General features: G+C 55.4%; 62 protein-coding genes, 1 tRNA gene and 2 pseudogenes (1 of these 65 only partly in view). 33 read left to right on the top strand and 32 right to left on the bottom strand.

The window, feature by feature from the left end; genetic code table 11:
• Window positions 1-735 carry the 3' portion of a hypothetical protein gene (locus GOV38_RS14235; protein ID WP_171209565.1) on the top strand. The gene continues 276 nt to the left of window position 1, outside the view, so only the last 735 of its 1,011 coding nucleotides appear in the window; its start codon lies beyond the left edge, outside the window; the stop codon is at window positions 733-735.
• Between the two features lie 219 nt (window positions 736-954).
• Here GOV38_RS14235 and GOV38_RS14230 read toward each other — a convergent pair whose 3' ends face one another.
• Window positions 955-1,317 (bottom strand): hypothetical protein, encoded by a 363-nt coding sequence (locus GOV38_RS14230; RefSeq protein WP_171131364.1) that lies wholly within the window; start codon window positions 1,315-1,317, stop codon window positions 955-957.
• A gap of 187 nt (window positions 1,318-1,504) precedes the next feature.
• Between GOV38_RS14230 and GOV38_RS14225 the strand changes: the two genes are divergently transcribed.
• Window positions 1,505-1,954, top strand: coding sequence for a hypothetical protein (locus GOV38_RS14225; protein ID WP_254430594.1), 450 nt, complete (start codon window positions 1,505-1,507; stop codon window positions 1,952-1,954).
• A 308-nt stretch (window positions 1,955-2,262) separates the two neighbouring features.
• Here the strand turns inward: GOV38_RS14225 and GOV38_RS14220 are convergent, their stop codons facing one another.
• Window positions 2,263-2,400, bottom strand: a complete 138-nt coding sequence (locus GOV38_RS14220; RefSeq protein WP_171100233.1) for an entericidin A/B family lipoprotein — start codon at window positions 2,398-2,400, stop codon at window positions 2,263-2,265.
• Between the two features lie 172 nt (window positions 2,401-2,572).
• Window positions 2,573-2,902: a helix-turn-helix transcriptional regulator gene (locus tag GOV38_RS14215; RefSeq protein ID WP_171209566.1), complete on the bottom strand. Its 330-nt coding sequence runs from the start codon at window positions 2,900-2,902 to the stop codon at window positions 2,573-2,575.
• A gap of 321 nt (window positions 2,903-3,223) precedes the next feature.
• On the opposite strand from GOV38_RS14215, the gene GOV38_RS14210 reads away from it, so the two are divergent.
• The 6 genes from GOV38_RS14210 to GOV38_RS14185 all read left to right on the top strand — a co-directional run bounded on the left by GOV38_RS14210 (window position 3,224) and on the right by GOV38_RS14185 (window position 7,085).
• The gene (locus tag GOV38_RS14210) at window positions 3,224-3,856 is read left to right on the top strand and encodes an ATP-dependent Clp protease proteolytic subunit (RefSeq protein WP_171100230.1); all 633 of its coding nucleotides are present in this window, start codon (window positions 3,224-3,226) and stop codon (window positions 3,854-3,856) included.
• Between the two features lie 134 nt (window positions 3,857-3,990).
• On the top strand, window positions 3,991-5,259 hold the full coding sequence (gene clpX / locus GOV38_RS14205) for an ATP-dependent Clp protease ATP-binding subunit ClpX (protein ID WP_171100228.1): 1,269 nt from the start codon (window positions 3,991-3,993) through the stop codon (window positions 5,257-5,259).
• A gap of 181 nt (window positions 5,260-5,440) precedes the next feature.
• On the top strand, window positions 5,441-5,800 hold the full coding sequence (locus GOV38_RS14200; protein ID WP_171209567.1) for a RidA family protein: 360 nt from the start codon (window positions 5,441-5,443) through the stop codon (window positions 5,798-5,800).
• A gap of 79 nt (window positions 5,801-5,879) precedes the next feature.
• Window positions 5,880-6,263: an NADH:ubiquinone oxidoreductase subunit NDUFA12 gene (locus tag GOV38_RS14195; protein WP_171100225.1), complete on the top strand. Its 384-nt coding sequence runs from the start codon at window positions 5,880-5,882 to the stop codon at window positions 6,261-6,263.
• 13 nt (window positions 6,264-6,276) lie between these two features.
• Entirely contained in the window at window positions 6,277-6,729 is a 453-nt protein-coding gene (gene mlaD / locus GOV38_RS14190) for an outer membrane lipid asymmetry maintenance protein MlaD (RefSeq protein WP_171100223.1), read from the top strand.
• On the top strand, window positions 6,726-7,085 hold the full coding sequence (locus tag GOV38_RS14185) for a DUF2155 domain-containing protein (RefSeq protein ID WP_171209568.1): 360 nt from the start codon (window positions 6,726-6,728) through the stop codon (window positions 7,083-7,085). Before mlaD ends, GOV38_RS14185 begins: the two co-directional genes overlap by 4 nt.
• Here GOV38_RS14185 and aat read toward each other — a convergent pair.
• From aat to GOV38_RS14165, 4 genes are all read right to left on the bottom strand, one after another.
• Window positions 7,049-7,681 carry a leucyl/phenylalanyl-tRNA--protein transferase gene (gene aat / locus GOV38_RS14180; protein ID WP_171209569.1) on the bottom strand — a complete coding sequence of 211 codons (633 nt, stop codon included), beginning with the start codon at window positions 7,679-7,681 and terminating at the stop codon, window positions 7,049-7,051. The genes GOV38_RS14185 and aat overlap by 37 nt on opposite strands.
• A gap of 45 nt (window positions 7,682-7,726) precedes the next feature.
• A complete protein-coding gene (accC, locus tag GOV38_RS14175) occupies window positions 7,727-9,076 on the bottom strand; it encodes an acetyl-CoA carboxylase biotin carboxylase subunit (protein WP_171100219.1) in 1,350 nt (449 codons plus the stop codon).
• Window positions 9,077-9,085: 9 nt separating this feature from the next.
• Entirely contained in the window at window positions 9,086-9,592 is a 507-nt protein-coding gene (gene accB / locus GOV38_RS14170; RefSeq protein WP_171209570.1) for an acetyl-CoA carboxylase biotin carboxyl carrier protein, read from the bottom strand.
• A 151-nt stretch (window positions 9,593-9,743) separates the two neighbouring features.
• Window positions 9,744-10,280 carry a LuxR C-terminal-related transcriptional regulator gene (locus GOV38_RS14165; protein ID WP_171100215.1) on the bottom strand — a complete coding sequence of 179 codons (537 nt, stop codon included), beginning with the start codon at window positions 10,278-10,280 and terminating at the stop codon, window positions 9,744-9,746.
• Between the two features lie 178 nt (window positions 10,281-10,458).
• On the opposite strand from GOV38_RS14165, the gene GOV38_RS14160 reads away from it, so the two are divergent.
• The 5 genes from GOV38_RS14160 (at window position 10,459) to GOV38_RS14140 (ending at window position 16,382) form a co-directional block, all read left to right on the top strand.
• The gene (locus GOV38_RS14160) at window positions 10,459-11,745 is read left to right on the top strand and encodes a helix-turn-helix domain-containing protein (protein WP_171209571.1); all 1,287 of its coding nucleotides are present in this window, start codon (window positions 10,459-10,461) and stop codon (window positions 11,743-11,745) included.
• A gap of 78 nt (window positions 11,746-11,823) precedes the next feature.
• Window positions 11,824-12,204: a response regulator transcription factor gene (locus GOV38_RS14155; RefSeq protein WP_171209572.1), complete on the top strand. Its 381-nt coding sequence runs from the start codon at window positions 11,824-11,826 to the stop codon at window positions 12,202-12,204.
• Window positions 12,201-12,509, top strand: coding sequence for a hypothetical protein (locus tag GOV38_RS14150; RefSeq protein WP_171131344.1), 309 nt, complete (start codon window positions 12,201-12,203; stop codon window positions 12,507-12,509). Before GOV38_RS14155 ends, GOV38_RS14150 begins: the two co-directional genes overlap by 4 nt.
• Window positions 12,509-15,190 carry a sensor histidine kinase gene (locus tag GOV38_RS14145; protein WP_171209573.1) on the top strand — a complete coding sequence of 894 codons (2,682 nt, stop codon included), beginning with the start codon at window positions 12,509-12,511 and terminating at the stop codon, window positions 15,188-15,190. The genes GOV38_RS14150 and GOV38_RS14145 overlap by 1 nt, the downstream gene beginning before the upstream one ends.
• 76 nt (window positions 15,191-15,266) lie before the next feature.
• Window positions 15,267-16,382, top strand: coding sequence for a FliM/FliN family flagellar motor C-terminal domain-containing protein (locus tag GOV38_RS14140; RefSeq protein WP_171209574.1), 1,116 nt, complete (start codon window positions 15,267-15,269; stop codon window positions 16,380-16,382).
• Window positions 16,383-16,389: 7 nt separating this feature from the next.
• On the opposite strand, the gene GOV38_RS14135 is transcribed toward GOV38_RS14140, so the two are convergent.
• The 4 genes from GOV38_RS14135 to GOV38_RS14120 are packed head-to-tail and all read right to left on the bottom strand — an operon-like array spanning window position 16,390 to window position 18,584.
• A complete protein-coding gene (locus GOV38_RS14135; RefSeq protein ID WP_171209575.1) occupies window positions 16,390-16,821 on the bottom strand; it encodes a TIGR01244 family sulfur transferase in 432 nt (143 codons plus the stop codon).
• A 9-nt stretch (window positions 16,822-16,830) separates the two neighbouring features.
• Window positions 16,831-17,262 (bottom strand): DUF6691 family protein, encoded by a 432-nt coding sequence (locus tag GOV38_RS14130; RefSeq protein WP_171209576.1) that lies wholly within the window; start codon window positions 17,260-17,262, stop codon window positions 16,831-16,833.
• Window positions 17,262-17,690 carry a YeeE/YedE family protein gene (locus tag GOV38_RS14125; RefSeq protein ID WP_171209577.1) on the bottom strand — a complete coding sequence of 143 codons (429 nt, stop codon included), beginning with the start codon at window positions 17,688-17,690 and terminating at the stop codon, window positions 17,262-17,264. The genes GOV38_RS14130 and GOV38_RS14125 overlap by 1 nt, the downstream gene beginning before the upstream one ends.
• 30 nt (window positions 17,691-17,720) lie before the next feature.
• Complete coding sequence (locus tag GOV38_RS14120) at window positions 17,721-18,584, bottom strand: MBL fold metallo-hydrolase (protein WP_171100196.1); 864 nt, start codon at window positions 18,582-18,584, stop codon at window positions 17,721-17,723.
• Between the two features lie 240 nt (window positions 18,585-18,824).
• Between GOV38_RS14120 and GOV38_RS14115 the strand changes: the two genes are divergently transcribed.
• Window positions 18,825-19,040 carry a hypothetical protein gene (locus GOV38_RS14115; protein WP_171100194.1) on the top strand — a complete coding sequence of 72 codons (216 nt, stop codon included), beginning with the start codon at window positions 18,825-18,827 and terminating at the stop codon, window positions 19,038-19,040.
• Between the two features lie 9 nt (window positions 19,041-19,049).
• Here the strand turns inward: GOV38_RS14115 and GOV38_RS14110 are convergent, their stop codons facing one another.
• A complete protein-coding gene (locus tag GOV38_RS14110) occupies window positions 19,050-19,268 on the bottom strand; it encodes a hypothetical protein (protein WP_171100192.1) in 219 nt (72 codons plus the stop codon).
• Window positions 19,269-19,429: 161 nt separating this feature from the next.
• Here GOV38_RS14110 and GOV38_RS14105 point away from each other — a divergent pair, with 161 nt between their 5' ends.
• On the top strand, window positions 19,430-19,696 hold the full coding sequence (locus GOV38_RS14105; RefSeq protein WP_171100190.1) for a DUF2312 domain-containing protein: 267 nt from the start codon (window positions 19,430-19,432) through the stop codon (window positions 19,694-19,696).
• A gap of 19 nt (window positions 19,697-19,715) precedes the next feature.
• Here the strand turns inward: GOV38_RS14105 and GOV38_RS14100 are convergent, their stop codons facing one another.
• Window positions 19,716-20,627 (bottom strand): hypothetical protein, encoded by a 912-nt coding sequence (locus GOV38_RS14100; RefSeq protein ID WP_171209578.1) that lies wholly within the window; start codon window positions 20,625-20,627, stop codon window positions 19,716-19,718.
• A 345-nt stretch (window positions 20,628-20,972) separates the two neighbouring features.
• Here GOV38_RS14100 and GOV38_RS14095 point away from each other — a divergent pair.
• The 7 genes and pseudogenes from GOV38_RS14095 (at window position 20,973) to xerC (ending at window position 25,190) form a co-directional block, all read left to right on the top strand.
• A tRNA-Thr gene (locus GOV38_RS14095) sits at window positions 20,973-21,048 on the top strand.
• Window positions 21,049-21,213: 165 nt separating this feature from the next.
• Complete coding sequence (locus GOV38_RS14090; RefSeq protein ID WP_254430595.1) at window positions 21,214-22,032, top strand: integrase arm-type DNA-binding domain-containing protein; 819 nt, start codon at window positions 21,214-21,216, stop codon at window positions 22,030-22,032.
• Window positions 22,033-22,047: 15 nt separating this feature from the next.
• A pseudogene (locus GOV38_RS22395) lies at window positions 22,048-22,401 on the top strand (tyrosine-type recombinase/integrase); the annotation flags it as partial.
• A gap of 28 nt (window positions 22,402-22,429) precedes the next feature.
• Window positions 22,430-23,341, top strand: a complete 912-nt coding sequence (locus GOV38_RS14085; protein ID WP_171209579.1) for a hypothetical protein — start codon at window positions 22,430-22,432, stop codon at window positions 23,339-23,341.
• A 146-nt stretch (window positions 23,342-23,487) separates the two neighbouring features.
• On the top strand, window positions 23,488-23,694 hold the full coding sequence (locus GOV38_RS14080; RefSeq protein WP_171209580.1) for an AlpA family transcriptional regulator: 207 nt from the start codon (window positions 23,488-23,490) through the stop codon (window positions 23,692-23,694).
• Window positions 23,663-24,112, top strand: a complete 450-nt coding sequence (locus tag GOV38_RS14075; RefSeq protein ID WP_171209380.1) for a DNA-binding protein — start codon at window positions 23,663-23,665, stop codon at window positions 24,110-24,112. The genes GOV38_RS14080 and GOV38_RS14075 overlap by 32 nt, the downstream gene beginning before the upstream one ends.
• 52 nt (window positions 24,113-24,164) lie before the next feature.
• Window positions 24,165-25,190: a tyrosine recombinase XerC gene (gene xerC, locus GOV38_RS14070; protein ID WP_171209581.1), complete on the top strand. Its 1,026-nt coding sequence runs from the start codon at window positions 24,165-24,167 to the stop codon at window positions 25,188-25,190.
• 157 nt (window positions 25,191-25,347) lie between these two features.
• Here xerC and GOV38_RS14065 read toward each other — a convergent pair whose 3' ends face one another.
• The 13 genes from GOV38_RS14065 to GOV38_RS14005 all read right to left on the bottom strand — a co-directional run bounded on the left by GOV38_RS14065 (window position 25,348) and on the right by GOV38_RS14005 (window position 37,472).
• Window positions 25,348-26,247 carry a sterol desaturase family protein gene (locus GOV38_RS14065; protein ID WP_170464538.1) on the bottom strand — a complete coding sequence of 300 codons (900 nt, stop codon included), beginning with the start codon at window positions 26,245-26,247 and terminating at the stop codon, window positions 25,348-25,350.
• A 332-nt stretch (window positions 26,248-26,579) separates the two neighbouring features.
• A complete protein-coding gene (locus tag GOV38_RS14060) occupies window positions 26,580-27,884 on the bottom strand; it encodes an FAD-dependent oxidoreductase (RefSeq protein WP_171209582.1) in 1,305 nt (434 codons plus the stop codon).
• A gap of 414 nt (window positions 27,885-28,298) precedes the next feature.
• Window positions 28,299-28,673, bottom strand: coding sequence for a phosphate acetyltransferase (locus GOV38_RS14055; protein WP_171209583.1), 375 nt, complete (start codon window positions 28,671-28,673; stop codon window positions 28,299-28,301).
• On the bottom strand, window positions 28,673-29,023 hold the full coding sequence (locus GOV38_RS14050; RefSeq protein ID WP_171209633.1) for a MaoC/PaaZ C-terminal domain-containing protein: 351 nt from the start codon (window positions 29,021-29,023) through the stop codon (window positions 28,673-28,675). The genes GOV38_RS14055 and GOV38_RS14050 overlap by 1 nt, the downstream gene beginning before the upstream one ends.
• Window positions 29,016-30,506 (bottom strand): AMP-binding protein, encoded by a 1,491-nt coding sequence (locus GOV38_RS14045; protein WP_171209584.1) that lies wholly within the window; start codon window positions 30,504-30,506, stop codon window positions 29,016-29,018. The genes GOV38_RS14050 and GOV38_RS14045 overlap by 8 nt, the downstream gene beginning before the upstream one ends.
• Window positions 30,507-30,511: 5 nt before the next feature.
• On the bottom strand, window positions 30,512-31,279 hold the full coding sequence (locus GOV38_RS14040; RefSeq protein WP_171209585.1) for an enoyl-CoA hydratase/isomerase family protein: 768 nt from the start codon (window positions 31,277-31,279) through the stop codon (window positions 30,512-30,514).
• Window positions 31,276-31,872 (bottom strand): TetR/AcrR family transcriptional regulator, encoded by a 597-nt coding sequence (locus GOV38_RS14035; protein ID WP_171209586.1) that lies wholly within the window; start codon window positions 31,870-31,872, stop codon window positions 31,276-31,278. Before GOV38_RS14035 ends, GOV38_RS14040 begins: the two co-directional genes overlap by 4 nt.
• Window positions 31,869-32,654, bottom strand: a complete 786-nt coding sequence (locus GOV38_RS14030) for an alpha/beta fold hydrolase (RefSeq protein WP_171209587.1) — start codon at window positions 32,652-32,654, stop codon at window positions 31,869-31,871. Before GOV38_RS14030 ends, GOV38_RS14035 begins: the two co-directional genes overlap by 4 nt.
• Window positions 32,651-33,709: a branched-chain amino acid ABC transporter permease gene (locus GOV38_RS14025; protein ID WP_171209588.1), complete on the bottom strand. Its 1,059-nt coding sequence runs from the start codon at window positions 33,707-33,709 to the stop codon at window positions 32,651-32,653. Before GOV38_RS14025 ends, GOV38_RS14030 begins: the two co-directional genes overlap by 4 nt.
• A 1-nt stretch (window position 33,710) precedes the next feature.
• Entirely contained in the window at window positions 33,711-34,742 is a 1,032-nt protein-coding gene (locus GOV38_RS14020) for a branched-chain amino acid ABC transporter permease (RefSeq protein WP_171209589.1), read from the bottom strand.
• Window positions 34,743-35,465 carry an ABC transporter ATP-binding protein gene (locus GOV38_RS14015; protein ID WP_171209590.1) on the bottom strand — a complete coding sequence of 241 codons (723 nt, stop codon included), beginning with the start codon at window positions 35,463-35,465 and terminating at the stop codon, window positions 34,743-34,745. It abuts the gene before it with no gap.
• Window positions 35,458-36,222 carry an ABC transporter ATP-binding protein gene (locus GOV38_RS14010; RefSeq protein ID WP_171209591.1) on the bottom strand — a complete coding sequence of 255 codons (765 nt, stop codon included), beginning with the start codon at window positions 36,220-36,222 and terminating at the stop codon, window positions 35,458-35,460. The genes GOV38_RS14015 and GOV38_RS14010 overlap by 8 nt, the downstream gene beginning before the upstream one ends.
• A gap of 74 nt (window positions 36,223-36,296) precedes the next feature.
• On the bottom strand, window positions 36,297-37,472 hold the full coding sequence (locus GOV38_RS14005) for a substrate-binding domain-containing protein (protein ID WP_171209592.1): 1,176 nt from the start codon (window positions 37,470-37,472) through the stop codon (window positions 36,297-36,299).
• A gap of 651 nt (window positions 37,473-38,123) precedes the next feature.
• On the opposite strand from GOV38_RS14005, the gene GOV38_RS14000 reads away from it, so the two are divergent.
• Window positions 38,124-39,350 carry an adenylate/guanylate cyclase domain-containing protein gene (locus tag GOV38_RS14000; RefSeq protein ID WP_171209593.1) on the top strand — a complete coding sequence of 409 codons (1,227 nt, stop codon included), beginning with the start codon at window positions 38,124-38,126 and terminating at the stop codon, window positions 39,348-39,350.
• Window positions 39,351-39,634: 284 nt separating this feature from the next.
• Here the strand turns inward: GOV38_RS14000 and GOV38_RS13995 are convergent, their stop codons facing one another.
• Window positions 39,635-40,381: a GntR family transcriptional regulator gene (locus tag GOV38_RS13995; RefSeq protein ID WP_254430596.1), complete on the bottom strand. Its 747-nt coding sequence runs from the start codon at window positions 40,379-40,381 to the stop codon at window positions 39,635-39,637.
• A gap of 243 nt (window positions 40,382-40,624) precedes the next feature.
• Between GOV38_RS13995 and GOV38_RS13990 the strand changes: the two genes are divergently transcribed.
• The 7 genes from GOV38_RS13990 (at window position 40,625) to GOV38_RS13960 (ending at window position 45,973) form a co-directional block, all read left to right on the top strand.
• The gene (locus GOV38_RS13990) at window positions 40,625-41,599 is read left to right on the top strand and encodes a TRAP transporter substrate-binding protein (protein WP_171100081.1); all 975 of its coding nucleotides are present in this window, start codon (window positions 40,625-40,627) and stop codon (window positions 41,597-41,599) included.
• Window positions 41,600-41,675: 76 nt separating this feature from the next.
• Complete coding sequence (locus GOV38_RS13985) at window positions 41,676-42,209, top strand: TRAP transporter small permease (protein WP_171209594.1); 534 nt, start codon at window positions 41,676-41,678, stop codon at window positions 42,207-42,209.
• A 2-nt stretch (window positions 42,210-42,211) separates the two neighbouring features.
• Entirely contained in the window at window positions 42,212-43,498 is a 1,287-nt protein-coding gene (locus GOV38_RS13980; RefSeq protein ID WP_171209595.1) for a TRAP transporter large permease, read from the top strand.
• Window positions 43,499-43,517: 19 nt separating this feature from the next.
• The gene (locus GOV38_RS13975; RefSeq protein ID WP_171209596.1) at window positions 43,518-43,943 is read left to right on the top strand and encodes a heme-binding protein; all 426 of its coding nucleotides are present in this window, start codon (window positions 43,518-43,520) and stop codon (window positions 43,941-43,943) included.
• 19 nt (window positions 43,944-43,962) lie between these two features.
• Window positions 43,963-44,841 carry an NAD(P)-dependent oxidoreductase gene (locus GOV38_RS13970; RefSeq protein WP_254430608.1) on the top strand — a complete coding sequence of 293 codons (879 nt, stop codon included), beginning with the start codon at window positions 43,963-43,965 and terminating at the stop codon, window positions 44,839-44,841.
• A gap of 59 nt (window positions 44,842-44,900) precedes the next feature.
• On the top strand, window positions 44,901-45,644 hold the full coding sequence (locus tag GOV38_RS13965) for an SDR family NAD(P)-dependent oxidoreductase (protein ID WP_171209598.1): 744 nt from the start codon (window positions 44,901-44,903) through the stop codon (window positions 45,642-45,644).
• Window positions 45,645-45,661: 17 nt separating this feature from the next.
• On the top strand, window positions 45,662-45,973 hold the full coding sequence (locus tag GOV38_RS13960; protein WP_171131332.1) for a cupin domain-containing protein: 312 nt from the start codon (window positions 45,662-45,664) through the stop codon (window positions 45,971-45,973).
• Window positions 45,974-46,567: 594 nt separating this feature from the next.
• Here the strand turns inward: GOV38_RS13960 and GOV38_RS13955 are convergent.
• Window positions 46,568-47,563, bottom strand: coding sequence for a hypothetical protein (locus tag GOV38_RS13955; RefSeq protein ID WP_171209599.1), 996 nt, complete (start codon window positions 47,561-47,563; stop codon window positions 46,568-46,570).
• On the opposite strand from GOV38_RS13955, the gene GOV38_RS22390 reads away from it, so the two are divergent.
• Window positions 47,497-47,850: a DDE-type integrase/transposase/recombinase gene (locus tag GOV38_RS22390; RefSeq protein ID WP_371808531.1), complete on the top strand. Its 354-nt coding sequence runs from the start codon at window positions 47,497-47,499 to the stop codon at window positions 47,848-47,850. The genes GOV38_RS13955 and GOV38_RS22390 overlap by 67 nt on opposite strands.
• Before the next feature lie 36 nt (window positions 47,851-47,886).
• Here GOV38_RS22390 and GOV38_RS13950 read toward each other — a convergent pair whose 3' ends face one another.
• On the bottom strand, window positions 47,887-49,455 hold the full coding sequence (locus GOV38_RS13950; protein WP_171209600.1) for a carbamoyltransferase C-terminal domain-containing protein: 1,569 nt from the start codon (window positions 49,453-49,455) through the stop codon (window positions 47,887-47,889).
• A 380-nt stretch (window positions 49,456-49,835) separates the two neighbouring features.
• Between GOV38_RS13950 and GOV38_RS13945 the strand changes: the two genes are divergently transcribed.
• Window positions 49,836-50,993: a GDSL-type esterase/lipase family protein gene (locus GOV38_RS13945; RefSeq protein ID WP_171209601.1), complete on the top strand. Its 1,158-nt coding sequence runs from the start codon at window positions 49,836-49,838 to the stop codon at window positions 50,991-50,993.
• A gap of 17 nt (window positions 50,994-51,010) precedes the next feature.
• Here the strand turns inward: GOV38_RS13945 and GOV38_RS13940 are convergent, their stop codons facing one another.
• From GOV38_RS13940 to GOV38_RS13930, 3 genes are read right to left on the bottom strand one after another with little or no spacing between them, the layout of a single operon-like run.
• Window positions 51,011-52,846, bottom strand: a complete 1,836-nt coding sequence (locus GOV38_RS13940; protein ID WP_171209602.1) for a carbamoyltransferase — start codon at window positions 52,844-52,846, stop codon at window positions 51,011-51,013.
• Window positions 52,847-52,850: 4 nt separating this feature from the next.
• Window positions 52,851-53,000, bottom strand: a complete 150-nt coding sequence (locus tag GOV38_RS13935; protein ID WP_171209603.1) for a DUF5989 family protein — start codon at window positions 52,998-53,000, stop codon at window positions 52,851-52,853.
• A gap of 15 nt (window positions 53,001-53,015) precedes the next feature.
• Entirely contained in the window at window positions 53,016-53,420 is a 405-nt protein-coding gene (locus GOV38_RS13930) for an SxtJ family membrane protein (protein ID WP_217352094.1), read from the bottom strand.
• Window positions 53,421-53,888: 468 nt separating this feature from the next.
• Between GOV38_RS13930 and GOV38_RS22610 the strand changes: the two are divergent.
• Window positions 53,889-54,019: pseudogene (locus GOV38_RS22610) on the top strand (IS6 family transposase); the annotation flags it as partial.
• Window positions 54,020-54,234 lie beyond the last annotated feature (215 nt).

Below are 54,234 nucleotides of genomic sequence, written 5' to 3'. Positions count from 1 at the left end.
AAGGGTAAGTCGCGAACAAGATACGAGAACTATGATTCCCTGTCGCGGCACGAGATTGCCAAGACTAGCCCTACATCTTCGGTGGAGGTCCACTTTTCTTTCGTATTTCGCAGTGATGAAACTGAGAAGCTTGAAACAATAGATCTAGTTGTGGACCTGACTTCAAAGTCTCATCAGTATGTGTATATGGCAAAAGAGAATGACCTGTTTGGCTTCAGACGCCTGCGCCATTTGGACAACGATGATGTGACCGCGAAAATTGATATTCGCTATACGAACTATCTTGTCGCAAAAGGCGTTGTCGGGGTTGTAGACGATTGGTACGAAAATCTAAAAGATATCGAACTTTGGAATCCTCCTAGGTTTTTGAGGTTGATTTCAGACGATGGGATTTATGATCGATTTGGTTTGCCTTCGATCTTTCTGAAAGTCTTCCCTGTACTTGCGGCGTTGTTCTTCGTCCGCGGTGTATATGCAAATTTTTTCGGTTCATCCGATGTCACGCAAGTGTCCTTGACAGGTTTGTTGCTCGCCGCGGTGGTTGTTTTTGCGTTGATCGATGTCGTATTCAGGACCATCGTCCGAAAAGCGGAAGATTTGACCAACACGATTGCGGTCCAACTAGTTCAACTTAATACCGGCGATAGCCGTCTGCACGCGGATTATGAACAGCGAAAAAAACTAGGGAGGACAAGTTCAAGACTATTTCAATTTCAATTGTCCTCGCGTTTGTAATCTCGGTACTAGCAGGCCTAGCGGTCAATCTGATGTGACTGTTGAAGTAGATTCCTTGGTGATCGCACGGGCCTGCCGAAAGATTGGTTTCGCGGCTCGTAAATCCACCCGCCCGATGACACCGACGGGCCGCCTCCAAGGGGCGGCGCGTTTGCGCCTCCCCTCGGGCCGACGCTGCCCTCATCTCTATAGATCAACCGTAACAACCGCGTTTGCGCCCTACGATTTGACCCCTGCAACCAAAGCCTCAAACCCCTCCGGATCAGCCTGTTGCAGCTTCCGCAAAGCCTCCTCCGCGTGGTCCCGCAGGGCCTGCTTGCACTCCACCTTGACGGCCTCAACCCCGTCGACCAGCGCGTCGATCTCGGGCAGGGCGGTGTCTGTGGATTGGGACAGCGCCTGCAATGCCTCCAGCACTTTGCCCAATTGGGTGCCATAGCTGGCCACCTCGCGCTGCACCCGCGCCTCAATCGCGGGGACACCCCGGATCGAGCCTGCAAGAACCGGATCAATATCCTGCTGCACATCTCCGCTGAGCGGAAAGCGGAACTGAGGGGACCAGACGGAAAACGGGCCGAACATGACGAAATCTCCTGTTTTGCAAATACAGCAGATCGTTGCTGCGATGCAGCATCAAGTCAAGGCTGTGGTGGGGCTTAACGCCTGCCTAAACCCTTCATGAAGTTTCCTTAAGGTAAGTTGCAACCGTCCCACGCTCTCCCAATCTGTAGAACACGGCCAGCACCGGCCCTGATGACGGAGAGAGAACATGACCAGATTTATGACTGCCGGAGCAGCCGCTTTGGCCACGTCCCTCACCCTAGCCACCGCTGCGATGGCGGACATGCCCGATCTGCGCGGCACCTGGACAGGCAGCTATACCGCTGTGGGTCCGAACCGGACCACAACCGGCGATATCCCGCGGTTCAACACTGCCGAGTGGGTGCTGGATATCCAGAAGCAGAAGGACAATGTGTTCTGGGGGCCCAGCAAGTGGCGGTCGAATGCCACTCAGGACTGGCGCATGTTGGACGCCACCGGCACCATCAGTCTGGATGATCCGACCCGCATCAGCATTGTCGAAAGCTCGGCCAATCCCGAGATCGGCGTGAACGCCCTGATCGATGCCCGGTATCAGGACGGCAGGATTTACGCTGATTTCCGTAGCGTGCGTCGTGGAACGACCTATAGCACCGTTCTGGAACGTCAGGTGAACTGAAGCGGTATCGGCCCGGCCGGTTGTAGGGGGTAAACAGGCTGGCCGCACCTTGTGTGTGGCAGACGAGTATCAGTTGCCGCGCCGGACCGAACCGCTTCTCAAGCCACCCCAGGCGCCTCTGTGTTCAGAGGCGGGCCGGGCAGCCCGGATGACCGTCTACCGGCGGTTCTGACGCGGCAGGGCACACGCGACGGCGGTCGTGCGCCCAGCCTGTAGCAGGCCACGCGGTCCTTCAGCGCGATGCGGGTAAGGTGATCCGGGACTGTCCGGCCACTGGGGTGCGGAACAGGTGGGGCCCGAAAGCGGAGTTAGATGTTTTCCTGAACGTCCGACGCGACATTCTGGATGGCATCCCCGGCATTTTCGATGTCTTTGCCTGCGCCTTTTGCGGTTTCGCAAGCGGCAAGGGTGAACAGAGCCAGGCCAATCAGAATTGCACGGATCATTGGAAACTCCTTAACTGCGTGTTTCTGGTTGCCTAGCAGTTTTGACCGCTGTGATCTACATGTTTCACCGCGGTCGCCCACGCGGTGACAACCGGGTGTTCCAAGAGGCCACGAACGGCCTCTGGAATCCGGTATTTTGCTGTTTTTGAGTGCGCCCGATAAGCGCCCCGCATCACTTGCAAAAGAGCTCGTGAATGGTTTCGAGCATGCGACGTGGTCGATCATTTGCAAGTCGATAGTAAATCGCCTTACCATCCCGGCGCGGCAAAACCAGCCCTTCAAGCCGCAACCGAGACAATTGCTGCGAAACTGCGGCCTGACGAGCCGACAGCAGCTCTTCAAGCTCGGTCACCGATTTCTCACCGGAGACGAGGTGGCAGAGGATCATCAGCCGCCCCTCATGGCTGATGGCTTTTAGAAAACTGGACGCTCGTGTTGCGTTTTCGAGCATCGACGCGAGGTCGTCAGGTTGATAGGTGTGGTCGGCCTGAGGCAGTCCCATAGAAATTTCCCCATTGTTATCCCTTGAGTGGATCGGAAGGCTTGGAGTGAAAGCCCGTCAAATGTCGCAACAAAATAATCATGGATAAAAATATGTCTCTTCAAATACATGTGATGTTGTAACACAAACGCGTGTGTAGAACGCCGTTTTGGGTTGCTGGATGACGGTGATGCGGCTTTGACGCGGGCATCGCCGCTCTTGCGTTACATCGCGTAACGGTATCGCATTCGCCCCCTTGCACCCCCCCAATGGCAGCACTAAGACTTGGGTAAGAGTTTTTCGGGTAATGTCCCGATCCATAGCAAAGCAGGCAGGTTTCTTATGTTCGATCCCGTTGACACCTATATGAATACGCTTGTCCCAATGGTCGTCGAACAGACCAGCCGGGGTGAGCGCGCCTATGACATTTTCTCACGCCTTCTGAAAGAACGGATCATTTTCATCAACGGGCCGATCCATGACGGTATGAGCCATCTGATCGTTGCCCAGTTGCTGCATCTTGAGGCGGAAAACCCGAACAAGGAAATCTCGATTTACATCAACTCACCCGGCGGCGTTGTGACCAGCGGTTTGTCGATTTACGACACAATGCAGTATATCAAGCCAAAATGTTCGACTTTGGTGATCGGTCAGGCGGCCTCGATGGGGTCGGTTTTGTTGGCCGGGGGCGAGAAAGGCATGCGCTTTTCGCTGCCCAACAGCCGCATCATGGTGCACCAGCCCAGCGGCGGATACCAAGGTCAGGCCAGCGACATCATGATTCACGCCGCCGAGACCCAAAAACTCAAAGATCGCCTTTATGATATATATGTTCGCCACACCGGGCAGACGAAGAAGGCGGTCGAAAAAGCGCTGGATCGCGACAATTTCATGAGCCCGGAAGAGGCCAAGGAATGGGGTCATATCGACGAGATCGTGGAAAACCGGGCCAAAATGGACGGTGAAGCGGACTAGGTTCAAATTCTCGCGCAGCCCGCGTGAGCCGCGATTTTGAGATTGTCGCGGCCACGACGCTGGCCTAAGCTGCGGGGACAATCGGCAAAGTGGGCCTTGCAAAGGCCAAAGGTACAAAGCCCGAAAGGTAGATCATGGCGACGAATTCTGGCGGTGATGGTAAGAACACGCTCTACTGCAGCTTCTGCGGCAAAAGCCAGCATGAGGTGCGCAAGCTGATCGCGGGGCCGACCGTTTTCATCTGCGACGAATGTGTCGAGCTGTGTATGGACATCATCCGCGAGGAAACCAAAGCCAGCGGGCTGAAATCTTCGGATGGTGTCCCGACGCCAAAGGATATCTGCGAGGTTCTTGATGACTATGTGATCGGTCAGGCAACCGCCAAGCGGGTTTTGTCGGTCGCGGTCCACAACCACTACAAGCGCCTCAACCACGCCCAAAAGGCTGGCAGTGACATTGAGTTGGCCAAGTCCAACATCCTGCTGATCGGCCCCACTGGTTGCGGTAAAACGCTGCTGGCGCAGACGCTGGCGCGTATTCTGGATGTGCCGTTCACGATGGCGGATGCAACCACGCTGACCGAAGCGGGGTATGTGGGTGAAGATGTCGAGAACATCATCCTCAAGCTTTTGCAGGCCAGCGAATACAACGTCGAACGCGCACAGCGCGGCATTGTGTATATCGACGAGGTCGACAAGATTACGCGCAAGTCAGAGAACCCTTCGATCACCCGCGACGTATCGGGTGAAGGGGTGCAGCAAGCGTTGCTGAAACTGATGGAGGGCACTGTGGCCAGCGTACCTCCTCAGGGCGGGCGCAAGCATCCTCAGCAAGAATTCCTGCAAGTGGACACGACCAATATCCTGTTCATCTGCGGTGGCGCTTTTGCGGGCCTGGACAAAATCATTGCACAGCGTGGCAAGGGCTCAGCCATGGGTTTCGGCGCGGATGTGCGCGACAATGACGAACGCGGCGTGGGTGAGATTTTCCGGGATCTTGAACCGGAAGACCTGTTGAAATTTGGCCTAATCCCGGAATTTGTTGGTCGTCTGCCGGTTCTAGCGACATTGGAAGATCTGGACGAAGACGCGTTGGTAACAATCCTGACCAAACCCAAGAACGCTTTGGTCAAGCAATACCAACGTCTGTTTGAACTGGAAGATGCCGAACTAGCCTTTACCGACGATGCATTGCAATCGATCGCCAAGAAAGCCATCGAACGCAAGACCGGTGCGCGTGGGTTGCGGTCCATTTTGGAAGACATCCTGCTGGACACTATGTTCGAACTGCCGGGCCTCAAAAGCGTGACACAGGTGGTGGTGAACGACGAGGCAGTGACCTCGGATGCGCAGCCCCTGATCATCTACGCGGATTCGGCACAGGAAACCGCTTCGGCAGGCTAAGTGCGCTTCACCTAATGGCAGCGTTTTAAAAGGGGGCAGTGCCCCGTCGCCCATACCGGACGACTCTCTCGGGATATTTCTGGCCATATGAAACTGGGATCCTGTATTCATCTGGCCAAAACATCCCGGAGTGCGAGGCAGAGCCTCGTAAAAAGGTAATCCAGATTTTGGAGAGTGAACGATGATCAAACGCATCTCATCGGGGGGCGAATTTGAAGGCAAGGCCGGGTATTGCCGTGCTGTTGTGGCTGGAGGATGGGTGCATGTGGCGGGCACGGTCGGGCAAGGTGACGATATTGAGGCCCAATGCCATTCGGCTTTAGGCATCATCGAAAAAGCTCTGTCAGAGGCAGGGGCGTCTTTTGCGGATGTTGTTCGCGTGACCTATATGTTGCCCGACAGATCCGAGTTCGACAGATGTTGGCCGCTTTTGGCAGAGACGTTTGGCAAAAATCCTCCGGCGGCAACGATGATCGAATGCGGTTTGATTGATCCGAACTACCGGATTGAGATTGAAGTCACGGCATTCTTGCCGGAATGATGCGGCACGGTGCGGTGGCACTGGACCTGGGGCCGGCTTTAGGTCATATCTTCGACAACGGAAAAGGCGGAGGCAGCCAATGGGAATCCTGAATACTCTGTTGCGGGCCGTGACCTGGTGGAACGGGGCGACGCTGAATACGCAGATCTTCACCGCGCGCAACGGAATCAAGGTTGGCGAGGACAATGAAGGCAACGTGTTCTACCGCAACGAGGATGACAGCAAACGCTGGGTGATTTTCAACGGCGAGGCCGAGGCGAGCCGCGTGGATCCCGAATGGCACGGGTGGTTGCATCGTACGTGGGACGAGCCACCGACAGACAAGCCGCTGCCCCATAAATCCTGGGAAAAGCCGCACCAAGAAAACCTGACAGGTACTGCTCTGGCTTATGCCCCCGCAGGGTCATTGCGCCGCCCCGATCCGGTCGAGCGCAAGGACTATGAAGCCTGGAGCCCGGAATAAGCGAGGCGCGCCGATGTCGACCCATAGTGTAACCGAAATCCTGGTCGGCGGGGTTGTTCTCGCTGGTGCGATTGCGTTTGGCGTGTATGCGAGCCAGTCCACAGGGCTGTCTCAATCCAGCGCCGGATACGAATTGGGGGCTTCGTTCCGATCCTTGGAAGGCGTCAGCGTCGGCACAGATGTCCGCCTGGCTGGCGTAAAAATCGGAACGGTCACCAATGTGACGCTCAATGCAGATACCTACCGTGCCGACACGCAGTTTTCCGTTGCCGATGGCGTACTTATCCCGGATGACAGCGCGGTTGTAATCTCGTCCGAGGGTTTGCTGGGTGGCAATTTTGTCGAAGTCATGCCCGGTGGATCGCCATTCTATTTTGAACCCGGTGATGAAATCGAAGATACACAGGGCGCGGTCAGCTTGATCTCGTTGCTGGTCAAGTTCGTGGCCGGGGATGGTAGCGAATGAGAGTCCTGCTGCTATTGGCGGCGATCTTGACTGCAGTCAGTGCCGAGGCACAGCAGCGGGTTACCTCTGGGCAGGGGGCGACGCTGCGCGGATTGGACAAGGTCAACGGTCAAACCGTCGACGTTGATCTTCGATCTGGGGATACGGCCACGATATTTGGACTTGATGTGGCGCTGGGAGATTGCCGTTATCCGGCCGAGAACCCGACAGGTGACGCTTTCGCTTACCTTACGATTTGGGAGCAAGGCGACTCGCAACAGCTGTTTGATGGCTGGATGATCGCAACGTCTCCGGCTCTGAATGCTTTGGACCACGCGCGTTACGATGTCTGGGTGATCCGCTGTATGACACCCTGAGGCGTCTGCGAGAGGGACGCGGTGAAATCAGCGCTGCTCTCAAGCGCTTGTCTCAGCTCAGCGTGATAGGTCGCACGCGGTATTTCGATCGCACCGAGTGAGGCCAGATGGGCCGTCAGAAACTGGGTATCGAACAGTTGGAATCCCGTGCGGCGCAGCCGATCCACCAAATATGCCAGCGCAATCTTGGAGGCATCGGTGCGGCGAGAGAACATGCTTTCGCCAAAGAACGCGGCACCCAGAACCACCCCATAGACCCCGCCGGTCAATCGGCCATCCTGCCAGACCTCAAGCGAGTGCGCCTGACCGTTAACATGCAGGTCGTCGTATAGGCGCCGCAGTTCCGGATTGATCCAGGTTTCGGCCCTGTCGGCGCAGCCGTCGACGACGCCGGAAAAGTCGCGATTGATGGTTATCCCGTAATCGGATCTGCGCAACCGTCGCGCAAGGCTGCGCGAGATGTGGAAACCGTCCAGGGGAAAGACACCGCGCAGTTTGGGATCAACCCAGAAAAGGTCCGGATCGTCCCGGTGTTCGGCCATCGGGAAAATACCGATGGAATAACCATGCAGCAAAAGCTCGGGTGTGAGGCTCATGTCAGACGGGGCAGGGCTGGATGTGAGTATCCCAGCCCTGAGCTTTTATTGCGCCATATTCTCCGCAAGCCAGCGCTCCAGCCAGTGGATGTTATAATCACCGCTGTGCAGATCTGGCTCTTGCAGCAGGGCGTGGAAAAGCGGCACGGTTGTGTCTATGCCATCTACGATCAACTCACCCAAGGCGCGGTTTAACCGAGCGAGGGCTTCATCGCGGTCGCGACCCTGCACGATCAGTTTGGCAATCAAGGAATCGTAATAGGGCGGGATCGAATAGCCGTCATAGAGCGCCGAATCCATCCGCACACCCAACCCGCCGGGGGCGTGGTAGGCGGTGATCTTTCCGGGGCAAGGCGAGAAGTTCGGCAGTTTTTCTGCGTTGATCCGCACTTCGATGGCGTGGCCGTTGATCTCAAGATCATCCTGCCCGAACGACATGGGCAGGCCCGAGGCGACGCGGATCTGTTCGCGCACCAGATCGACACCAAAGATGCCTTCGGTGACCGGGTGTTCCACCTGCAAACGGGTGTTCATCTCGATGAAGTAGAACTCACCGTTTTCGTACAGAAACTCGATGGTGCCCGCACCGATATAGTTGATCTTGGCCACCGCGTCGGCGCAGATTTTACCGATCTTGGCGCGTTCTTCCGGGGTAATGCAGGGGCCGGGGGCCTCTTCGAACACTTTCTGGTGGCGCCGTTGCAGCGAACAGTCACGTTCGCCCAGATGCACGGCGTTGCCTTTGCCGTCGCCAAAGACCTGAATTTCGATGTGACGCGGCGTGGTCAGGTATTTCTCGATATAGACCTCGTCATTGCCAAAGGCGGCCTTGCCTTCGGCGCGCGCGGTCATGAAGGCACTTTCCATCTCATCGGCATTCATCGCGACTTTCATGCCGCGCCCACCACCGCCAGCGGTGGCTTTGATGATCACCGGATAGCCGAACTGCTCACCGATCTCTTTGGCGGTTGCCAAGTCAGGTACGCCACCATCCGAGCCGGGAACGCACGGAACGCCCAGGTCCTTCATCGTGTCCTTGGCGGTGATCTTGTCCCCCATGACGCGGATATGTTCGGCGGTGGGGCCGATGAAGGTGATGCCGTGGTCCTCGACGATCTGCACAAACTCGGCATTTTCTGACAGAAAGCCATAGCCGGGGTGAATCGCCTGCGCGCCGGTGATCTCGCAGGCCGAGATGATCGCGGGTACCGAGAGATAGCTTTGCGGGCTGGGCGGGGGGCCGATGCAAACCGATTCGTCGGCCATGCGCACATGCATCGCATCGCTGTCTGCGGTCGAATGGACGGCCACTGTGGCAATCCCCATCTCGCGGGCAGCGCGTATCACGCGCAGCGCGATCTCGCCTCGGTTGGCAATCAGGATCTTGTCGAACATGGTCCCGCCTTACTCGATGATAACCAGAGGAGTACCGAATTCCACAGCGTCACCATCTGTCACCAGAATGCGTTTGACGGTGCCCGATTTGGGCGCGTGGATGTGGTTCATGGTTTTCATCGCTTCGACGATCAGCAGCGTGTCGCCTTCAGATACATTCGCCCCAACCGAAACGAACGAGGGCGCGCCCGGTTCGGGCTGCATATAGACGGTGCCGACCATCGGTGACGTCACAGCGCCGGGATGGCTGGCAGGGTCTTCTGCCGATGCAGGGGCTTCGGCAGCGGCTGCGGGCGCTGCTGCTGCCGCGGCTGACGGAGCGGGGGCCGCAGCAGCGGGAACAGCAACTTGAACAGGGGCAGCAACGGTTTGCGAGGCGCGGCTCACGCGGACATTTAGGCTGTCGTCTTCGCCATAGTCCCGCTTGACCTGTAGCTCGGTCAGGTCGTTTTCGCGCAGCAGTTCGGCCAGTGCCTTGATGAACGCCACATCCGCTTCGTGTTTGTTATCTGTCATGAGTGTCCTCGAAGGTTCCCCTTGGGCTCGGCTTTTTGGTTGCGAGCTTGAAATAATTACGCAGGGTTATATGCCAAGCGTTCGGCCATGAAAAGCGCAGTCTTTGTTGGGAAAGATCGGTGTTTTTACAAGGCTGGGCCGTGCCAGAGCGTTACAATGGCATCCCCGAGAGTTTGGCAACCAGTTCCGGCAGCTTGCGCGCACCGAATTTCTCAAGCAGGCGGGCCCGATAGGCTTCGATCGTGCGATAGGACAGTCCCAATTCAACGCCGATCTCTTTTGCCGACAGGCCGCGACAGGACAGGATCGCCACTTCGCGTTCGCGAGCGGTCAATTCGACCAGAGGGCGCTCTTCCGAGATGTCCGAAAAGCTCCAGATCCCGTGGCGGAAGGGATCATCGGGGGTCAGCGACCGACCGCGGGCCCGACACCAGAACAGATCGCCATTGCGCCGCCGCATCACGCGTTCATCGGTGTAATAGCCGGTATCGCGCATCACTTGCAGGCTGCGCGCTCCGATTCTCTCCCAATCCGCCACAGACGGATAGAGGTGCAGCAGCGGCATGTTGCGGTATTCGCTTTCGTCGCCGCCAAAGGTGCGCGCGAATTGCAGATTGCAGCGCCGGATGATCCGGTTTTCCAACTCAACCAGTCCGATCGGGGCGTATTCGAAGGCAGGGTCGCTCATGTACCTATGGTGGCCGGTTTCGGGTGGAAAATGAAGGGGACAAGCGACGCGCGGGTTCATGGGGCTTGAACGGGATGTTAACTTTGTAAATTCTGTGTGTTAAGTTTGGCAATAATATCTTGTAAGATAACGAAAGTTCTGAAAACTTCGGCCATCAGGCTAAAGGAACCGCCAGCAGATGCGTGATACGCTCACCGGAAGTCGCATACGTGAACGCCGCCAGATCGCAGGGCTACGCCAGGCCGAATTGGCGCGGCGGGCGGGGATTTCGGCGTCTTATCTGAACCTCATCGAACATAACCGCCGCCGGATAGGTGGGAAGGTTCTGATCGACATCGCGGCAGCGCTTTCGGTTGAGCCGTCTCTGCTGACTCAAGGGATCGAGGCAACGCTGATCGCGGCCCTGCGCGAGGCTGCTGAGGATGCGGTGGGCCAATCGGCTGAGCTGGACGCACTGGAAGAATTTGCTGGGCGGTTCCCGGGCTGGGCCGGGGTTTTGGCACAGATGCATCGCCGCGTTGTTTCGTTGGAGCGCACGGTCGAGGCTTTGTCCGACCGCTTGACCCATGACCCGCAACTGGCGGCCTCGATGCACGAAGTGTTGTCGACGGCCGCTGCGATCCGCTCGACCGCTGCAATTTTGGCCGAGCCCGGCGAGATCACGGATGAATGGCGCAATCGCTTTCACAAGAACCTCAATCAAGATGCTGAGCGTCTGGCCGAAAGCTCGAAGGCGCTGCTGAGCTTTCTGGATACCACAGAAGACCAAGGCGAGGCGCGCGGTATGCCGCTGGACGAGGTTGAGACTTTCTTTGCCGAGCATGGTTTTCATTTCCCCGAAATCGAAACTGCACAGGAAGTGGACCTGGAGGAAATCAACTCGGGCGCGGCCAGAACTGTTGCTCAACGTATATTGAAAACCTGCGCAACGGACGCACGGCTTTTGCCGCTGGACCAGTTGCAAGCTGAACTAGAAGGGGGCGGGGTTGATCCTTTGGCGCTTTCAGCCAGGTTTTCTGTCGATTTGGCTACGGTGCTGCGGCGGCTGGCTGTTTTGCCCGAGGACATGTTGCCCAAACCTGTGGGACTGGTCATATGCGATGCGTCAGGCACGGTGCTGTTCTACAAGCCCGCCCCCGGTTTCGCCCTGCCGCGTCATGGGGACGGCTGTCCGCTCTGGCCCGTGTTCACTGCGTTAAACCGCCCCCTGGTACCGGTGCGCCGTCGCGTTCTGCAACTGGGTCGGGTTTCGGCTGTGTTCGAGTGCTTCGCGATCGCCTGGCCTCTGGCGGCGCAGCGGTTTGATGCAGACCCGACCTATCATTCGGTCATGTTGGTGATGCCTGCGGATGCGGACGCAGACGAGAGGCAGGACAGGGCCGAAGTCGGGGTCAGCTGTCGGATCTGCCCCAAACCAGACTGTGTGTCCCGACGTGAGCCTTCGATTCTGAGCGAAGGTTTTTGACAGTCTCATTAATCGAGGCTTATTCTGGCTGGGACAGGTGGCCGTTGCGGGTGCCGGTCTTGGGGAGGACTAACACAAATGAGCCGCAAGGTTCTGTTGATCGAGGATGAGCCGAACATCACCGAGGCCATCCGGTTTCTTTTGACGCGCGAAGGCTGGCAGGTGCAAACCCATGCCGAAGGCTCGGACGCGCTTGAGGTGATTTGCGCGGCACAACCGGATCTGGTGATCCTGGATGTAATGCTGCCTGGGAAAAGCGGGATGGAGATTCTGCGCGAGTTGCGTGAACAGGACCGTTTTCTCGGTTTGCCGGTTCTTATGCTGACGGCACGCGGTCAGTCGCGGGATCGCGAGATGGCCGAGCAGGCCGGGGTCAGCCGGTTCATGACCAAACCCTTTTCTAACACCGAAGTATTGACAGCTGTGCGGGATCTTCACGCACAGGCCTCGCGCTCATGAGCTTGTCAGAGGACGGTACCGCGCGCAGATCAGCGGCGCGTCCACCGTTGTTTCTGGAGCGCCAGAGCTATCGCCGCCGCAGGTTGATGGATGCTGCACGGCTGTTGCCTTTCTTCGGGGCGGCGCTGTTGGTCATCCCGTTGCTGTGGCCCGATCAAAGCGACGGGGCGGACGCGGTGCCGCTGTCCTCGGCGATGTTTTACATATTTGCCTGCTGGGGGTTGCTGATCCTGATCGGCTTGGTGTTTGGTTTTGCGGCAAGGCGGCTCAGTAAAGGTGAAGGCCGCGCGTCGGAGGGTGAGTGATGGCCACGCTCAACATGCTCATACTGGTTTGTCTGGGCTATGTTGTACTGCTGTTCGGCGTGGCCTTTGCGGCAGATAGGGCTGCTGCCGCGGGCAAGGGGAAATGGCTCCGGTCGCCTTTGATCTATACGCTGTCCCTGTCGATCTATTGCACAGCCTGGACCTTTTACGGCGCGGTTGGCAACGCTGCGCGGTCGGGGTTGGAGTTCGTAACGATCTATTTGGGGCCAACGCTTGTGATGGTCAGCTGGTGGTGGGGGCTGCGCAAGTTGGTGCGCATCGGGCGCAGTCAGCGGGTGACGTCTATTGCTGACCTAATCTCGTCGCGCTATGGCAAGTCCAACACGCTGGCGATCTGTGTCACAACCCTGGCGGTGCTGGGCGGAACACCCTATATTGCGCTGCAATTACAGTCGATTACGCTGTCTTTTTCAATCTTTGCCGAGGCTGATCCAACGGGGCTCTATCGCGAAGGGTCCAGCGTGTTTTGGGTTGCGACCGGGCTGGCTGCTTTTGCTATTCTGTTTGGAACGCGCAATCTGGATGCCAATGAGCGTCACCACGGGATTGTGACGGCAATTGCACTGGAATCGGTGGTCAAGCTAGTGGCTTTGCTGGCCGTCGGCATCTTTGTGGTCTGGGGCATTGCCGGTGGTTTGACACCTATGCTGGATCGGATCGACGCCTCCGATATCGGGCAGTGGAACGTCGATACAAGTCGGTGGACGACCCTGATCTTTTTGTCAGCGGCAGCCTTCGTCTGCCTGCCCCGTATGTTCCAGGTCATGGTGGTCGAGAATGATGACGAAAGCCACCTGCGCACGGCCGCCTGGGCCTTTCCGCTGTATTTGCTGTTGATGAGCCTCTTTGTCGTCCCGATCGCGGTGGTCGGGCTTGACCTTTTGCCCGCGGGATCGAACCCCGACCTGTTTGTGCTGACTGTACCTTTGTCGCAAGGCAATGACGGGTTGGCGATGCTGTCCTTTATCGGTGGCTTTTCATCGGCGACCTCCATGGTGATTGTTACCGCCATGGCTCTGTCGACGATGGTGTCGAACCATGTGGTCATGCCGATCTGGCTGAATACGCAGGAAGGCAGCAGCCCGGTCTCGGGCGATGTGCGCAAGATCGTGTTGATCGCGCGGCGCCTATCCATCGCGGCCATCATGGCGCTTGGGTATTTCTATTACCGCTTGTCGGGCGGCGGCGCGGCTCTGGCCTCGATCGGCCTGGTGGCCTTTGCCGGTCTGTCGCAAATCCTTCCCGCACTTGTGGGCGCGCTGTTCTGGCGCGGTGCGACGCGGGTGGGGGCCTTGGCCGGTTTGACCGTTGGTTTTGTGCTGTGGATCTATACCTTGCTCCTGCCGGGAATGGAGGGCGGCATCATCCCGGTGTCGATGATCGAAAACGGCCCCTTTGGCTTGGGTTGGCTGCGCCCCCAAGCCTTGTTCGGGATTGAGGGGATCGATCCGATGGTACATGCGGTTGTCTGGTCGCTCTCGCTCAACACCATTGCATTCTGCGTAGGATCGCTGCTGAGCTTTCCCAGCCCGCTGGAGAGGCTGCAGGGGGCACAGTTCGTCAATGTGTTTGACCATTCCGCCTCACCCCATGGGTGGTCGGGGTCGGTGGCGCAAAGCGAAGATCTGATGATCATGACCCAACGCATACTGGGGACCGGAGCCGCACAGGAGTTTTTCCAGGCCGAGGCGGCGCGTCAAAAGGGCCGCGAAGGGCGGTTGCCCGAACCAACGCCCGGATTTCTGGAACGGTTGGAGCGAGAGTTGAGCGGTTCAGTTGGTGCGGCGACCGCACATGCGATGATCGGTCAGATCGTTGGTGGTGCGGCGGTATCGGTCGAAGACCTGCTGGCCGTGGCTGACGAATCGGCGCAGATGCTGGAGTATTCCAATCAGCTTGAAACCAAGTCGGCCGAGCTGAGCCGCACCGCGCGCCAGTTGCGTGATGCCAATGCCAAGCTCACGCAGCTTTCGATGCAAAAGGATGCGTTTCTCAGCCAGGTCAGCCACGAACTGCGTACACCCATGACATCAATCCGCGCGTTCTCGGAAATCATGCGCGACACGGGTGGGATGAGTGACGAAGATCAGATGCGCTTTTCCTCAATCATCCATGATGAGGCCCTGCGCCTGACGCGGCTATTGGACGACCTGCTGGATCTGAGTGTTCTGGAAAGCGGTCAGGTCAGCTTGAACATGTTGGATGGTACTGTTCAGGGCGTATTGGATCGCGCTGTGGCCACCGCGTTGACAGGAGGAGAGCGCGCGCTGGCCTTGCGCCGTACACGCTCTGCCGAGCGCATCTCGCTCTATACCGATCTGGATCGTTTGGGGCAGGTCTTCATCAATCTGATCTCTAACGCTCAAAAATATTGCGACGCGGACGAGCCGGAACTGACAATCGCGACCCATGATATTGGCGGTCAGGTGGTGATTGATTTCATCGACAATGGCAGCGGTATCCCACCCGAGGCGCAAGCAATGGTGTTCGAAAAATTTGCCCGTGTCGGGCCGGACAAGGCCGGAGGCGCCGGGCTGGGCTTGGCCATTTGTCGCGAGATCATGCAGCGTTTGGGTGGAGATATCACCTATTTGCCCGAACAGGGCGGGGCAGGGTTCCGCGTCACCCTGCCACTGGCCTTTCGTCAGGCCGCGCAATAGCGCTTATGTAAAGCCATTGGTAACGAACCGCAGGTACATAAAAAGCGTATCAGCAACAACTGGGCGGTTCGGTAACATGACGCAGCAATCCAGCACGGCTTTGACGCGAAAGCTGTCCGCAAATCAGGGCAGTGCTGATACCTCGACACGTTCGGTCTCACGCGCGCTGCGGCTGGCCATGGCCCGCGCTGCGGATGAACGGATCGGGTTGCCGCTGTCCATCATCGCTGTCAAGCAAACGCAATCCCCCTTGGAGGGGCTGCAGAATGCTTTGCAAGACGACTGGCTGTTGTTGCTCTTTTCAACGGCACAGGGGCGTGTGGCCGCAGTCTGTGTCGACCTGGGTTCTGTCTCGGCGATTGTTCAGAAACAGACGATAGGGGATGTGATCGCCGATGACCCGCAACCCCGCCCGTTTACCGATACTGACGCCGCCATGGTTGCGCCTCTGCTTGAAGAGGTCTTCAAAAAGGCCCGCACTCTGGTTGAGGATCCGCTGGACATCGATAGCCTTTCAGGTTTCGAGTTTTCGGGGCGCGTTGGCTCTGCCCGCGCTGTCACTTTGTCGCTGGTAGACGATCAGTTTCGTCTCTTCTCGTTGACCGCCGAATTGGGTGGCGGGTTGCGACAGGGAAAAATCTGCATAGTTTTGCCCGATCTCGCGACCGAGACGGCCGAGGCGATGACGCAGGCGCGTGCGGGGGGCGGGCAACTCGACCAAGCCGCAGGTGTCATGCGAGCAGAGCTGAGCGGGGTGATCTGCCGGATGAACATACCTCTGTCTCACTTGTCGAGTTTGTCTGTGGGGGAAGTATTGCCATTGCAGGGTGCGCGGGTCGACAAGACCGAGATGCTGACAATCGACCGAAGTCGCGTCGCCCTGGGGCGCCTGGGGCAATGCGGTGGTATGCGCGCGGTTCGGATCAACGAGCAGAACAATGGCCCTCTGCTGACCGAAGCCCAACCAGACGCGTTCTGGGAAAGTGACGCCAAGCTGGAACAGCCTGTTTCGGGCGATATTGTGGATCCCCTTACAGACGACACCGCTCAGCCGGACCTGATGGCGGGACCAGACGCTCTGCTGGATGAGGATCCATCGGTCGAGATTGGTAATTCCGATCAGATGCTTGCAGAGATTTCACAGCTCGCCGGGCTGCCAGAGGTCTCGGACGGCACCAACGATAAGCCCTAGAACAAGCTTATCCGTCGCGCTGGCTCAATTGGTCCAGGGCCGGGCGCAGGTTGTCCAAGGCATAGCCAGCCTTGCCGGTGGCCTCCAAAATCTCGTCCGGGCTCAGGTGATCGCATTGCCCCAAGGCCCACACCACCGAACAGCGCGTGCCCGATGCGCAATAGGCCAAGACCGGACCGCTCTCGCTTTCTGCCATGTCCCTTTGGCGTGCGACGTTTTCAGGGGTCATGGTCTGGTGGGTCAGTTCGAGCACTTCAAATACCATACCCGCGTCGCGCACCGCCCGACCAATGGCATCCGACTGCATGGCCGGAGGAACTTCGACATTTGGACGGTTGCAGATCACCTTGACAAATCCTGCCGCGGCAATGGCTGGAACGTCTTCAACCGTGATCTGAGGTGAGACGGCGTAGCGGGGGGTAATAGGGCGAATCTCCATGGCAATTGCTTAAGCCGGGTTCGCCACTCTGTCCAGTTTTGCACCCAGCGTCGGCGCGGCGAGCATACCCGCCAGCATTGAAACCAGAAAGACCACGCCACCAACGCCACCATAACTGAGCGACGCCATCGCTGGACCCGGGCACAATCCCGCCAGCCCCCATCCCATTCCAAACAGAACCGAACCGACGACCAGGCGCCGATCCAATTCGACACGCGGAGGCTCTGGAAAGGTTCCGCCCACCGCAGGTGCGCGCCCTTGGGTCAGGCGCCAGGCAATGACCATGGGCAGGATCGCCCCGCCCATCACAAAGGCAAGCGTCGGATCCCAGTTTCCGAAAATGTCCAGCCAGCCCTGGACCTTAGTCGTGTCCGTCATTCCCGACACAAGAAGACCGGTGCCAAACAGCGACCCGGCCAAAAATGCAAGTACTCCGCGCATCAGATCACTCCCAAGCCGTGCCGAAACAGGGCAACTGTAAGTGCACCGGCCAAAAGGTAGAACACGGTGGCCACGATTCCGCGCAGCGAAAACCGTGAGATGCCGCAAACCCCGTGGCCCGATGTACAGCCATTTGCGATCCTTGTGCCTGTACCAACCAGCAGCCCCGCTGTGATCACGAGCGTCAGATTGCCTGTTAGATGCGTCTCCGTTTCCGGCGCGATCAGCGGGCGAAGCAGAAGGGGCATCCCGACAACGCCCGCGACAAAGGCGAGGCGCTCCCATCGTACATCCCGGCTGCTCTTCTCAAGCAAACCAGCCAGTATCCCGCTGGCCCCCATGATGCGGCCATTGCCCAACAAAAAGACCGCAGCCCCAAGCCCGATTATGAGCCCGCCAAGCAGCCCCCAAATCCATTCCGTATGCATCGCACTATCCTCTGGCTGCGTGTCGACCGGTTACAGCTTGTTGACCGGAATTTTCATGAAGACATCCCCGTTTTCATCCGCCGGAGGCATGTTGCCTGCGCGCATGTTCACCTGCAGCGAGGGCAGTATCAGACGCGGCATGGACAGCGTGGCGTCTCGGGCATCGCGCATCTCGACAAACTCCTCGATGCTGCGCCCCTGACCGATATGAACGTTCAGCGCTTTCTGCTCTCCCACTGTGGTTTGCCAGGCATACTCATCACGCCCCGGGGCCTTGTAATCATGGCCGACAAAAACGCGCGTCTCGTCCGGCAAAGACAGGATTTTCTGTATCGACTTATAAAGCTGTTCTGAAGATCCCCCCGGGAAATCGCAGCGTGCCGTGCCGAAATCGGGCATGAACAGTGTGTCGCCCACAAAGGCTGCATCGCCGATCACATAGGTCATGCAAGCCGGAGTGTGCCCGGGCGTATGTAAGACATCTCCGCGCATTTGTCCGATGTGAAAGCTTTCGCCCTCGGTAAACAGAGCGTCGAATTGACTGCCATCGCGCTGAAACTCGGTGCCCTCATTGAACACTTTGCCAAACGTGTCCTGCACAACAACAATGTTTTCGCCGATACCAATCTTTCCGCCCAGCTTTTCCTGAAGATACGGAGCCGCAGACAAATGATCGGCATGGACGTGGCTTTCCAGAATCCAATCGACCTTCAAGCCGTTTGATTTGACGTAGTCAATGATCTGATCCGCAGACCCTGTGTCAGTCCGACCTGACGCGTGATCGAAGTCCAATACGCTGTCAATAATGGCGCAAGCTGACCCTTCGGGCTCCTGTACAACGTAGGAGACTGTGAAAGTGTGAGGGTCAAAGAAGGCTTTGACGATAGGTGTCATGCGACTCTCCCGTAGCTGACTTCACATTGTCATAGCGGAATATGACGCATTATCCAATTCACGATTTGATGTTCATCAAGGCGCGGTCGTGTTTTTCCGAATAGGATTTCATCAGCGCGCGCGTTTGTGCGCGTTTTTGAGGCCGGTCGGCAAAAAACCGCACGGGAATGCTCTGCAGATGTGCTGGTATTAAATCCGTTACCTACATCGGACAGAGTGACACCTATGGGAGGAAGATCAATGAACGAACATGACCTTTATTCCGAAGCCGAGCAGCTTGAACACAAGCTGGAAGGTGCTTGTCTGGACACCCGATTAGAGCTGCAACCCAGTGTCAGCCGTGTTCTGGATCGTATGCGCGCGCAAGGAATGCATATCCCATCGCGCCTGCGTCGTCTGGATGCCGCGCTTTGCGAAGACGCGGTCGAAGCGCGCTTCGACAATATGCCAGTCTGATCTGGTTGGTCATCCGAAGGAAATGCCCAGGATGACCAGCATCAAACCAATCACCGATAAGAACAGGGACGCCAGGTTCCACGGGAGAACGGCCTGAACCGCGGCTCTCAATTCTTCGTCTGTCAAGCCAGCTTTGCGCGCCTTCATGACGCGCAGGATGCAATACATCAGGCCTATCAAACCCGCCAGAGACAGCGCAGCCCCGCCCCAGACTATCAAGTCGAACATGGTGTCCAATGCCTTTTCATTTCGGTGAGACCGCGCTTATCGGATGAACATGCGCCGCACAAGCCCGGGTGTCATTTGCGTGCTTGCACCCTGACCGGTGGCGCGGTATCCGGCCCATTGCCCGATGCTTTAAACAACCAGCCGATTGGAGACAGACGCAGATGGAAGACATCACCGAAGACCAGGCCGCCGTCAATTACCGCGTAACCGCTGGCGAGCTGCGCCAGTTCATCGAACGGTTCGAGCGTCTGGATGCGGAAAAGAAAGACCTTGCCGAGCAGCAAAAGGAAGTCATGGCAGAAGCCAAGGCACGCGGCTACGACACCAAGGTCATGCGCAAGGTGATCGCGCTGCGTAAACGCGACAAGGACGATATTGCCGAAGAAGAGGCGGTGCTTGAGATGTACAAGGAAGCACTTGGCATGTGACCATTGCTGTTTGGGCCCTTCAGGGGGTCAGAAAATGAATGCCTGGCATGGTTTGTAACTGTGCCAGATCCTGTTCGTAGAGTTCGGTAAACGCAGCAACAACCTCGTCATCCCAGCCGGGGTAGTCGATCACCTCTTCGATCGCCTCCGCATGAGCATGCCGTTCGAAAATTTCGGCCAGCGCATCACGCGTTGCCGAAGATTGATAAAAATCCTCCTGGGACAGCAGTTCATCAAGTTCGCGAACTCCTGCGTCTGCCAACAATGATGACAGGAATGCGAACTCGTTTGTCAGTGGTGCGTCCTCAGGCAAGCCTGCGAGCGCTCGGAAAACGTTACCGATTATCAGAGGCGCATGGGTGTCGCTCCAAAGCGTGATCTCAACGTTCGGCGCCAATTCCTGAATATCTTCGATCATAGGCAGCCAACTGAGACAGCTGAGATCGGTTGACGACAGAATCTGTTGCCGGTCTTGCTGGGGCAGGGCGGCCAGTACGCCGGCGATCACGCTGGCCGGATTACGCAAAGCAATGAACAATTGAATTGGCTGACCATCAAAAACATGGCTTATGAAGCTAAGACGTTCCCCGGCAGAAGGGTAGAACTGCCCGTCTTCGATGGTCGAGGTAAGCGAGCCGAGAAAACTCCCACCGGTCAAAATGACTCGCCTCGGTTCTTGACCCTCGGGAATCTGAGTTTGAAACAGAGCTAAGGTTTCCGATGCGACTGGTCGAGCCTTAGGTGCATCAAGTGCGGGCTTGAAAACCGTACGGTATTTTCTGCCACCAAAATACAGGCAGTTGTGTTCTGCCATGAGGTTGGTGTTTGCCCGTGCCAATTCGAAGAGCCGCCCTTCGTCAGTAAACGCAACGCTGCTAAGGATGGCCACTTCCACGGTCAAGACTTCCCACATTTTGAGAATACTGTTCATCGGGTTACAGGTAGAAACTGATGCCGTCAAATCGAACGGTGTACCCAGGGATCATGCTGGCATTCACCGATTATCCGGTGCTTGATGCGCTCCGGAAATCAGGATCCTTGGGTGCTTTGGGCGCTCCAACCTGCAATTGCTGAGATCTAGCCGAGGCATTCGCCGTGTCATCTGGACACCTGTATTGAACGAACATTCTTGGCCCCCCGACCAGTTCATCCTCGCCTCCACGATGGGCTACGGATTTGAATAAAACCCCACACATCAATCAATCGAAACTATTGTGAAAATGCCTCTTGAGCTTTCCGACTGAATGATGTTAATCGCGTCGAAACACCCAAGGGTGCCCCTATAGCTCAGCTGGTAGAGCAACTGATTTGTAATCAGTAGGTCCGCGGTTCGAGTCCGTGTGGGGGCACCATCTTCCAATATTGCAATGTCCAGTGACATCCATTTAAGCCCTGTATATAAGGGCTTGTATGAGAATGTTTGTCCACCCGTGTTTTATACAGTCCGACGACGTACCCCCGGATTGGGGGTCATTTTGGGGGTACGCTGAAAAGACAGAAGTGGAGCGTACCCCCAGATGCCTCTGAGCGATGCGAAGATTCGAAACCTGAAATCCAAGTCAAAGCCATACAAGGTAAGCGACTTCGACGGTCTTTTCGTACTGGTCAAAGTCAGCGGCTCAAAGTCATGGCGGTTCAAGTACCGCATCGACGGAAAAGAAAAGCTGATTGTGTTTGGCGACTACCCTGCCGTGAGCCTGAGCAAGGCCCGCGAGCTCCGGGATGCAGCCCGAACAAACCTCGCGAACGGCCTTGATCCATCAGAACTGAAGCAGGAAGATAAGCTGCGTCGCGCGGCAGCCAGTGGCCAAACCTTCGAAAAGATAGGTGCGGCGCTCTTGGCCAAGCAGCATAAAGAAGGAAAGTCTAAGGCGACGCTCGACAAAACCGCATATCACCTGAAGCTCGCCAACCGCGATTTTGGCAAGAAACCAATAACTACAATAACCGCCCCGATGATCTTGCGCACATTACGAAAAGTCGAAGCGAAGGGCAACTATGAGACAGCGCACCGGTTGCGCGCACGGATTGGGTCTGTGTTCCGCTACGCGGTTGCAAGCGGCGTCGCCGAAAGTGACCCGACTTATGCTTTGCGCGATGCTTTGATCCGACCGATAAGACAGCATCGCGCTGCAATAACGGACCCCACTGCATTCGGAGCATTGCTCCGCGAAATCGACGTCTTCGAAGGTCAATTGACCACGCGCATCGCGCTCCAACTTTTGGCCCTACTCGCACAGCGCCCCGGAGAATTGCGACATGCCAAGTGGAGTGAGTTTGACGAAACAGAAAGAGTATGGGCGATTCCGGCTGGAAAGATGAAGATGCGACGCTAACACTTCGTTCCTTTAGCGGATCAAGCGATTAAGTTGTTGGACGAACTGCGGCCTCTGACTGGCGAATGCGAATACCTTTTCCCCTCGCTTCGTTCATGGCACCGCCCCATGAGCGAAAACACTATGAATGCTGCGCTTCGGCGAATGGGCTATTCCGGCGACGAAATGAGCGCACACGGTTTCCGCGCCACTTTTTCCAGTCTGGCCAATGAAAGCGGTCTCTGGAATCCCGATGCAATAGAAAGGGCCTTGGCTCATGAGGAACGTAACGAGGTGAGACGCGCCTATGCGCGAGGCACACATTGGGAAGAACGGGTTAGACTTTCCGACTGGTGGGCTGGATGTATAGATGAACTGAAGGCAAGTTGATCCCGTAGTTAGCACTGGCGTTTCATTTATGGACCAAACGGAAAAATCAGAAAGATACCAAAGAATAATTGCAAGGATCGGCGGCGGTTTTTTTGCAAACACTGAATCGCCGGAGATTCCGCCGATGGGTGAAAACTACCGTCAGACGATGTCGGACTTGTTTGCGAAGCGTGACGAAATGTCGAATGCAATCCGCAGGGAATTGGAGTGGTTGCCCCCCGAGGAACTTGTGGACACTTTCGGCCCAAACGGAGAACCAATATCAGAAAAAGGGAGGGACTTGGTTGCAAGATTTCAAAGAGAGATGGAAGCAGCGTTTGGTCGGTTGAAGCCTTGGTATTCAGCGCCACTCTTTCGAACAAAACAGTTGGCCGATTTTGAACATTGGGTCAAACACGAATTTCTTTCTTTGGATGAGGTCGTTTGGCTTTCTGTTGGGCTAGAGCCAGAAGACAGGTTCGTAGCATCGATCAAGGAGTATGATGAGAGGGGTAAAAAGCAAAAGCTGGATGAGGTGACCACCTACATGAGCCGCCACAGAGAGGTGATAAGGCGGAAGTTCGACCTATACAATCAAAAGCACAAACCTAAGTTTGGGGATCTTTTTGTCTGGATAAATGAAGTTAACCTGCCCGTTCACTCAGGGTTTTATGAGCTTGTTTCTCACAGAGCAGCAGCGCCCAGCAAAACCACAATTCCTGATGTGCCCGACAAGATCGACAGGAAGTTTGACGGTCGCGAACGCACCTCAATGGTAAAGCTCATCGCAGCGATAGCGATTGATGCCTACGGCTTCGACCCTACGGAAAAACGCAGCGAGATTCCCAATGAGATAGAAGGAATCGCAGACCGTCTGGGCTTAAACCTAACCAGCAAAACAATACGAAAGTATCTTCGCGAAGGCTCAGAGAGGTTACCTGAAAACTGGAAGCCAGAATAAAGATATTTCCTCAGGAATTAGCGGAAATAACCTGAATTAATATCAATTACTTATAGATAATTCCAAGCGGCAAAACCATTTTCCCCTCAGATTCATAACTTTGATCCAGAACCTGATCACATCACCTAACACAAGGATTGATCAGAATGGACAATATAGATTTCCCCCGAACTGGCCTCGTACGGCTTTCGCAATTTCTTGCACCTGCCGGTCCCATCCCAGTTTCCAAATCTGCATGGTGGCAAGGTGTAAAAGATGGGCGCTTTCCTCAGCCTCAAAAACTTGGTCCGCGTACTACGGTTTGGAAAGTTGAGGACATCCGTGCCCTATTTGAAGGTGACGCTGATGGCTAAATACCCAAACCCGATGCTCGTTAAAGCCTCACGAACATATGACGTGCTAGAAGCGGCGCGGGCGCTTGGGCGAACACCAGCGACGATCCGGCACTGGATCAAAGATGGATTGGAGGTGCTAGCGGCACGCAAACCTTACCTGATCCTGGGGCAAGCGATCCGCAACTATATCCGTGCGAAATCGGCATCTAGGAAAAAGCCTCTCTCGCAGGATGAGATCTACTGTCTTTCATGTAAAGCAGGGCGGAGACCGCTGGACATGGTGGTCACGTTGCATTCCCTAACCAGCAAAACGTACAGGATTAACGGCGTTTGCGACACCTGCGCGGCACCTATGTCGCGGATCATTTCCTCGTCTAAAGCACCGCAATTCCTTGAAGTGTTCACCCTCAAGAAAAACCGCGGCAGCACGGCCTAATAGATACCGGCTTCTACCGTTTGAAACATACATCTGAAAGGAATGAACAGGCATGAGAAAAGTGAATGAAGAAAACGAGCGCACAAAACGAAGATACCTACAATATTTAAAGGCTGCTCGACGCAAAGACGAAGCGACCATTGATAAGGCTGCCGACGCGATCCTGCATTTTGAGGCAAGCACAAACTACGCTTCTTTTAAGAAATTCCGGATTGAACAAGCTGTCCGCTACCGAGCCAAACTTGACTCTGAAATCAACAAGAGAACCGGCAAACCATTGGCGAAGGCCACCATCTCATCGCGATTGTCAAACATCAAAGGTTTCGTTGTCTGGCTGGCCGACCAACCAGGCTACAAAAGCCGAATCCGCCACTCGGATGCCGACTATTTCAACATGGACGCAAAAGGCCAGCGGGTGGCGCACGCCGTAAGAGAGCGGCCTTACCCTTCTCTGGAGATGGTCCGGCACGCCTTCTTGCAGATGCCCACGGCAACTGACATTAACCGGCGCGATGCTGCTATCGTCGCTTTCATCATGATTTCTGGTGCACGGGATGGCGCTATTGCCTCTCTTAGGCTCAAGCACATAAACTTGGTTGACGGCTACGTCTTTCAGGATGCGCGGGAGGTAAAGACGAAAAACTCCAAGACCTTCACAACATACTTCATGCCCGTTGACCAGATTTACACCGACTGCTTTCGTGATTGGGTGCAATATCTTAAGACGGAATTGCTCTTCGGCCCGGATGACCCGCTTTTCCCCCCGCCAGAAATGGGTATCGTTGACGGTCAATTCTCAGTCGTCGGCTTGAAGCGGCAAACCTATCGAAATGCAAACGCGATCCGGGCAGCGGTCAAACAAGCCTTTGAGAACGCGGGCCTGCCAATTTTTGCGCCACATTCTTTTCGCAAAACCCTTACCTTCTGGGCGGACAAACATTACCCGACACGCGAAGCCTTCAAAGCCTTCTCTCAAAACATCGGGCATGCGAGCGTCGTGACAACTGTCGGCTCGTACTTCCCCGTAAGCACAGAACGGCAAGGCGAACTGATCAAAGCGCCGAAAATTCCAGCCTAGGCTCTGGGCCTACAAACGGCGCAGTCTCAACGGCAGCTTCGGGCCAGAGCGGACATAGGAGAAGAATGCGGCTATGTCCGAGTTGCGGACTTTTCTGCCGATGCTGAACGCCTTGTGAAGGACACTCAAGCGCGGCAAAGCAGTCTTTGGTTCAACGCTATTGGTCTATTTGGTCAGTGCCAAGCTTGGTTCGCCCGGACGAGACAGATGAAGATCGCCTCCGTTGGCTCGGGGCGTCGAGGGCACCTCCGCTCGCCGGGCCGCGCAGCGGCTGAAGCAGCATTCGGTCGAGCCAGAGGTCTCGGCGTGTGCGAAACTGCTCGATGCCGATTTCCATGCCTTTATGCCCCTTCTCGGGTTGCGCAATGTAAGTACCTAGAAGGCGGTCCCACCACGGTAGGTTAAAGCCAAAGTTCGAGTTGGTCTCGCTTGGATCGACGGAGTGGTGGACTCGGTGCATGTCTGGAGTGACAACGAGCCATCTGAGAATTCGATCCACCGGACGCGGCAAATCGATGTTTGCGTGATTGAAAAGCGCGGTAGCGTTCAGGATCACCTCGAACAGGAGTACGGCGACAGCAGGCGGCCCTAAGGCTGCTACAACCGACAGCTTGATCCCCATCGAGATCAGGATTTCTACCGGATGGAAACGCAAGCCAGTGGTCGCGTCAAAATCGAGGTCGGCGTGATGCATCCGGTGTAGACGCCAAAGCCCAGGTACGGCGTGGAACATCACATGCTGAAGGTAGATTGCGAGATCGAGAAGCAGCATGGAGACCAAGATGGCAACCCAAACCGGCGCCTCGATGTTGTTGAAGAGCCCCCATCCGCGATCCTCGGCCATGGCTGCGAGACCGACTGCGAGGATTGGAAAGGTCAGCCGCAGAATGGCGGTGTCGAGCACCACGAGCGCAAGGTTGTTTGTCCATCGGATAACGCGCGGAATATCCCGTCTTCGCCGGGGTGCGGCCACTTCCCAAAGTGCCATCGCGGCCAGGACGGAAAGGAAGGCAATAAGGCGGATAGTTGGTTCAGCAACAAGGATTGTGTCGGACATGGACTTCCACCATTCGGGTTTCCGTCGCGATAGAATTGCAAGCTGTTCTAGGCGACGACCGCTCCAATGTAACGCAGACATGCAAGCGATACCATCTGAGAGCGGCTTGGTCCGCTTAGCGGAACTTCCAATGGTTTTCGGGAATGACCGTTTTCGGCAGAAGCAGACATTTAAGTCGAATAAACGAGTCGATATTGCGCGATATCTGCTTTCACCGAGACCGGGCATTCAGCAAATTAGGCTTTATGTCCGAGTTGCGGACAGAGCTGCCCTTCACTTCCGACGATCGAACGTCCGCATTTGCGTAGTTGCCATTATCGGCTGCCAACCCGTCACGACACGTCGTGTTCAAGCACTCTTAACCGGTTGATGCCATTTGCAGACAAGCGCCGAACCAGATTCTTCGTTGGGACGGCCTGAACGGCGATGCCTGATCCCACGGCCATCGCCGCTGCTGTCCCGGTGGCTTGCCCCATCGCCATGCATTGCGGCATGCCACGCACGGAGGCGAATGCAACCGCGTCTGCTGACAGGATCCGCCCCGCAAACATGAGGTTCGTGATCTCTTCAGGTACCAGCGACCGGAATGGAATTGTATAGTACTGCCCGGATTGGATGGCGGCGTGATGGGTCATGTCGCCCTCAGCACGCATCACGTCATCGATAGGGTTGTCACAGGCTACAATCCCATCCTCGAACTTGGTCGCAGATGCCAAATCCTTTCCTGTCAAGCGATACATGCCTTGTAATTTGCGCGTCTCGCGCACGCCAACCGTTGGTGAAAGCATGGCCATATGGGCCCGCTCAAAGCCTGGGACGTCAGTACGCAGGAACGCAGCCAATTGGCGGCACCTGCGGCGCCCCTCTTGGGTGGCAGCACTCACGGCCAGAGGATCCGTGCCGTCTACCCCACGGACGTGGACAGAATTACAAAAGACCGTACCCTCATGAAAGCCGCGCATGAGGTACAGCTTCATAAGATCGCTGTGCAACCTGCCATCTGCAACACCAATCGCTGCGTATTTCTGGAAATACGGGTCCGGATCGGCGAAAGCGCGGTCCCAGTCCACACAAATCATGAAGAAAGAAATCGTCACCGCCATCATGTTGCCGGACGCATCGCCAAGAACGTAGGGCACTCCAGCCTTGGCTGAGATGTCGCCGTCACCCGAGCAATCGATCACGATCTTCGGCTGAATTGTAAAAGGTCCGTGTCGGTCACAGCACGAGACAGATGCAATTTTAGTGCCTTGCATCTTGGGTTCGAGCGCAATGGCACCTAGCCTGATACGCACGCCCGCTTCTTCGAGCATCTCAAACATCGTGAGCGTCGCCACATCATGGTCATATATGATTTCAGGTCCGAAATTGTCGAGCGTGCAAGCCCGCTTCTCGGCGGCTGGCGGGTCCATCGATGCAAGACGCTCTGTGAGTTCCTCAATGATGCCGCCGATAATTTGATCCATCGGATAGGCACCGCCCCAGGGCATACCAGGGCAGAACGCCATTACGCCGCCGATCTTGCTGGTCGCTTCCAGCAAAGTGACCTGAAGCCCTTCGCGACCCGCAGCGATCGCAGCACCGAATCCGGCTGTACCGCCGCCAATAACGAGGATGTCAGTGTGTTCTGTCTTCATCGCTGTCTGGCATCCCTGGTGTTGAAGAAACCGTCCGTTCCGAAACGACGCTGATCCTGCAAAATCAATTCGTCAAGACAAGAAAGCCGCCGTTGGTGCAACGCGCAGCATCGGTCACTTTGGGCTCGTAGCAGCCGTTCGCTGCAACTTGCTTGAACGACCGCTCTGCGGACAAACCTGCCGTTAGCCGCAGCGCGGCGGGATTGTTTCGTATGAACGACCGCCTTGCGGACCAAAACGGCCGTTAACGGCAAAAAAGCGAATGGCCGCATTGATGCCGCGCACCCTGTTTTTGAGTGCGCGGATTGTCGTGTCACTCGCTGCGCTCGCGGGGAGCGCCGGCTTCACAGACAAACCTATTGGTAAGTTACTGCCAAGGAAGGATTGCTCTTCCTTTTTAGGATCTTTGCAGATCTACGTCTGTTCGAGAAAGGCCCCATGCACATCCTTGGCTTTTACTAGGCTGCGACCCTCGCAAATCACTATGCCGTCGGGGGTCGTACAACTGGCCCAGAGATCCACCAGGTGTTTTTCAGGGCGCAATTTGGTTATCGTAACTTGCGCCGCCAGGACTGTGTTCAATGGTGCCACTGCATTAAACTGCAGCTCTTGTTTTAGGTAGTTGGTGCCTGAACCTGGTAGCTCGACCCCGAGTAGGTAAGAAAACAAAGCGGCGAGCAACGGTTCTGGGATGCTTTCGGGTTTGCCCCCACTCAGCGAGGCGAAAGCGTGCAAGTCTTCTTCGGTGTATCGTCGGGCGATTTTAGCGGATTGTCCTACTTTCAACATCAAATCTCGACCTCCCCGATCAAACATTCTGCACCGTCGGCAACCCGGACGACGCGCATATTCAGGCGTCTTTGGGTATCTTGCTTGATAGACAAGTCCAGGGGTTCTCCGGCAAAAGCCGGATTTGGGAACATTAGACTTTGTGAAGTCGTGTTGAGAGACGGGTCGTGTTGCTTCAGCATGCCCCAAAGCTTTGCGTAGAGCAGCATGCCATGAGATACCGTCCGACCGAATGCGGTGTTTGCACAGAAATCCGGGTCCACGTGGATCGCGTTGTCGTCACCGGACACGCGTGCAAAGGCATCGAAGTCATCCTGCGTCGGCGTCCAGCGCTGTTGGACGTTAATCATGATCAAATGCCTTAATCAAAGCAGGCTTTCGAATTTTGCCCGCAGCAGTGCGTGGGAAATCTTCAACAACTCTGAAATGCGCAGGCACTTTGTATCCGGCCAGACGCTCGCGGCACCACGGGCGCAAGCTTTCAACATCAAGCGTTTCTTCCGGTCGCAGCAGAATGAACGCGGCGCCAACCTCTCCCCATTTGTCGTTGGGCACACCTATTACAGCGGCTTCGAGAACGGAAGGATGGGAATGTAAAACCCTTTCAACTTCAGCCGGATAGACGTTTTCTCCACCTGAAATGTACATGTCCTTAATGCGGTCAACGATGTAGTAATACCCGTCTGAATCGCGACGTGCGACGTCTCCAGTCATTAACCACATATCTTCGGTAAAGGTATTTGCCGTAGCTTCTGGGTTGCCAAAATAGCCCGGCGTCACACCGGGGCCTTTGATGTGCAACTCGCCTACACCCTCCGTACCATCGGGTACTCCGCTCAATCGGACTTGCGCCAGGCTTTGTGGTTTGCCGACCGAACCGATCTTTTGCTCGGCATGGGCGGGGTCCATCAGGAATACAGTCGGGCCAGTTTCAGTCATGCCCATTCCATTCAGGACTTTCACACCGCGTTCTGCAAAAAACTGGATCAGTGGTTCCGACAGAGGGGCACCGCCGCAACCGCAGCGAATATTTCGCCAGTCAAGATCGTCAATCCATGGGGCAAGCGACAACGCTTGATACACTGCGGGTACAGCGAAGAACTGGTTAATCTGCCCCGACGCGATCAGGTCGCGTATCTCGTCCACATCGAACTTGGGAAAGATGGTCGATGATCCGCCGGATAGAAATATGGGCAGCGTGTATAGGTTGATCCCCGCTGTATGAAACAGAGGCAAGAAACACGCAGAGCGGTCTGTCGACGCGATATCGATGGCTTGTCCGATGTTTATGGTGTTTGCCCAAGCCATTCCCGCGTTTTGGATGACGGACTTGGGCAGGCCCGTCGTCCCAGAGGTGAAAAGCAGATACCAAGGCCGATCAGATGGGATCGGAGCCGTCAACTCCGGGCCACCCTGCTCGATCCACCCGGCGAGGTCGTTTTCTATCGTCAAGAGCGGCGCCCCGACCCCTTTTGCAGTTTCTGCCGCAACCCTTTGGAATTCCATGTCCGTTAGCAATATCGAGACACCAACCTGCTCTAAGGTCTCAACAAGCTCTGGTGCGGGCTGACGCCAATTCACCGGGCAGAGAATGATGCCTGTTTTTTGGCAGGCAAACAGGGTGATGAAGAACTCGGCGGAGTTCTGGCACAGGATGGCCACTCGGTCGCCCTTGGAAAGCCCAAGGCCGGTGAGACCGGCAGCAACTGCATTTGCGGCATCATTTATCTGGCCAAAGGTCCAATCGCGCGACGATGCAGCGTCATTAAACGCCAGGGCATTGGGCGAAAGCTCTGCCCTTTTTGCGGCCATGTCAGGGATCTGGTCAAACATCTCTTTCATCCCCCATGTTGAAGGAATTCTTGCATCTTGGTCAGAGTTTCCGGTCGTCCAATAAGGGCCCGGAATGCCTCAGTCTCAGCCTCGAGCCGTGTTTTGACGACCGCCCGGCGTTTGTCGTCCCAGAACAGGGACTTTGCTGCCAGCGCAGTGCCGGTATCGATCTCGGCAAGCAGTTTCGCGGCGCGCGTTTCGGGTTCTGGATCAATAACTTGAACAAGCCCAAGGCCTTTTAGCTGCTCTGAGCCCTGTCGGTGGTTGGCCATTATCCAACCCCTTGCGTTTGCGCTGCCAATCAAGTCCGGCAAGAGGGCTGTCCATCCGCCATCCGGGGCGAAACCCACCACCCCGTAATAGGGTTGAACAAAGGCGTCAGGCGCTGCAACCACCAGATCGGAGGCAAAAACCAATCCGGCCGAACCACCAGTTGCGGCACCGCGTACGGCCGAAGCCAGGACAACCGGCATCTCAACCATGCGCAAAACCAGCGTCTGCAGAACGGGTACAACTTGCGCTGTATAGCTTTCGATTTGCCCGGCCCACGCCGCCTCGGCGAACCGTCCGACATCCCCCCCGGTCGAAAAATTGCGCCCGCCTGAAATCAGCGCCTTTTTTACATTCAATTGTTCCAGCGCATCAAATGCTTGGTGCAGTTCGGCTAGACGGCCGGGTGCCAGAGCATTTGCGCGCGGCGCTTGCAAGCGGATATGGCAGCAGGGTTCCGAGTTCGACAGGTCTATTGTTTGCCATGTGACCAACCCGCTCATGGGGACAGTCCGTTGCAGATCAACTCATGCGCTTCGGCAACAACGCGGTCGATATCGACGTTGTCGTCCCAAAGCACGTAGCGCTCACCCAAGGCTTTCGCGATCCCCATCAAAGCCCAGGCTCTGACCTCGGCATCACCTTCAGAAATCTCGCCCTTTTGCACGGCGTGTTCCAACTGATCGGCATAGGCTTTGCCAAATTCTGTGTAGTAGGTGCGATAGGCTTCGGGATCAACAAACCGGGCCTCTTCCACGATCCGGTATTGCAACGGGCGGTCGCGAACAACACGCAAATAGGCCTCAAGCCCGGCGCGCTCGGCTTCCAGGCGGTTTGGTGCGTCCGCGATCTGTTCGGTCGTCTGGGTTCTCGTGGCGCGGCCCATGTCCTCGACCAGTTCGCGAAACAGTTCTTCTTTGCTGGAAAAGTAGATGTAGAACGTGCCAAGTGCCGTTTCCGCCGCACGTGTAATGTCGGCGATGGAAGCAGCGGCAAAACCCTTTTCACCGATCACCTGCTCGGCAGCCGCAAGGATCTTTGCGCGGCGTTCGATCCCGCGTTTGGTTTTCGGTTGGGAAGCAGAGGATTTTGTCATCTTGATAGTGTCTTCCTTTGCTCGGTCTTTGCGCTTTGCAGTGTCATGACAAAGCGCCGGAAAGCATCGCAGAAGGCGTCGGGCTCTTCTAGATGCGGAGAATGGCCCGAGTTCTGAAAAACCTGCACCTCGGCCATAGGTGAGTGTCGCGCGATCCAGTTCGCTACGCCCGGATCATAAAGCCTGCTCTGCGCCCCCGCGCAAACCAGGTAGGGAATATCGATCCCGGCGATGATTTGCCGTGCATCCATTGCAACAAGATCGTCCCAAATCGGGCGCAGCGTTGTCGGTTCCTGCTTCAAAAGAAGCGTCCTCATCGCGTCCTCGTTGGCCTCTTGCATGCCGCCGGACGCGTACATGTTTCGCAGAATGTTTTTGACCATGCTGCGCCATTGAAATTCGATCTTCGAGGACGTGGACAGAACAGCATCCGCGGTTTGGCTGCCCAGTCCAAACGTCCACTGATCGTCAGGCAGCAAACGTGGGCTCATGTCAATGGTGACCAGCCCGCCCAAGTTTTGAGTGCCTGCCTGCGCGAGATACTGCCATGCAACAGCGGCCCCCATGGACCAGCCGACTAGAATAGGATGATCCAACTGGTCGATGATTTTGCCCGCAACCTCGACACAACGCGTAAGGCTTGGCTCATCCTTTTCTCGGGAACCATGTCCGGGCAAATCCGGTGCATGGCAGTCGAAATCGGGCCCGAGCCGAGCTTTGACGTCGTCAAAAACCGCGCCATTCATGGCCCAGCCATGCAGGAAAACCAGCGGTACGCTCATGTGGTGCGCTGCCTGCGCAGGCGACCGACGATGCCGGTTGGGAAGAAATAGACGCTGAGAATAAACAGGATGCCCAGCCACATCAGCCAACGATCGGGATCAACAAGCTCGGGGATCACTGGCAAGCCTTCGGTGGCATGAGATGCCGCCCCCATGAGGTTTTGCAGGTAGGTCTGCGCCAGTACGAAAAGCACCGCACCCAGCACCGCGCCATACATCGTGCCCATGCCGCCGATGACGACCATCAGCAGGATGTCGAGCATAATCTCGAAGCTCAGCGTTGTATCCGGACCGACATACCTTAGCCAAATTGCAAACAGGCTTCCGGCAAGGGCGGCAGTGGCAGCCGACAAGCAGGTCGCAGCCGTGCGATACCAGACCACCCGGTAACCGATTGCTTCGGCCCGAAAGTCGTTCTCGCGGATGGCTTGCAGGACACGACCAAACGGAGAATTCACGATACGCAGCAGAAGCAGGAACAGCGCCAGCGAGCTGAAGAAGATCAGGTAGTAGTTCAGGATCTTCCCCGTGAACTTTACCCCCATCACCTCGCCCATCCTGTTGGCAGAGGTCAGAACGCGCGGGATTTTATAGGTCAGCCCGTCTTCACCACCCGTGATATCAGAGAACTGCGACACAAGAACCGCGACGGCAGAGGCAACGGCAAGTGTGATCATCGCAAAGAATATCGCGCGCACCCTGAGGCTGAACAAACCAATCAGCAGCGCCAGTACGATTGCCGCCAAAGCGCCCAAGAGCGTGCCGACCAGAAGGGCATCGAACCCGCGCCCCATATGGGTGGATGCCAGTGCGACGCCATACGCGCCCATGCCGAAGAACATGGTATGCGCAAAACTCACGATCCCGGTGTATCCAAGAAGCAGGTCATAACCTGCTACCAGAAGGATAAAGATGCAGATCCGAGCAGCGGTATCCAACGCTCGCACACCTTCAAATAGGAACGGCGCACCGGCCAGACAAACCAGGATCAGCAGCAAAAGCGCGGTCAGAATGGGGGACCGGGGCGTATCGCCAGATATCAGACGCAAAATCATTTCACTTTGCCTTAACTACAGGCAGCATGCCTTGTGGCCGCCACATCAGGATTGCAGTCATCAGCGCGATGTTGGACACAAGCGCCAGTTTCGGTTCAAGGAACGCGACGTAGTTCTGCAAAAGCCCAACGAGCAGCGCGCCGATAAAAGCTCCTTCGACCGAGCCAAGGCCACCGATAATTGCCACGATGAAAACAAGAACCATCATGCGTTCGCCCATGCCCGCAGTGATAACCTCCTGATAAAGGCCCCACATCACACCGCCCAAGCCAGCAAGTGCTGATCCGGCGATGAAAACGCCGACGAAAACCACGCGCAGGCGATACCCCAGCGCTTCGACCATCGGACCGTTTTCGACGCCTGCCCGCACGATCAGACCGATCTTGGTGCGGCGCAGGATCATGCGCATGGCGATGAACAAAACAGCGCCGATCCCCACGGCGAGAAGGCGGTACTTTTCCATCGCAGCGCCCGCAAAGGTGATCGCGCCTTTCAGCATTTCGGGGCGATTGATAAAGATCTCATCCGGGCCCCAGATCACATGGATCAGCTGTTCGATCACGATCAGGCCGCCGACAGTGACAAGGATTTGCTTTAGGTGCGCGCCGTAAACGGGTTTGACGATCACTCTCTCGAATACCCAGCCCAACGCGCCAGTCACAGTCATCGCCGACACAACCGCAAGAAAAACCGCCGACATGTTGAGCAACAGCGAGGTCGCTCCGGTCCAGTCGCTAAGCGCAATCAGGACCGAGACCCCGACGAATGCCCCGACCGAAACGAATGCGCCGTGGCCAAAGTTGATGACATCCATCAGCCCAAACACCAGCGTCAGCCCGGATGCCATGATAAAGATCATCATCCCCATGGCGAGGCCCGACACCGTCAAAGTCAGCCAAGACGATGGCGCGCCGATCGCGAAGAACCCAAGCACCACCAGGATCGGGATCAAGACAAACGGCATCGCCTTGTCCAGACGCTCGCCCAGCGATACGTCTGCGAAGGTTGGTCTATGATCAGGAGCGGCGGTCATTCAGTGCGCCTCCATGCTCAAACCCATCAGGCTTTCCTGAAGGTCTTTGTTGCTTGCAAGTTCCGCCATGGCCCCGGTCCAGATTACCCGCCCGTCATCCATGACAACGGCGCTGTCCCCAAGGGCTTTGGCGACTGAAAAATTCTGTTCTACCAGAAGGATCGAACGCCCCTGTGCCTTTAGGTCGCGCAGAGCATTCGCCATGGTCGCAATGATGGCGGGTGCCAGCCCTTTGGTAGGCTCGTCGATCAGATACAGTTCGCGATCTTCGGCCATGGCGCGGGCGATAGAGAGCATCTGCTTTTGCCCCCCCGACAGGTTTCCGGCTTCGCTGTTCCAGAAGGTGCCCAGTGCTGGAAACGCACCGAGCAGCCACTCTTTCCGTTTTGGGTCAAGCGGACCAGAGCTGGCACCCAGCACCATGTTTTCTTCGACCGTCAAATCGCTGAAGATGCCCATGTCCTCGGGCACAAAGCCAATGCCGGCTCGGGCGCGGACAGAGACCGGCAGGCGTTTCAGGTCCTGCCCGTTATAGAGTATTTCGCCCGACTTTGCGGTCCATTGCCCCATGATCGTCTTGAGCGTCGTGGTTTTGCCCACGCCATTGCGGCCAAGCAGCATGGTCACCTCGCCTCGTGGCACCTCAAAGTCGACACCTTGCAGAATGTGGTATTGCGCGATGTCGGTATAGACATCTTTCAGTGTCAGGATTGGGTCAGACATGATCCAGCTCCTTGCCCATATAGGCTTCTTGCACCACGGCCGAGGCCATAACCTCGGCGGGCGGACCGTCAGCGGCCAAGGCGCCATTGTGCAAAACGATAATGCGGTCCGCCAGGGTGCGGATTACGTCGAGCTTGTGTTCGACAAGCAGCACCGTTTTGCTGGTATCGGCCTTGATCTCGGCAATCAGGTCCAGGATCACCGGGGCCTCATCCACACTCATGCCTGCGGTCGGTTCGTCGAACATGTAAACCAGCGGGTCGAGGCCAATAAGCATGGCCACCTCCAGCTTTCTCTGATCACCATGCGAAAGTTCGGTCACCAGTTGATCTTTCTGAGTATCAAGGCGAACCCGTTCCAGAATACCGCTGGCTTCCGCTGTCAATTTTGTGTGGCTGTCAGCCATCGAAAACAGCCCAAAACCCTCGTGTTTGCGCGACTGGATCACCAACCGAAGGTTTTCAAGAACCGAGAGGTCGGGAAACAAGTTGGTCAATTGAAAGGCGCGCCCCAGACCACGTCGGCAGCGTTCGGCGACGCCCAGGCGGGTGATGTCCTGACCTTTCAGCGTCACAGTTCCAGCGGTCGCCGCGATCTGACCTGAGATCAAGTTAAAGTACGTTGTCTTGCCTGCGCCGTTGGGTCCGACAATCGCCGTCAGCTCTCCGGCGGGAAATTTGCAGGTCACCGCATCCACGGCCACATGCCCACCAAAGCGCACAGTAAGTGCGTCAGTTTCCAAAAGTATCTGGGTCATTGGATGAAGTCCTAAGGTCCCGGGGCGGGAAGAACAAACCGCCCCGGTTTCATGCGACAGGCTGAGGTCGCGGATTACTGATTGCGAACCGGGATTTCCATCTCGTCCATGCCGATCTCACGAACCAGAACCGGCACGCCATAGTCCTTGCCGTCCTGAATTTCGGTGCGGAAATGGTACATGGTCTGCATTGCCTGGTGGTCTTCCGGACGGAACATCATGGTGCCCTTGGGCGTTTCCCAAGTGAGCCCTTTCATCGCCGCAACCAACGCTTCGGTATCTTCGGCACCACCGGCCTTTTTGATCGCTTCAACAATGGCGATGCCTGAAGCCATGCCGCCGGCGGTAAAGAAATCCGGTGGGCTGTCGAAACGCTCAAAATGCGTTTTGACAAGCCAGTCATTTACCGGGTTCTGCGGGATCTCATAGTAGTAATATGTGGCCCCTTCCATGCCAGGCAGTTCTTTGTAGGCTTTCAAAGCTGCAAGGATGTTCCCGCCAGTGGCGATCTCAACTCCGAAACGGCTGGGCTCCATCGCGTTGATCTTGCTCATGGGGTTGCCGCCACCGGCCCAGATGATGAACAGCTTCTTTTCGCCCTCGACTTCACTCATCGCATTGAAGATGCGCTCTGCGGCCGCGGTGAAATCCGTCGTGTCGGTCGGCACATATTCTTCATGTGCCAGTGTCGCACCGGTGCCTTCCAAAGCTTCCTTAAACGCGGCCACACCATCACGACCAAAAGCATAGTCCTGCGCCAGGGTTGCAACGGTAACGTTCTCACCGCCCAAGGCTACTGCGTTCGCGATTGCATCCTGAGATGAGTTGCGACCGGTGCGGAAGATATATGGGTTCCAGTTCGCGCCGGTGATCGAGTCTGCAACAGCAGGCTCTACGATCAACACACGCTCATATTCCTCAGCAACGGGTAACATCGCCAAGGCGACACCAGAACTGACCGGGCCAACGGCGATATGGGCATCATCATCGCCGTAAGCTTCCTCCAGTTGTGCCCGACCGATGTCCGGTTTCAATTGCGTGTCTTTTTCGATAATGACAATCTTCTCGCCATTGATCTCCATTGTGCCATCGGTGGCGTATTCCAACCCTAGCTTCAGACCATTGTGGGATTGGGCTGCATAAGCCTCAAAAGGTCCAGTTTTGCCGTAGACATGGGCAATTCTAATTTCCGCGCTCGCCGTCGACGATATCAACGCGCCGACAGCGGTTAGTGCAAGCATTCGCAACATAACGACTCCTCCCGTTTTCCTCCTTGAGATATGAAACATGAATCATAATTCATGTCAAAGGTGTTTGTCCTTAGAATAGGCAAATAAGTCTGTCGCATTCCTATAGGTCCGCTTCGACGCGGTGATTCAAACCAAGTCGTATCTGTTGCTTTGGGTTCAGACGAGCCGTTCGGTATGTTCCGTCTGAATGACCGCTCTGCGGACTTTGCTGTCGATCGTTGAATCGACATCGAGGTCTGGTTTGCGCGGGTTCGCGACTGCAGCGAAAAGCACAAATGATAGAGTGCAGGTCAGCGCAAAGAACGTCGCCTATCGCGAACAAAGCGTTAAAACTAACCCGGTCACCAGCTGAGGACAAAAACTGCGGTTGGAGCCGGCCAATCGGCTCATGTGATGGAATTTCGGAATTCACGCGAAGGCAGTATACTTGACTTCGTACCCGCCGTAGTCCCTCGTTGAGCGGCGCTCAAACGCAGCTACAATTTGAAACACAGAGTGAGTTGGAAATTCAGATACGACACATTGACCATGAAGTCGCTTTGAACACTTGCGCGGCCAAGGGGATTGGCCTGCTAGCTACGAACGCATGTTACTGTCAGGGCACTTTGGTGGCCGCCATAGGTATCGAAACTGTGAGGTTGGAAACTTCCGTTGGCTGATCCTATCCAGCGCACCATTGATCTTATGCTTTGGACCCCTCCCGGGCTCGAAGGAAAAGACGCGCGATACTACATGTTCCATCGCCTCGGGCCGTGGGTTGCATGCTTTTCCCATGGTTTGTGGGCAATGACTTTTGCGCTCAACGGCGTGATTGTAATGGCGTACTATAACATAGCTGTGACGCTCTTGTTTTCCGTGTACGGATATCTCTGGCCGCGCCGCCAAGGGCCCATGTGGTATATCCACCTGCTCTATTTCGGAGAAATACCTTTGCACGCTCTGCTTGGCACGCTTTATGCAGGCGGCGGAGCGATGTTTTGGCTCTTCCCGCTTGTGCCTGCCATTGTATGTCTGGTTACGCCGCAGTTTTCTTGGGCGCTCAAAACCTTGATCTGCACGGCTCTCGTTGCTTGTGCAGTCTTTGTTGGTGTGCTGGCAATCACATCGCAGCCGTGGGTAACAATGCCCGAACTGTCCATAGTCTTCCTCTTTGTCGTTAACACAATTAGCGTTAGTTCGGCGTTTGTCTTCTATCTGGGGATTAACCAGCATCTGGTTGAAACCGCAGAACAAGGTATGAAACGTGAATATGAACGCGCCGAGCGTCTGCTGCACAATATATTGCCCGCCCCAATCGCTTTGCGTCTGAAGAACGGCGATCGCGTCATTGCCAATGAGCATCGCGAAGTATCCGTCATTTTCGCAGACATTGCGAACTTTACGGCTGCAAGCTCTCAACTCTCAGCCAGCGAGCTTGTTGAATCCCTGAACCTGATCTTCACTGAATTTGATGACTTGGCCGACAAGTACGGGGCGGAAAAAATTAAGACGATTGGGGACGCCTACATGGTTGTTGTCGGGGTGCCAAAAGACAGGCGCAACCATGCTGAAATCGCAATTGAACTTGCGATGGAGATGCACAAGGCCGCAATCGCCATAAGCGCGCGCACCCATTTTGATGTCAATTTGAGAGTCGGGATCAACTCGGGTCCGGTCGTCGCCGGGGTCATCGGAAAGCGTAAATTCGCATACGACCTTTGGGGAGATGCAGTAAATTTGGCGTCACGGATGGAAAGCCAAGGTGCACCTGGACAGATCATCGTAACAGAGAATACCGCCAAGCTTCTGGCCGGTCGTTTCACAGTGACCTCTGAAGGAATACGCGACATCAAGGGTAAAGGTGAGATCCCAATATTTAGCGTGCAAACGAACGTCTGAGCGGGCAACGAGTTCTGAATTGCTGCCTGAGCTGCTGATCGCCGAAGTTACGCCGATTCCTTGAATTCCCAACGTCCGATGCTTACCCCATCTCCATCATCCGCGCAGCATGCAGCATTTTTGTGGTTTGGGCTCGGTGCAGACGTTCACAGAATTTTCACTAATGACCCCTCTGCGGACAAAGCAGTCGTAGGCCATGTCGCTATAATTGGCAGGCAAAGTACGACAAGATACTGCGTTGCATCGGCCAAAGGGCGTGGTGTCAGTGAACCCTCAAAAACCAATCATTCGAAAAAGTTCGGATGAGTCTCATGAATAAACTCAATCGTTTCATCTAGTCGCGACAGATGCGCCCGGATCGCGGCCTGCGCTGCGTCAAGATCTCTCGATGCTAAGCTCTCAGCGATCGCGCGATGGTCTGCCAAAATCGACGTGGCTTCGCTGGATTTTTCGAGGCTCAAGAGGCAGAGTCGATCCACCTTTTGTTTGCATTCAAGCATGACTTCGAAGGCCGTAGGATTACCGCTGAGAACGTAAATCAACTTGTGAAAATCATAGTCCAGCGCGTGGAATGTCGTCAGATCACCACTCTCGATAGCCTGTTCCTGCAAGCGTATGTTGTCGGCCAATTGAGCTTGGCATGATGCATCCCAAACGCCGACCGCGCGGTAAACGATCTCCAATTCAACGGCCAGGCGCACCAATCTGGCGAGTTCCACCCTCTCCATCGAAAATCCGCGGACTTCGGTTGCTTTTTGCGGCCTGATCAACAACAGATCGTCATTGCCAAGTCGTGTGAACGCATTCCTGACGGGTTGACGCGAGACGCCAAATCGGCGCGCGACTTCGGACTCCGACAGCTTTGTACCGGGAAGAATTTCAAGCGAGATTATTTCGTCATGCAGTTTTTCATAAACCGCATCAGTTGTGGTTCGTCTGACTATATCTTCCACGAATTCTATCTCGCTTCCCAATGGCATCGGCAAGTTGAGGCCCGCCATAACACCCCTAAACACTTGAAACTGTTCCAATATAGACCTTCTTTCAAAGAGCCCAAATCGGAACTGATCTTTACCCCTATGAAAAGTCTTGAGAGGCGCTGTGTCAAGCTATCTGGGATACTAGGTGACAAGTATTGACAAAACTTGGATACTAGTACTCGATATAGGGACAGTGATTCCGGCTCTGGGAGGAAGCAGGAGGCCATGCTTCTACCGACCTCCCTAACTTTGAAAAGCCAGGTCCTGTCCAAAATTCAACGGGGAGGAGAACCCATGACTTTTACGAAATCGCTATTTGCAGCTGCCAGCGCGGTTGCTCTCATCGCAACTTCTGCGTCCGCCGAGAGCTGGCGTGCCTGGAACATTCACAACGACGGCCACCCGAACACCGCGGCCATGGATAAATTCGCTGAGCTGGTCGATACGGCCACGGATGGCGAGATCACTATTGACGTCTTCCATGGCGGTGTTCTGGGGTCGCAACCCGATGCGTTGGAGCAAGTGCGCATCGGTGCCATCGAGGTAGGTAACTTTAACCTTGGGCCCATTGGACCCATGGTTAAAGAGGCGAACCTGGTGTCCTTGCCGTTTATCTTCAAGAGCGTGCCGCACATGTTCCGTGTCATGGAAGGTGAAGCGGGTCAAACCGTTGCAGCCGCGATGGGCGAAGCGGGCGTGCTACCTCTTGCCTGGTTTGATGCGGGCGCGCGTTCGTTCTACAGCCAGAAGCCGATCAACACACCGACAGATGTTGAAGGCTTGAAGATCCGTGTGATGAACAATGATCTTTATACATCGATGATTTCGGCCATGGGCGGCAACCCGTCACCAATGGCATTTGCCGAAGTTCAGCAAGCGTTGAAGACCGGTGTTGTGGACGGTGCTGAAAACAACTTCCCCTCGTTCAAGAACGTTGGCCACTACGAAGTGACCACTCACTATTCGCTGTCCGAGCACCTTATCATTCCCGAGTGCATTTGCGTGAACACCTCTAAGTTTAACGCTTTGAGCCCTGAAATGCAGTCGGCCGTCCGCAGTGCTGCGCAAGAAGCAGCACTTGTTCAGCGCGAACTCTGGGCTATCGGCTCCGAGCAGGCGCGCAAGGACGTGGAAGCCGCCGGGATCGCCGTAAACGAAATCGCTGACAAAGCGCCGTTCCAAGCGGCAATGGATACGGTCTATGCCGATTACCTGGCGGCAAACCCCGACATGCAGGCCTTGGTCGATATGGCGAAAGCCACCGAATAAGCTCGTCTGATCAGACAAAAACGAGCGTCCGGCTCCCAGAATGGTAGCCGGGCGTTTTATCCAAAAAGGGGGGCACATGAACGAGTACAAAAAAGCACCGGCGTTTTTGCGACCAATGGACAGAGCCTTCGATTTTCTTTCGCGAGCTTGTGTTTTAATCGCGGGGATCGCTCTTGTTTGCATGACCGCGATATTCGCATGGCTGGTCTTTGGACGTTATGTGCTGAACAACACGCCCACGTGGGTCGAGCAAGTCTCGCTACTTCTGGTCATGGTTATTGCGTTTTTGGGTGCAGCCGCCGGGGTGCATAATCACACGCACCTTTCTGTGGTGATTTTTCGCAACATCGTCCCGACGCCGGTGCGCATGCTCTTTGTCATAGTATCGGACGTTCTGATGGCCGGGTTTGGTGCAATGATGTTCTGGTACGGGATCGAGTTGACCAAGTTCAAATGGAACACACTCATACCCTTGATCCAGTGGTCGGAAGGTCTGCGCTCACTGCCGTTAACGATTTGCGGCGCACTTTTGTTTCTCTTTTCCGTTGGTCACCTCATCCGCCTAGTTCTCGGCAGGGATGAGCGCCAAGACAACATAGATCAGAGCTAATCATGGGACTGATGCTTCTTCTTGGGGTCTTTGCCCTTTGCGTCATAATCGGTACACCGGTAGCCTTTGCCCTGGGCATCTCGGCTTTGGCGGCGTTCTGGTACGAAGGCCTGCCGCTTTTTGTCGGGTTTCAAAGGATCGTTTCGGGGGTCAACGTCTTTTCGCTGATGGCGATCCCGTTTTTCATCTTCGCGGGCGAGCTTATGTTTCATGGCGGGATCGCCATGCGATTGGTCAAATTCGCGCAGGCAGCGGTTGGAGCTGTGCGTGGAGGTCTGGGGATCGTCAATGTGTTCTCGTCCATGCTGTTTGGTGGGATCTCTGGATCGGCCATCGCGGACATCTCGGCACTTGGATCAATCCTTGTCCCGGTAATGAAAGACAAAGGGTATGATGCTGACTACGCGGTCAACGTCACGGTGACCTCCTCCATCGCCGGGATCATCATTCCACCCAGCCACAACATGATTATCTTTGCACTGGCTACTGGTGGCGCGGTGTCGATCTCTAAGCTTTTTCTGGCGGGTGTGGTGCCAGGCGTGCTGATGTGCTGCTGCCTTGCGATTGCAGCCTATGTTGTGGCGGTTAAACGCGGCTATCAGGCCGAGCAATTTCCCGGCTGGACAGCACTGGCCATTGCCTTTGTTGGTTCGATCCCCGGATTGCTGACGGCGGTGATCATCGTTGGCGGGGTTTTGTCTGGAGTTTTTACCGTGACCGAGTCCGGTGCCTTTGGGGCAATGTATGCCTTCATCGTGACACTTATCGTCTATCACAGTCTTAGCTGGGAGGGGTTCAAGGAGGCTGTGATATCTTCAGTGCGCACAACTTCGATGGTCATGATCCTGATCGCTTGTGCGGGTGCATTCGCCTACATGCTGACCTACAACCGCGTGCCCACCAAGACGGTCGAATTCCTGCTGGGTATAACCGAAAATCCGATCCTCATCCTGCTCATGATCAATGCAGTTTTGCTGCTTCTTGGAATGATCATGGATATGGCAGCGCTGATCCTGATCTGCACACCGATCTTTCTGCCGGTTATGAACATGCTGGGGATCGATCCGGTGCAATTTGGCATGATCCTGTTGGTCAACCTCGGCCTGGGCCTGTGCACGCCGCCTGTGGGCACCTGCCTTTTTGTAGGTTGCGCTGTTGGTAAGCTACCAATGGAGAAAGCCGTAAGAACGATATGGCCGTTTTACCTCGCAATCTTTGCAGCGCTCATGCTGATCACCTTCATACCGGCGATTTCCCTGACGTTGCCAAACCTAATAATCTCCCAATGATCAGCGGAACGTGCAGCACATGTTGACGATTAAGAGACTGGATATCACCGATGCTGAGAGGCTGATCGCAGGCGCACGCGCCAAAGCACGTCAGATCGGTGTGCCGATGTGCATCGCGGTGACCGATGAAAGCGGCAATCTAATCGCTTTTGAGCGTATGGACGGTGGCAAGATTACCAGCATTCAACTGGCCATCGACAAAAGTTTTACCGCGACTGGGATCCGGAAAGGCACAGATGCCTTGGGTGAGGTGAACCAGCCGGGCATGCCTGCGCACGGAATCTCCTCCGCTCTGGGCGGGCGCATGGTTGCTGTTGCGGGCGGCTTGCCGGTCATGTCAGGCGGCGTTGTCGTTGGCGGCATCGGCGTAAGTTCCGGATCGCCCACACAGGATCTTGAGGTGGCGCAAGCGGGCGCTGATGCATTCGATAACGTGCCCACATGAAAGTATGGAGGAACGACATATGACAGCCCCAAAAATTGGTTTTATTGGCCTTGGCCTGATGGGTGGCAACATGGCCGAATGCTTGCAAAATAACGGGTATGAGCTGGTGGTGATGGGGCGGACGAGGAGCACCCTAGAGCCCGCGCTTGCGCGGGGCGCGGCGGAAGCCAGCACCCCGAAAGAACTCGCTCTAGCCAGCGATATCGTCATGCTTTGCGTGACGACATCGGAAGTCGTCGAAAGCTTGATTTACGGCGACGAAGGGATACTCGCTGGTATCAAGCCGGGGACAACCATCATTGATTTTGGCACGTCCATTCCGGCATCCACCCAAAAGATCGGTGCGGATCTAGCTGCAAAAGGGGCGGGAATGATTGATGCGCCTTTAGGGCGCACGCCAGCACACGCCAAGGACGGGTTGCTTAATATCATGGCCGCAGGTGACATGGACACCTATGTCAAGGTGAAGCCCGTGCTCGACGTGCTTGGCGAAAACGTCTTTTACCTTGGTGCGCTTGGGTCAGGCCACGTGACGAAGCTGATCAATAACTTCATGGGCATGACTACCGTTTGCGCGATGAGCCAGGCTTTCGCTGTTGCCAAACGCACCGGAATTGACGTGCAGCAGCTGTTCGACATCATGTCGGCGGGCCCGTCCAATTCGCCCTTCATGCAGTTTTGCAAGAACTATGCTGTCGATGGGGTCAGTGATCTTGGCTTTTCGATTGCGAATGCTGCCAAGGACATCGGATATTTTGTACAGATGACACAAGACATGAATACCCGGGTCGAGATCGCAGAAGGTACTGCCGCCAACCTCGCTGCGGCTTTAGAGGCAGGCATGGGTCATGGCAATGTTCCTGAAATCTATGATCTTTTTGTGCAGCAGGGCGGATAAGCGTTCAACGACTACTGTCCACTCTGTTTCGCGCCGATTTCAGCTTTGAAGGATTTTCAATGAAACTCGAAGGAAAAACCGCAATCGTCACAGGAGGGGGCCGCGACATCGGCAGAGCCGTCGCCGAGAAATTAGCCTCAGAAGGCGCAAGTATCGCTATCAACTACTTCTCAAGCTCCAAAGGAGCGGATGAGACCGTCGAGGCTATCAAGACGCGAGGTGGCCGTGCAATCGCAGTTCAGGGGGATTTGAACAACAAGGTAGATGCGGATGCGCTGGTTCAGGCGGCAGTGGAAGCCTTTGGCGGCGTCGATATCCTCGTTAACAATGCGGGCGGGCTCATTGCCCGCAAGACCATCGCGGAGATGTCTTTGGAGCATTGGGAGGCCGTGATGCGCCTTAATGTCACCAGTACGTTTCTTATGACTCAGGCATGCCTGGCGCACATGAAAAGCGGGACAATCGTGAACCTGGCAAGTCAAGCCGGTCGCGACGGAGGCGGTCCGGGAGCCGTCGCCTACGCCGCCTCGAAGGGTGCGGTGATGACCATGACCCGAGGGCTGGCCAAGGAAGTTGGTCCAGAAATCCGCGTTAACGCGCTTTGCCCCGGCATGATCGACACGGATTTCCACAATATTCACACACCGGACGCCGGGAGACGCGGCTTCGAGGCAAACGCCCCACTCAAGCGTCAAGGTCATGTTCAAGATACGGCAAATCTTGTCCTGTTTCTTGCCTGCGACGACAGCGCTTTCATCACCGGTGCGAATATCGACATCAACGGCGGCATGCTTTTCTCGTAACACACAAGGATCACATAATGTCTGAGTATCCCATTGTCTCAACAGGGCCCGATGTGACCCGGCAAGTCTTGTCGGATCATGATCAGTTGATGGTTGTAGCCTTCAGATTTGCGGCGTCGGGAGCTATTGGAGCCCTTCATAGCCATCCCCATGTACAATCGACTTACGTCGAAAGCGGTCGATTTCGGTTTACGCTTGGCCAGGAAGAGCGCGAGGTTGGTCCAGGTGACAGTTTCGTGATCCCTTCCGACCAGACCCACGGCTGTGTCTGTCTTGTGCCGGGCGTTCTAATTGACACTTTCACCCCGCGCCGTGACGATTTTCTCTGACCGTTCTGGTCCGAAACGCGCTTTGTCGATTGGTGAGTGCATGGCCGAATTCGCTCCGACAGGTGACGCAAGGACGTTTCGCTTGGTCTTTGCCGGAGATATCTTCAACACCGCTTGGTATCTCGCTCAGATTCGCGGCACCTTCGGGAACTAGAGAAAAATGGTTTGATTTCATGTCGTTACGGAAAAATCAAAGTGCTGCAGCCTAAGTCTATGCGTCAGAAACTCCTGAAGAATGCCGATTTCTTAGATTGAATGGCGGCTATCCTGGTCATCTGGCTCGACAGATAGCGAAACCGAAAGTGCTTTTCGATTATCAGCATCGCGACCAACTTCAAGAATTCGAAGTGTGCTATCGAAAAGGGCAGTCGGCCATCTCATCAGATGGTGCTTGACTGCCATACCTGCGGTTCTGATCACCCAGAAATTCCATCATTGGAACTATGCGCCCCAGCTGATCATGGCCCTTTCAGGCGGGGCCAGCGGTTGGGCCGTCAGGATCTATCTATTCGAGGACGCAAGGTCTCTACCCGGCTGGGTATCTACTTGCTGAAGGGGGTGCCCCATCGGCACGCCAGACGCTTCCAGCTTCGGTCACTTTAAGCGGGACAGTGGTTTAGTTGATTGCGCTGCTGGCCATGCCCGCTGCGGGAAATGGCCTATCAGTCCCAGGCGTCTCGGCTTTCGAAATCGCCTTGAGATGATACATGGCAAAGCTAAGTATCTACAGGATCGTTGGGGGGGGAATTTTTTCTCAGGGTCTTCGTTTGGAGTTGCCTTAGGTTCATCCAGCTGCGTTGAGGGGGCAGGGTTTCCAAGTCGCTCGATTATTTCATGGATTTTGTGATCCTCGTCTCCCCACTTTTCAACTAAATCAAGTGCGTCATTGGCAGTAGAGAGGGCTCCCGCGACTATTAAAGGGATGATTTCCGGGCGTTGTCTGAGGAGCTTAAGGACTTTTGCGATCCAGCTGACCGCTTGGTTCGGATCAGAACTCTCTAACCCTTCCTGAACAATTGCTTCAAGTTTGTGGTCGATTTCTGATGCGGCGCGAAGGACTTCGTCTATGTCCTTCTTCAAAGCCGCTCGTTCGAACCGTCGCAATTGTGGGCGCGAAACTTGAACGTCCACGAGCTGTTGCAGTGCTTTCCGTTGAAACTCGACAAACGCGCGAGAAGCCGCGGGGCTGTTGCCGGGCTCGGGAATTACCTTGTTACCTTTGAGAGCAAAATTTTGTGCTTCGGCAACTCCCCCACATTTCGGGCACCGTTCGGCGTTTCCTTTGAAAACCACGTTCGCCTCGTCTTCGACCGAATAAGGCATGGCGATCACTGAAAAAAATGTGTGACCACAGTTCTGGCAATGAGCTAAGGGCATACGAATCTGTACCTTCAAAAAATTGCATCCGAGATTTATGCAAAAAAGAAGTAAAGTCCACCGTTTGGAGATTTTGACCTGACCAGTCTCATCAACGCCATGCGCAACCAAATCACCACCCGCTTTGCCGCCTATAGATCTTTTTGATGCTGACCGGCTGCCTGCCGCATTTGGTACACCGGGCTTTACCCAAAACGCTGCGCAGTGTGACATCACCGCTCAGCCGGTTGGGCGCGCTCGAAAAACAACAGACAGGATGGTGGCTCAACAACTGCGTTGAGAACCCACACCTCCCGTTTCGACGACGCGAACGCGCGATGCAGCGTTTCAGGCGCATGCGAAGTCTACAGAAATTCGCCACCGTCCATTCCTCCGTCTACAACCAGTTCGACCGGGAAAGATCACTAACCGAGACGCCTTCAAGCAGACACGCACCGCCGCCTTCGCCGAGTGGCGTCAGCTTTGGTCCGGATAGGTTCGCGGTTTCTACGGCACACTGAGACTGGTTCGAATTCGTCTGAAAGCGCTGATCGCTGCTACCGGCGGAACCGATACAAAGACAATCCAGCGACAACCCCGTCCAGGCCCGCGGATTGCGCATAGTGGTAAAGATCACTGGTATTGTTGATAAACCCGGCACCCTGGAAGTTCAAAGATGTGTTGCACAGAACTCCGACGCCGGATTGCGCTTTGAATTCTGTCAGTAGGTTGTAAAGCATCGCGTTCTGATCTTGTCGAACAGTCTGCAAGCGCGCGGATCCGTCCAAATGGGCCACCGCCTTCAGGCGCGGGTCTTTAACCTTGGCGAAATGCAACATGTAGGGCGACGACCCTGACCAGTCGAAATGCTCCGAGACATCTTCCTCAAGGCAAACCGGGGCGATCGGTGCATCGGGCGCCCGGCCTTTCAGAATATTCAGCCGGTCGCGTGTATCAGTGCTGAAAGGCGCGGCAAGGATCGAACGATTGCCCAGCGCGCGTGGTCCGATCTCGCAATTCCCAAGAGCCCAACCAATGATCATGCCGTCATTCAAGGCGGTGGCGACTTCTTTCAGGTTCAGCTCGCTGACCGAGACCTCATCCATGTCGATCTGGTCGTCACAGAATGGCGGTCCGGAATACACGCGCCAGTCGAGCTTGGCCTGACCTGTGAAATGGCGCATTGCGTCGACAGCTGTGCCGATAGCGCTGCCTGAATCATTGGTGCAAGGCGGCACAAAGACATCCCGGAACAACCCACAGTCACGCCATCGCGTGTTCCAGTCACAATTCAGACCGCACCCGCCGGCAATCAGCAACGGAAACCCTTTGGTCAGATGTGTCTTGGCGAAATCGTGGAAGATCGAGAAAATCCTGTCTGAGTATTTCGCTGCAAGGTTCCTGAACCTTTGTGTTCCGACGCCGATGTTGTGAAAGCTCGACGATTTGAAATCGTCCTTGAGTAGCGGAGTATTGGCAATCTTCCCGTTCAGCAATGCCTCGACAAGGTCATCTGCTTCCTGGTCCGCTTTCGCGGCATCCCCCAGCGCGCTCACTGCCATCAATTTGCCTGCGTCGCTTTTTCGACCCGCCCCGTCTGCCCGTAATGCATCGGGGTCTGCCAGAGTGTGTAGAAATGAAAACATCTTGCCTGGATTGGCCATCACCTGACCCAGATGGTGAATATTCAGACCAGTGTCGATTTCGTAGAAATCCCCCAACACACCTTCCCATACAAGCACGTAGCAGGGCTCCCCTTGCTGGAACGGAGACATCGCGTAGGTAGACCAGATATGCGAGCGTTCGTGCGTCGATGAATAGAAGTCCAGAGATTTCCCAAAAAACCGCTTTTTGCCGATAATTTCTGAACCATCCCCGACACCAAAATACCCCGCACCCGAGCGCGGAGCATGTCCGACTTCAATTGCAGACCAACCGCTTAGCGCCAACACATCCGGCAATTGGTCAAACCAAAGAGCTGCGTTGATAAGCGTATCCGCATTGACAGGCGCATTGCGGGGGAAGCTGTCTTTCTCAGCCTCATAGGAAAACAGAAGGCGTTGGCCGTTTGCGTCCACGCCTGCGATCGAACCGTCATGGCCGGGGTTGATGGAGAAAATCTTCATAGTTTCAATACGGGTCAGGGTTCCTTGAGATAAGACAATTATCAAGCAGCGTTAATTCAGACCGACATAAGCTTGTCACCATTGGCATCAAAGCTCATGGCCATCGTCATGTATTTCATGTCTCTGAGCCTAGCGGGTTTTCGGCTATCAGGCTGACAGGAATGCATCCAAAGACGAAAAAGTCATGTGATGATGTGCGCAAATGCAACCAATACGCGCGATTGCAGCATATTGTTTCTCGTGATGCTTGGGGTGTGCATCCTGTGTGTCAGAAAGCGCGACGTAGGTGGTCGTAGAACAGGCAAGCGGTTATACCAGATTTGATGCAGCACTCTCGGCCCGCGATAAAACACACCATCTTTGCTCTGGTGGTACTTGGCGTGATCTACCTTATCGCGATGTTCGGAGATTTCCTTCTGATGCGGTCGATTAAAGCGCAGGTTGAAGCCATCGGCGGCGAGGGTCGGCGCATCGTGAATGAGCGCTATCAGACACAAGATCGCGCTCTGATCGCTGAGGCCGAAGCCGAGGGGTATCACTATCGGATCCTCTTGCCACTTTTGATCGAAGAAACCGACCATCTGTCTGAACTAAGCCGGGATGTCCGCGTTGCCCCGCTTGGTCTGGAGGCGAACTCGAAACTCTTCATCTGTAACGAGGGGCACGGCCCCCTTAAAATCACAACCGATCGCTTTGGTTTTCGGAACCCTGACAGCGTGTGGGACACCCAAGACAGTGAGCTTGTCTTGGTCGGAGACTCTTTTGCATTCGGCGTGTGCCAACAGGATTCCAAGACGATCGCCGGACTGCTTGGCGGTCGCTACGACACTCGCAACCTTTCGTTCCCCGGTGCAACTGCAGTTCACTACGCGGCGATGTTGAAAACCTTTGGCCCAACGATCGATGCGGACAAGGTCGTGATGATCTTTTACGCGAACGACAATATGCCGATTGCACAGTCGCAGCTTTACCACGATCTGTTCTTTGGCGCTCAGGCAGATGCATCCGATTTCTTTGCCGACCCCGAGATGATGATGCCCAACCCGGCCTTGCAGAACATCGATGCCGCTGCGCGGTCGCAGGTTTTGGCCGGCAAGCAGGCCGATAAACCGCATCGAACGGGGTTTCTGGCCCGCAATCTACAGCGTGTTGAGAAGGTGTTGTCGCACTACAATTTTCCCGGAGTTCGGTCCGTCGTGGCCTCGGTCCGCCGCGCGCAAGTGGACGCGACTGACTCTGTAGAACTGGCGGTCCAGACGTTGAATGATCATTGCGCGGCAATGGGGTGCAGCCCATTGATCATATATATTCCCAATAGTCAGTTCTGGGACCCTGACGCAAGATCGGCGGAGTTTGCAGAGTTGGTGGCCCAGATATCAGGGGTATACGATATTCCGTTCATAGACTTCACCAATGACCTGAACGCGCTTGGCCGTGAAACAGCTTACGCGGATGCAGGAATCCACCTGTCCGAAACCGGCTACGCATTGGTCGCAGAGGCGATCAGCAATTTCTTTGAGTCAGAAAACACGAACTGAAATACCGCAATGCGCGGTCAGTCCAGTTCGTATTTTTCCTTGTAGTTCTCAGCCAAGCTGGGATCTTGATCTTCCTTGCGCAGGAAAGCGTTTCCGACGACCAGAACCTCGATTCCGGTCCCCATGAAGCAGCGGAACGCATCCTCGGGGGAACAAACGATGGGTTCACCGCGGACGTTGAACGACGTATTCACGACCACCGGACAGCCTGTCCGTTCACGGAACGCATCGATCAACGCATGGTATCTCGGGTTCGTTTCCTGATGAACAGTCTGGATACGAGCCGAGTAATCCACATGCGTGATCGCCGGGATCTCTGAACGTTTCACATTCAGTTTGTCGATGCCGAACAGGCGGCTTTCCTCGTCCGACATCTTGCGGCGAATGTTTTCATCTACATCCGCAACGATCAGCATATAAGGGCTGTCATAGTCCAGTTCGAACCATTCACTGACATGTTCCCGCAATACGGAAGGGGCAAATGGGCGAAAGCTCTCGCGGTATTTTACCTTGAGGTTCAATACTTTCTGCATGGTAGGGGACCGCGGATCGCCGAGGATTGAGCGGCCTCCTAGCGCGCGGGGACCAAACTCCATGCGGCCCTGAAACCACCCGACAGCCTTTTCCTCGGATAGAGCTTTGGTAGTCCGGGCGATGACCTCATCCTCTGGTAGTAGCTCAAACTTCGCACCGGCTTTGGTGAGTTGCGCGGCGATTTCCTCATCCTCAAAGGACGGACCCAGATAGGCACCGCGCATTGCATCGCCTGAAACGGCGCTGCGCGCGTTACCCATTTCGCTATGCCAGGCGCCAAGGGCCGCACCTAAGGCGCCGCCCGCATCGCCGGCCGCAGGTTGAATCCAGATATCCTTGAACGCGCCATCGCGCAGAATTTTGCCGTTGGCGACGCAGTTCAGCGCGACGCCACCGGCCATACACAGGTTCGGGCAGTCGTATTCCTTGGCCAGCGCACGCGTCATGCGCAGGACCACATACTCAGTTGCGGCCTGGACGGATGCTGCGATATCCATGTGAAACTGCGTCAGATCATCGGTTTCGGGCTTGCGGACAGGTTGTCCGAACAGATCAGCGAAGGCCTGATTTGTCATTGTCAGGCCGTGCGTATAGTTGAAATAAGACTGATTGAGCTTGTAAGAGCCGTCTTCTTTCACGTCGATCAGGTGATCCAGAATAAGCTTGGTGTATTTTGGATCGCCATAAGGTGCCAGACCCATCACCTTGTACTCGCCAGAGTTAACCTTGAAGCCCGTGTAATAGGTGAAAGCGGAATAGAGCAGCCCCAGAGAATGCGGGAAGTGAATTTCCTTGTCGATCCGCAGGTCTTTGCTATTCCCCATCGCGACAGTGGTCGTCGCCCATTCCCCCACACCATCTAGCGTCAACACGACGGCCTGTTCGAACGGTGATGGGTAAAAGGCGCTTGCAGCGTGACTGAAGTGATGTTCCGAGAACATCAAATGGTCGCCGCTAAATTCTTTCTCGAACTGACGAAGTTCGCGCACCAGAAGATCTTTGAGAAACAGCTTCTCTCGCAGCCAGACTGGCATAGCTTTGCGGAATGAGTTGAATCCTTTGGGCGCTGTCGCAAGATAGGTTTCAAGAAGGCGTTCGAATTTGAGAAAGGGTTTGTCGTAAAACACGACATGCGCAACATCAGCCAACGTAATGCCCGCTTCTGACAGCACATACTGTATCGCGTTTTGCGGAAATCGCGCGTCATGCTTTTTGCGACTGAACCGTTCTTCTTGCGCTGCGGCCACGATCTGACCATCGTCAAGCAGTGCCGCTGCGCTGTCGTGATACAGGGCAGAAATGCCAAGAATATAGGTCATGCGATTAGAACAGCGTGTAAATGAACGGTGCCACTGCTGAACCTTGGCTTAGGACAATCAAAGCACCAAATAACGCCAGCACAAAAATGACTGGGAAAAGCCAGAACTTCTTACGAACTCTCAAAAAAGTCCAAAGTTCGGATACAAAAGACATATTTTTCCTCCCAATTCAGAATTGGTTTTTCATGCTGTTGGGCAGATCGGTACGGTTGATCCAATAGGAGTCAGTTTCTGGATCCAGCTTCTGGCCCAGAAGGTCTTTGCCGAACAACCTCAGCAGCACTCCGATCGTTACGAACGTTGTCAAAAAAACCAGCGCCATGACGATCGGTGCTACGATTGCACCAAGCAGAAGGCCGAATTTGAACCAAAGCCAATTGGGCCATTTCAGTACCTTCGGTGCAAGGAAGGCGACGGCCAAGAATACTGCTGCGACAACAATCGCCCAAATCCGCACGCCGCCATCACCGGTCAATGGCCACAATGCGATGATCAAAAATACAACGGCGAAAACCACACCGAAATTGCGTTCGGTGCCCATTTCAACGGAAACGTTCGACGTATGATCAGACACGTGGCGACCTCATGAAATGGCTCGTTGACGAAGATGCGCGAGTTCGGACGGCATGATGGCTAAGGCAAAAGCGCCTGATGCGATCCCAGATGACAAATCATTGGACACGTCGTGAACCATCCAAATAAAATACTCGAAACCATTGAGGCACAAACTTGCCACGTTGAAAAATGTAATACGCTGATCGCGCCTATAGCCAGACTTTTCTGTGTTTGTTTACTATTTGGCTCCAATCACTGCCGCCGAATAGATTTGCTTCAAAGAAAATTCTGCGATCATCTTGATGAACCACTGTCAGATACCGCGATTAAGTCGGTCTGATTCTACTTAGTTCTTGCATCGGGTGGGCCGATATAAAGGGTGGTCTCGAGGTCCTCTGAAACTTACGTGCATCAGTCGAGCAACATGCTGGGTCTTGTTAGAAGAACTTTGTTTGAGCGGAGCAGGGCGGTTGCGTAGTTTTTGCCCATGACCAGACCTGCCTCATTCAAATACTTCAAAACCAGCCCCGAGATCATCCGCCTTGCGGTGATCTAATACATCCGTTTCCCGCTCCCGCTTTGGATGTCGAAGATCTGTCGCACGAGCTAGGCATCGACGCGAACGCGCGATGCAGCGTTTCAGGCGCATACGAAGTCTACAGAAATTCGCATCCGTTCATTCCTCGGTCTACAACCAGTTCAACCGGGAAGGATCGCTAACCGAGACGCCTTCAAGCAGACACGCACCGCTGCTCTTGCCGAGTGGCGTCAACTTTGGTCCGGATAGGTTCGCGGTTTCTACGGCACACTGAGACTGGTTCGAATTCGTCTGA

The organism is Ruegeria sp. HKCCA5839, assembly GCF_013035585.1.
Taxonomy (GTDB): domain Bacteria; phylum Pseudomonadota; class Alphaproteobacteria; order Rhodobacterales; family Rhodobacteraceae; genus Ruegeria.
The sequence above is the reverse complement of the archived record's forward strand: the minus strand, read 5'-3'. Positions and strand labels throughout refer to the sequence as shown.

Excerpts from the sequence above, each read along its gene's own strand:
- GOV38_RS14230 (WP_171131364.1), bottom strand. The coding sequence starts at position 1,317 with ATGTTCGGCCCGTTTTCCGTCTGGTCCCCTCAGTTCCGCTTTCCGCTC.
- GOV38_RS14225 (WP_254430594.1), top strand. The coding sequence starts at position 1,505 with ATGACCAGATTTATGACTGCCGGAGCAGCCGCTTTGGCCACGTCCCTC.
- GOV38_RS14220 (WP_171100233.1), bottom strand. The coding sequence starts at position 2,400 with ATGATCCGTGCAATTCTGATTGGCCTGGCTCTGTTCACCCTTGCCGCT.
- GOV38_RS14215 (WP_171209566.1), bottom strand. The coding sequence starts at position 2,902 with ATGGGACTGCCTCAGGCCGACCACACCTATCAACCTGACGACCTCGCG.
- GOV38_RS14210 (WP_171100230.1), top strand. The coding sequence starts at position 3,224 with ATGTTCGATCCCGTTGACACCTATATGAATACGCTTGTCCCAATGGTC.
- clpX (WP_171100228.1), top strand. The coding sequence starts at position 3,991 with ATGGCGACGAATTCTGGCGGTGATGGTAAGAACACGCTCTACTGCAGC.
- GOV38_RS14200 (WP_171209567.1), top strand. The coding sequence starts at position 5,441 with ATGATCAAACGCATCTCATCGGGGGGCGAATTTGAAGGCAAGGCCGGG.
- GOV38_RS14195 (WP_171100225.1), top strand. The coding sequence starts at position 5,880 with ATGGGAATCCTGAATACTCTGTTGCGGGCCGTGACCTGGTGGAACGGG.
- mlaD (WP_171100223.1), top strand. The coding sequence starts at position 6,277 with ATGTCGACCCATAGTGTAACCGAAATCCTGGTCGGCGGGGTTGTTCTC.
- GOV38_RS14185 (WP_171209568.1), top strand. The coding sequence starts at position 6,726 with ATGAGAGTCCTGCTGCTATTGGCGGCGATCTTGACTGCAGTCAGTGCC.
- aat (WP_171209569.1), bottom strand. The coding sequence starts at position 7,681 with ATGAGCCTCACACCCGAGCTTTTGCTGCATGGTTATTCCATCGGTATT.
- accC (WP_171100219.1), bottom strand. The coding sequence starts at position 9,076 with ATGTTCGACAAGATCCTGATTGCCAACCGAGGCGAGATCGCGCTGCGC.
- accB (WP_171209570.1), bottom strand. The coding sequence starts at position 9,592 with ATGACAGATAACAAACACGAAGCGGATGTGGCGTTCATCAAGGCACTG.
- GOV38_RS14165 (WP_171100215.1), bottom strand. The coding sequence starts at position 10,280 with ATGAGCGACCCTGCCTTCGAATACGCCCCGATCGGACTGGTTGAGTTG.
- GOV38_RS14160 (WP_171209571.1), top strand. The coding sequence starts at position 10,459 with ATGCGTGATACGCTCACCGGAAGTCGCATACGTGAACGCCGCCAGATC.
- GOV38_RS14155 (WP_171209572.1), top strand. The coding sequence starts at position 11,824 with ATGAGCCGCAAGGTTCTGTTGATCGAGGATGAGCCGAACATCACCGAG.
- GOV38_RS14150 (WP_171131344.1), top strand. The coding sequence starts at position 12,201 with ATGAGCTTGTCAGAGGACGGTACCGCGCGCAGATCAGCGGCGCGTCCA.
- GOV38_RS14145 (WP_171209573.1), top strand. The coding sequence starts at position 12,509 with ATGGCCACGCTCAACATGCTCATACTGGTTTGTCTGGGCTATGTTGTA.
- GOV38_RS14140 (WP_171209574.1), top strand. The coding sequence starts at position 15,267 with ATGACGCAGCAATCCAGCACGGCTTTGACGCGAAAGCTGTCCGCAAAT.
- GOV38_RS14135 (WP_171209575.1), bottom strand. The coding sequence starts at position 16,821 with ATGGAGATTCGCCCTATTACCCCCCGCTACGCCGTCTCACCTCAGATC.
- GOV38_RS14130 (WP_171209576.1), bottom strand. The coding sequence starts at position 17,262 with ATGCGCGGAGTACTTGCATTTTTGGCCGGGTCGCTGTTTGGCACCGGT.
- GOV38_RS14125 (WP_171209577.1), bottom strand. The coding sequence starts at position 17,690 with ATGCATACGGAATGGATTTGGGGGCTGCTTGGCGGGCTCATAATCGGG.
- GOV38_RS14120 (WP_171100196.1), bottom strand. The coding sequence starts at position 18,584 with ATGACACCTATCGTCAAAGCCTTCTTTGACCCTCACACTTTCACAGTC.
- GOV38_RS14115 (WP_171100194.1), top strand. The coding sequence starts at position 18,825 with ATGAACGAACATGACCTTTATTCCGAAGCCGAGCAGCTTGAACACAAG.
- GOV38_RS14110 (WP_171100192.1), bottom strand. The coding sequence starts at position 19,268 with ATGTTCGACTTGATAGTCTGGGGCGGGGCTGCGCTGTCTCTGGCGGGT.
- GOV38_RS14105 (WP_171100190.1), top strand. The coding sequence starts at position 19,430 with ATGGAAGACATCACCGAAGACCAGGCCGCCGTCAATTACCGCGTAACC.
- GOV38_RS14100 (WP_171209578.1), bottom strand. The coding sequence starts at position 20,627 with ATGAACAGTATTCTCAAAATGTGGGAAGTCTTGACCGTGGAAGTGGCC.
- GOV38_RS14090 (WP_254430595.1), top strand. The coding sequence starts at position 21,214 with ATGCCTCTGAGCGATGCGAAGATTCGAAACCTGAAATCCAAGTCAAAG.
- GOV38_RS14085 (WP_171209579.1), top strand. The coding sequence starts at position 22,430 with ATGGACCAAACGGAAAAATCAGAAAGATACCAAAGAATAATTGCAAGG.
- GOV38_RS14080 (WP_171209580.1), top strand. The coding sequence starts at position 23,488 with ATGGACAATATAGATTTCCCCCGAACTGGCCTCGTACGGCTTTCGCAA.
- xerC (WP_171209581.1), top strand. The coding sequence starts at position 24,165 with ATGAGAAAAGTGAATGAAGAAAACGAGCGCACAAAACGAAGATACCTA.
- GOV38_RS14065 (WP_170464538.1), bottom strand. The coding sequence starts at position 26,247 with ATGTCCGACACAATCCTTGTTGCTGAACCAACTATCCGCCTTATTGCC.
- GOV38_RS14060 (WP_171209582.1), bottom strand. The coding sequence starts at position 27,884 with ATGAAGACAGAACACACTGACATCCTCGTTATTGGCGGCGGTACAGCC.
- GOV38_RS14055 (WP_171209583.1), bottom strand. The coding sequence starts at position 28,673 with ATGTTGAAAGTAGGACAATCCGCTAAAATCGCCCGACGATACACCGAA.
- GOV38_RS14050 (WP_171209633.1), bottom strand. The coding sequence starts at position 29,023 with ATGATTAACGTCCAACAGCGCTGGACGCCGACGCAGGATGACTTCGAT.
- GOV38_RS14045 (WP_171209584.1), bottom strand. The coding sequence starts at position 30,506 with ATGTTTGACCAGATCCCTGACATGGCCGCAAAAAGGGCAGAGCTTTCG.
- GOV38_RS14040 (WP_171209585.1), bottom strand. The coding sequence starts at position 31,279 with ATGAGCGGGTTGGTCACATGGCAAACAATAGACCTGTCGAACTCGGAA.
- GOV38_RS14035 (WP_171209586.1), bottom strand. The coding sequence starts at position 31,872 with ATGACAAAATCCTCTGCTTCCCAACCGAAAACCAAACGCGGGATCGAA.
- GOV38_RS14030 (WP_171209587.1), bottom strand. The coding sequence starts at position 32,654 with ATGAGCGTACCGCTGGTTTTCCTGCATGGCTGGGCCATGAATGGCGCG.
- GOV38_RS14025 (WP_171209588.1), bottom strand. The coding sequence starts at position 33,709 with ATGATTTTGCGTCTGATATCTGGCGATACGCCCCGGTCCCCCATTCTG.
- GOV38_RS14020 (WP_171209589.1), bottom strand. The coding sequence starts at position 34,742 with ATGACCGCCGCTCCTGATCATAGACCAACCTTCGCAGACGTATCGCTG.
- GOV38_RS14015 (WP_171209590.1), bottom strand. The coding sequence starts at position 35,465 with ATGTCTGACCCAATCCTGACACTGAAAGATGTCTATACCGACATCGCG.
- GOV38_RS14010 (WP_171209591.1), bottom strand. The coding sequence starts at position 36,222 with ATGACCCAGATACTTTTGGAAACTGACGCACTTACTGTGCGCTTTGGT.
- GOV38_RS14005 (WP_171209592.1), bottom strand. The coding sequence starts at position 37,472 with ATGTTGCGAATGCTTGCACTAACCGCTGTCGGCGCGTTGATATCGTCG.
- GOV38_RS13990 (WP_171100081.1), top strand. The coding sequence starts at position 40,625 with ATGACTTTTACGAAATCGCTATTTGCAGCTGCCAGCGCGGTTGCTCTC.
- GOV38_RS13985 (WP_171209594.1), top strand. The coding sequence starts at position 41,676 with ATGAACGAGTACAAAAAAGCACCGGCGTTTTTGCGACCAATGGACAGA.
- GOV38_RS13980 (WP_171209595.1), top strand. The coding sequence starts at position 42,212 with ATGGGACTGATGCTTCTTCTTGGGGTCTTTGCCCTTTGCGTCATAATC.
- GOV38_RS13975 (WP_171209596.1), top strand. The coding sequence starts at position 43,518 with ATGTTGACGATTAAGAGACTGGATATCACCGATGCTGAGAGGCTGATC.
- GOV38_RS13970 (WP_254430608.1), top strand. The coding sequence starts at position 43,963 with ATGACAGCCCCAAAAATTGGTTTTATTGGCCTTGGCCTGATGGGTGGC.
- GOV38_RS13965 (WP_171209598.1), top strand. The coding sequence starts at position 44,901 with ATGAAACTCGAAGGAAAAACCGCAATCGTCACAGGAGGGGGCCGCGAC.
- GOV38_RS13960 (WP_171131332.1), top strand. The coding sequence starts at position 45,662 with ATGTCTGAGTATCCCATTGTCTCAACAGGGCCCGATGTGACCCGGCAA.
- GOV38_RS22390 (WP_371808531.1), top strand. The coding sequence starts at position 47,497 with ATGCTGACCGGCTGCCTGCCGCATTTGGTACACCGGGCTTTACCCAAA.
- GOV38_RS13955 (WP_171209599.1), bottom strand. The coding sequence starts at position 47,563 with ATGTCACACTGCGCAGCGTTTTGGGTAAAGCCCGGTGTACCAAATGCG.
- GOV38_RS13950 (WP_171209600.1), bottom strand. The coding sequence starts at position 49,455 with ATGAAGATTTTCTCCATCAACCCCGGCCATGACGGTTCGATCGCAGGC.
- GOV38_RS13940 (WP_171209602.1), bottom strand. The coding sequence starts at position 52,846 with ATGACCTATATTCTTGGCATTTCTGCCCTGTATCACGACAGCGCAGCG.
- GOV38_RS13935 (WP_171209603.1), bottom strand. The coding sequence starts at position 53,000 with ATGTCTTTTGTATCCGAACTTTGGACTTTTTTGAGAGTTCGTAAGAAG.